40 protein-coding genes and 1 pseudogene are annotated in these 41,916 nt (G+C 65.0%); 16 read left to right on the forward strand and 25 right to left on the reverse strand.

Annotation, left to right across the window (positions count from 1 at the left end; translation table 11 throughout):
• Positions 1-27: 27 nt before the first annotated feature.
• A pseudogene (locus BN2476_RS27405) lies at positions 28-417 on the forward strand (nucleotide triphosphate diphosphatase NUDT15); the annotation flags it as partial.
• A 144-nt stretch (positions 418-561) separates the two neighbouring features.
• On the forward strand, positions 562-810 hold the full coding sequence (locus BN2476_RS27410) for a hypothetical protein (RefSeq protein ID WP_087737394.1): 249 nt from the start codon (positions 562-564) through the stop codon (positions 808-810).
• Positions 811-849: 39 nt separating this feature from the next.
• On the opposite strand, the gene BN2476_RS48525 is transcribed toward BN2476_RS27410, so the two are convergent.
• The 4 genes from BN2476_RS48525 to BN2476_RS27430 all read right to left on the reverse strand — a co-directional run bounded on the left by BN2476_RS48525 (position 850) and on the right by BN2476_RS27430 (position 8,268).
• Positions 850-2,883: a sigma-54-dependent Fis family transcriptional regulator gene (locus BN2476_RS48525; RefSeq protein WP_369122654.1), complete on the reverse strand. Its 2,034-nt coding sequence runs from the start codon at positions 2,881-2,883 to the stop codon at positions 850-852.
• A 348-nt stretch (positions 2,884-3,231) separates the two neighbouring features.
• Positions 3,232-3,738 carry an acetone carboxylase subunit gamma gene (locus tag BN2476_RS27420; RefSeq protein WP_087737362.1) on the reverse strand — a complete coding sequence of 169 codons (507 nt, stop codon included), beginning with the start codon at positions 3,736-3,738 and terminating at the stop codon, positions 3,232-3,234.
• Between the two features lie 38 nt (positions 3,739-3,776).
• The gene (locus tag BN2476_RS27425) at positions 3,777-6,101 is read right to left on the reverse strand and encodes a hydantoinase B/oxoprolinase family protein (protein WP_087737363.1); all 2,325 of its coding nucleotides are present in this window, start codon (positions 6,099-6,101) and stop codon (positions 3,777-3,779) included.
• A 22-nt stretch (positions 6,102-6,123) separates the two neighbouring features.
• On the reverse strand, positions 6,124-8,268 hold the full coding sequence (locus BN2476_RS27430) for a hydantoinase/oxoprolinase family protein (RefSeq protein ID WP_087737364.1): 2,145 nt from the start codon (positions 8,266-8,268) through the stop codon (positions 6,124-6,126).
• Between the two features lie 771 nt (positions 8,269-9,039).
• On the opposite strand from BN2476_RS27430, the gene BN2476_RS27440 reads away from it, so the two are divergent.
• Genes BN2476_RS27440 through BN2476_RS27450 form a run of 3 tightly spaced genes read left to right on the forward strand, consistent with a single transcriptional unit; the run spans position 9,040 to position 13,048 of the window.
• Entirely contained in the window at positions 9,040-9,822 is a 783-nt protein-coding gene (locus BN2476_RS27440) for a (2Fe-2S)-binding protein (RefSeq protein WP_087737396.1), read from the forward strand.
• 11 nt (positions 9,823-9,833) lie between these two features.
• A complete protein-coding gene (locus tag BN2476_RS27445) occupies positions 9,834-10,835 on the forward strand; it encodes an FAD binding domain-containing protein (protein ID WP_087737366.1) in 1,002 nt (333 codons plus the stop codon).
• On the forward strand, positions 10,832-13,048 hold the full coding sequence (locus tag BN2476_RS27450; RefSeq protein ID WP_087737367.1) for a xanthine dehydrogenase family protein molybdopterin-binding subunit: 2,217 nt from the start codon (positions 10,832-10,834) through the stop codon (positions 13,046-13,048). The genes BN2476_RS27445 and BN2476_RS27450 overlap by 4 nt, the downstream gene beginning before the upstream one ends.
• 70 nt (positions 13,049-13,118) lie before the next feature.
• Here BN2476_RS27450 and BN2476_RS27455 read toward each other — a convergent pair whose 3' ends face one another.
• The gene (locus BN2476_RS27455) at positions 13,119-13,448 is read right to left on the reverse strand and encodes a hypothetical protein (protein ID WP_087737368.1); all 330 of its coding nucleotides are present in this window, start codon (positions 13,446-13,448) and stop codon (positions 13,119-13,121) included.
• A 387-nt stretch (positions 13,449-13,835) separates the two neighbouring features.
• Here BN2476_RS27455 and BN2476_RS27460 point away from each other — a divergent pair, with 387 nt between their 5' ends.
• The 3 genes from BN2476_RS27460 (at position 13,836) to BN2476_RS47290 (ending at position 15,788) form a co-directional block, all read left to right on the forward strand.
• Entirely contained in the window at positions 13,836-14,423 is a 588-nt protein-coding gene (locus tag BN2476_RS27460; protein ID WP_087737369.1) for a nucleotidyltransferase family protein, read from the forward strand.
• Between the two features lie 362 nt (positions 14,424-14,785).
• Positions 14,786-15,496 (forward strand): PIG-L deacetylase family protein, encoded by a 711-nt coding sequence (locus BN2476_RS27465; protein WP_087737370.1) that lies wholly within the window; start codon positions 14,786-14,788, stop codon positions 15,494-15,496.
• Between the two features lie 145 nt (positions 15,497-15,641).
• Positions 15,642-15,788: a hypothetical protein gene (locus tag BN2476_RS47290; protein WP_162849268.1), complete on the forward strand. Its 147-nt coding sequence runs from the start codon at positions 15,642-15,644 to the stop codon at positions 15,786-15,788.
• 65 nt (positions 15,789-15,853) lie between these two features.
• Here the strand turns inward: BN2476_RS47290 and BN2476_RS27470 are convergent, their stop codons facing one another.
• The 3 genes from BN2476_RS27470 to nthA are packed head-to-tail and all read right to left on the reverse strand — an operon-like array spanning position 15,854 to position 17,552.
• Complete coding sequence (locus BN2476_RS27470) at positions 15,854-16,228, reverse strand: nitrile hydratase accessory protein (protein ID WP_087737371.1); 375 nt, start codon at positions 16,226-16,228, stop codon at positions 15,854-15,856.
• Positions 16,225-16,890 (reverse strand): nitrile hydratase subunit beta, encoded by a 666-nt coding sequence (gene nthB / locus BN2476_RS27475; protein ID WP_087737372.1) that lies wholly within the window; start codon positions 16,888-16,890, stop codon positions 16,225-16,227. The genes BN2476_RS27470 and nthB overlap by 4 nt, the downstream gene beginning before the upstream one ends.
• Complete coding sequence (nthA, locus tag BN2476_RS27480; RefSeq protein WP_087737397.1) at positions 16,887-17,552, reverse strand: nitrile hydratase subunit alpha; 666 nt, start codon at positions 17,550-17,552, stop codon at positions 16,887-16,889. Before nthA ends, nthB begins: the two co-directional genes overlap by 4 nt.
• 987 nt (positions 17,553-18,539) lie before the next feature.
• Between nthA and BN2476_RS27495 the strand changes: the two genes are divergently transcribed.
• A complete protein-coding gene (locus BN2476_RS27495; RefSeq protein WP_087737375.1) occupies positions 18,540-20,186 on the forward strand; it encodes an NRAMP family divalent metal transporter in 1,647 nt (548 codons plus the stop codon).
• A gap of 257 nt (positions 20,187-20,443) precedes the next feature.
• Here BN2476_RS27495 and BN2476_RS27500 read toward each other — a convergent pair whose 3' ends face one another.
• The 3 genes from BN2476_RS27500 to BN2476_RS27510 form a co-directional block, all read right to left on the reverse strand.
• Positions 20,444-20,665 (reverse strand): hypothetical protein, encoded by a 222-nt coding sequence (locus tag BN2476_RS27500; RefSeq protein WP_087737376.1) that lies wholly within the window; start codon positions 20,663-20,665, stop codon positions 20,444-20,446.
• A 305-nt stretch (positions 20,666-20,970) separates the two neighbouring features.
• Complete coding sequence (locus tag BN2476_RS27505; protein ID WP_087737377.1) at positions 20,971-21,723, reverse strand: peptidoglycan DD-metalloendopeptidase family protein; 753 nt, start codon at positions 21,721-21,723, stop codon at positions 20,971-20,973.
• Positions 21,724-21,954: 231 nt separating this feature from the next.
• Entirely contained in the window at positions 21,955-22,266 is a 312-nt protein-coding gene (locus tag BN2476_RS27510; protein WP_087737378.1) for a cupin domain-containing protein, read from the reverse strand.
• 240 nt (positions 22,267-22,506) lie between these two features.
• On the opposite strand from BN2476_RS27510, the gene BN2476_RS27515 reads away from it, so the two are divergent.
• The gene (locus BN2476_RS27515) at positions 22,507-22,827 is read left to right on the forward strand and encodes a hypothetical protein (RefSeq protein ID WP_087737379.1); all 321 of its coding nucleotides are present in this window, start codon (positions 22,507-22,509) and stop codon (positions 22,825-22,827) included.
• Positions 22,828-22,882: 55 nt separating this feature from the next.
• A complete protein-coding gene (locus BN2476_RS27520) occupies positions 22,883-23,632 on the forward strand; it encodes a DUF2968 domain-containing protein (protein WP_438942905.1) in 750 nt (249 codons plus the stop codon).
• A 109-nt stretch (positions 23,633-23,741) separates the two neighbouring features.
• Here BN2476_RS27520 and BN2476_RS27525 read toward each other — a convergent pair whose 3' ends face one another.
• From BN2476_RS27525 to BN2476_RS27565, 9 genes are all read right to left on the reverse strand, one after another.
• Complete coding sequence (locus BN2476_RS27525; RefSeq protein WP_087737381.1) at positions 23,742-24,068, reverse strand: DUF4148 domain-containing protein; 327 nt, start codon at positions 24,066-24,068, stop codon at positions 23,742-23,744.
• Positions 24,069-24,396: 328 nt separating this feature from the next.
• Entirely contained in the window at positions 24,397-25,806 is a 1,410-nt protein-coding gene (gnd, locus tag BN2476_RS27530; protein WP_087737382.1) for an NADP-dependent phosphogluconate dehydrogenase, read from the reverse strand.
• Positions 25,807-26,150: 344 nt separating this feature from the next.
• On the reverse strand, positions 26,151-26,783 hold the full coding sequence (locus BN2476_RS27535; protein ID WP_087737383.1) for a DUF938 domain-containing protein: 633 nt from the start codon (positions 26,781-26,783) through the stop codon (positions 26,151-26,153).
• A 108-nt stretch (positions 26,784-26,891) separates the two neighbouring features.
• Complete coding sequence (locus BN2476_RS27540) at positions 26,892-27,749, reverse strand: NAD-dependent protein deacetylase (protein WP_087737398.1); 858 nt, start codon at positions 27,747-27,749, stop codon at positions 26,892-26,894.
• A gap of 64 nt (positions 27,750-27,813) precedes the next feature.
• The gene (locus BN2476_RS27545; RefSeq protein WP_087737399.1) at positions 27,814-28,071 is read right to left on the reverse strand and encodes an oxidoreductase-like domain-containing protein; all 258 of its coding nucleotides are present in this window, start codon (positions 28,069-28,071) and stop codon (positions 27,814-27,816) included.
• A gap of 156 nt (positions 28,072-28,227) precedes the next feature.
• A complete protein-coding gene (locus tag BN2476_RS27550; protein ID WP_087737384.1) occupies positions 28,228-29,028 on the reverse strand; it encodes an SDR family oxidoreductase in 801 nt (266 codons plus the stop codon).
• A 49-nt stretch (positions 29,029-29,077) separates the two neighbouring features.
• Positions 29,078-29,986, reverse strand: a complete 909-nt coding sequence (locus BN2476_RS27555) for a glutamate/aspartate ABC transporter substrate-binding protein (RefSeq protein ID WP_438942906.1) — start codon at positions 29,984-29,986, stop codon at positions 29,078-29,080.
• 77 nt (positions 29,987-30,063) lie between these two features.
• Positions 30,064-31,323: a D-amino acid dehydrogenase gene (locus BN2476_RS27560; RefSeq protein WP_087737385.1), complete on the reverse strand. Its 1,260-nt coding sequence runs from the start codon at positions 31,321-31,323 to the stop codon at positions 30,064-30,066.
• A 155-nt stretch (positions 31,324-31,478) separates the two neighbouring features.
• Positions 31,479-32,354 carry a LysR family transcriptional regulator gene (locus tag BN2476_RS27565; protein WP_087737386.1) on the reverse strand — a complete coding sequence of 292 codons (876 nt, stop codon included), beginning with the start codon at positions 32,352-32,354 and terminating at the stop codon, positions 31,479-31,481.
• A gap of 169 nt (positions 32,355-32,523) precedes the next feature.
• Between BN2476_RS27565 and BN2476_RS27570 the strand changes: the two genes are divergently transcribed.
• Positions 32,524-33,384, forward strand: a complete 861-nt coding sequence (locus BN2476_RS27570) for a polysaccharide deacetylase family protein (RefSeq protein ID WP_087737387.1) — start codon at positions 32,524-32,526, stop codon at positions 33,382-33,384.
• An 87-nt stretch (positions 33,385-33,471) separates the two neighbouring features.
• Here the strand turns inward: BN2476_RS27570 and BN2476_RS27575 are convergent, their stop codons facing one another.
• Both BN2476_RS27575 and BN2476_RS27580 read right to left on the reverse strand, forming a co-directional pair.
• Positions 33,472-33,726 carry a GlsB/YeaQ/YmgE family stress response membrane protein gene (locus tag BN2476_RS27575; protein ID WP_087737388.1) on the reverse strand — a complete coding sequence of 85 codons (255 nt, stop codon included), beginning with the start codon at positions 33,724-33,726 and terminating at the stop codon, positions 33,472-33,474.
• A 162-nt stretch (positions 33,727-33,888) separates the two neighbouring features.
• Positions 33,889-35,310 carry a DUF2252 domain-containing protein gene (locus tag BN2476_RS27580; RefSeq protein WP_087737389.1) on the reverse strand — a complete coding sequence of 474 codons (1,422 nt, stop codon included), beginning with the start codon at positions 35,308-35,310 and terminating at the stop codon, positions 33,889-33,891.
• A 369-nt stretch (positions 35,311-35,679) separates the two neighbouring features.
• On the opposite strand from BN2476_RS27580, the gene BN2476_RS46595 reads away from it, so the two are divergent.
• The 4 genes from BN2476_RS46595 to BN2476_RS27595 all read left to right on the forward strand — a co-directional run bounded on the left by BN2476_RS46595 (position 35,680) and on the right by BN2476_RS27595 (position 38,549).
• Positions 35,680-35,850, forward strand: a complete 171-nt coding sequence (locus tag BN2476_RS46595) for a hypothetical protein (RefSeq protein ID WP_160111759.1) — start codon at positions 35,680-35,682, stop codon at positions 35,848-35,850.
• A 158-nt stretch (positions 35,851-36,008) separates the two neighbouring features.
• Positions 36,009-36,566 (forward strand): hypothetical protein, encoded by a 558-nt coding sequence (locus BN2476_RS27585; RefSeq protein WP_087737390.1) that lies wholly within the window; start codon positions 36,009-36,011, stop codon positions 36,564-36,566.
• A gap of 145 nt (positions 36,567-36,711) precedes the next feature.
• Entirely contained in the window at positions 36,712-37,335 is a 624-nt protein-coding gene (locus tag BN2476_RS27590; protein ID WP_087737401.1) for a LysE family translocator, read from the forward strand.
• 236 nt (positions 37,336-37,571) lie between these two features.
• Positions 37,572-38,549: a 2-dehydropantoate 2-reductase gene (locus BN2476_RS27595; protein ID WP_087737391.1), complete on the forward strand. Its 978-nt coding sequence runs from the start codon at positions 37,572-37,574 to the stop codon at positions 38,547-38,549.
• Positions 38,550-38,627: 78 nt separating this feature from the next.
• Here the strand turns inward: BN2476_RS27595 and BN2476_RS27600 are convergent, their stop codons facing one another.
• The 3 genes from BN2476_RS27600 to BN2476_RS27610 form a co-directional block, all read right to left on the reverse strand.
• Positions 38,628-40,079, reverse strand: a complete 1,452-nt coding sequence (locus BN2476_RS27600) for an aldehyde dehydrogenase family protein (protein ID WP_087737392.1) — start codon at positions 40,077-40,079, stop codon at positions 38,628-38,630.
• Between the two features lie 68 nt (positions 40,080-40,147).
• Complete coding sequence (locus tag BN2476_RS27605; RefSeq protein ID WP_087737393.1) at positions 40,148-41,197, reverse strand: LysR family transcriptional regulator; 1,050 nt, start codon at positions 41,195-41,197, stop codon at positions 40,148-40,150.
• A gap of 35 nt (positions 41,198-41,232) precedes the next feature.
• Positions 41,233-41,916 (reverse strand): MFS transporter (locus BN2476_RS27610; RefSeq protein WP_143811055.1); only part of this gene is annotated, 684 nt, incomplete at its 5' end.

Below are 41,916 nucleotides of genomic sequence, written 5' to 3' on the forward strand. Positions count from 1 at the left end.
TTCTAACTCGCGACACTAGGGAAGCGGGCCGGCTCGCATGGCGCAGGCACCTGGGCGCCGCCAGGCGGGCACCTCGATTTTGGCGAGAGCATCGCGTCTTGCGCGCGGCGTGAGGTGCTGGAGGAAACGGGTCTCACATTGAACGAGGTCTATCCGGCGCCCTACACCAACGATGTGATGCCCGATGTTCACAGGCACTATGTCACCTGCTTTGTCGAGGCTTCGGTCTCGAATGACGCGCAGCCGCAACTCATGGAACCGGACAAGTGTTCCGCATGGACGTGGTTTCGCTGGACGGAGCTGCCGAAACCGCTCTTTGAACCGATGAAGAGCCTCGTGCGGACGGGATTCGTACCGACTGTCGCGAACACGACCGAAAACCCTACGGATCGGTCGGGCCATCGCGGCCCGCATTGACCGTCTTTATCCCCTCTGATCACGACGTGTCGATGATGCGCGCCCGCGCATCGCATCGGCATGTCCGTTGCTTTATCAAAGACAGGCGCGCTCGATTTTCATTGCACGCCGTTGGATCAGAGACATAGCGGCAAGGAGACGGCCATGAAAGACGATACATATTCGCTGCGCGCACAGATCGAGAAATGGTTCGGCTCCGCGCAGCCGCTCTCGATTCGCGTCTCGCGCGCACTGGGCGACCTGCGCATGATGTCGGGCTGCAAATGCGTCAGCGTATCGCAGACGTCCGGTCCGTACGCGATCGTCTTCTTCCGGCATGGCGACAAATCGTGGCGCGTCTACCCGCCCACTGCAACGCGCCCAACATTGAATGCCGTTTCGCGCGTTGCGTGAGCGGCCACGACATCGTCAAAGGTCAGAACAAGATGAACCCTACGTCCCGCGCCGGCGCACATCGCTCACCGCGGCAAGCAGATCGTATCGGCGCAGCTTCTCGTACAGCGTGCTTTTCGCAATGCCCAGTTGCGCGGCCGCTTGCGTGAGATTGCCGCGATGCCGCGCCAACGCCTGGCGGATATATTCGGCCTCGGCCATCTTCAGCGATTCGCCCGTTACCGCAACCGCTTCGTGCAACTCCTGTGGCGCAAGCTGTTCCACAGACGGACGGGCAGCGCCCACTTCGGCGGGCAGCTTGTCCGCTGTGATCGCGGGACCATCGGCGAGCAGCAGCGCGCCCTCGATCGCATTGCGCAACTCGCGCACGTTGCCGGGCCACGCGTAGTTCAGCAGGCACGCGTACGCTTCGTCGTCGAATGACCTGGGCGGCAGGCCGTAGCACTCGCAAAGATGCCTCAGCCAGTATGCGATCAGCGCGGGCAGATCCTCTCTGCGCTCGCGCAGGCTCGGTATCGAGACCGTCGTCACCGCGATCCGGTAGAACAGGTCCATGCGGAACGTGCCCTTCGCGATCGCGTCCTTGAGATCGCGGTGCGTCGCGGCGACGAGCCGGAAGTTCACCTTGCGCGGCGAGTTCTCGCCGAGCCGGTAAATCTCGTTCTCTTCGAGCACGCGCAGCAGATGCGGCTGTATGTCGAGCGGCATCTCGCCGATCTCGTCGAGAAACAGTGTGCCGCCATCGGCGGCCTCGATCTTGCCCGCCGCGCCCGACTTGCGCGCGCCCGTGAAGGCGCCCTCCGCGTAACCGAACAGCTCGCTCGCCAGCAGGTCTCTCGACAGCCCGCCGCAGTTGAGCGCGACGAACGGCCCATCGGCGCGCTCGCTCGCCTGATGGATGCCTTGCGCGAACAGCTCCTTGCCGACGCCCGTATCGCCGAGCAACAGCACGGGCACCTTCGACGGCGCAAGCTGGCGCGCCTTGTCGACGGCCGCGCGCAACGTACTGCTGTCGCCGACGATGCGCCCGAACGCACTCGACGCATCGCGCGGCCTGTCCCGCCCGCGAACGGACGTCGCGGACGTAATTGCGCCGCGCACGTGTGCCGTCCCCGGTATCACGACCATGAACCCCAGCACGACAGCCCCTTCGCGCAGCGTCTCGACATGCGCGTAGCGCAACCACGCGGGCGCATTTGCCGTCACGGGATGACGGGCCTTCGAATCGATTCCCGGTAGCACGAAGCCCGCATCGAGTTGCACGTCAAAGCCGAGACGGCGCAGCGCGGGCACGACCTGAGCGTTCGCCTTGACGAGCCGCCCTTCGTCGTCGACGACAAGAATCGCATCCGACGCATGCGAAGCGAAGCCCGACGTGCAGCGATCCAGCAGACGCAGACGCCGCTCCATCGCGTCCTTCGCGAGACGGCTTTCGATTCGTCCCGCGAGCGATACGGCGAGCGCAAGGCTGTAGCGGCTATAGGTATCGGCGAGACCCGACACGTCGATCACGCCGAGCACGTGGCCATCGATGGGATCGCGTATCACCGTCGCCGAACAGGTCCAGCGCTTGATCCCCGCGCAAAAGTGCTCGGCGCCGTGAATCTGCACCGCCTGTTTCAGCGCCAGTGCAGTGCCGATCGCGTTGGTGCCGCAGTTGACTTCGGTCCAGTTGCAGCCGGGTATCAGCCCGACTTCGCGCGCGGGCTCGACGATGCGCATCTCGCCTTCCTGCTGAAGGATCGTTCCATCGGGATTGGCGAGCAGCATCACCGTGCCCGTCTGCGACAGCAGTTCCCGCGTTTGCTGCATCAGCGGCACGCTCGCGTTGAGAAGCCGCATGTTCGTCTCGCGCCACTGCATCAACTGGTCTTCGCCGACGGGCGGCGGCGCATGATTCGCGGCGGGATCGACGCGGCTCACGAGGCAGCGTTGCCACGAATGATCGACGACGCTGCGCACGTCGGTGGAATGCCATTCGTCTCCGCCGACCAGATGCTCCCACGCGGCCATGATGCTGGCGTCGTGCTGCGGACTGGAAAACCAGTCCATCGGCGTTCCTGTCTGTTGCATGCGTGTCTCCTGACGGCCCGCATGGATGCGAACCGCGAGGCCGTGTATTCGGCCTTTTCATTGAATTGTGAGGTTGCCCGCTTATCGTCGAGCGCGTCGAGCGGACCTTCGCTCTGCATATCCTACTCCGATAGTGACCGCCTCCGGGCGCGGCGGCGAAGTCTGAAAAGCAATGGCCGCGCCAGCCGGTCCACGCATGCAAGCGACCGGCATGCCGTTGCGGCGCGCGTCCGCAGCGTGCATTTGCGCCGCCCGAAAACAAACCGGCCGTCCGAAAATCGAACGGCCGGAAATCGAACGCTCTGCTTCAAAAACGGAAGCAGCCGCTTCGACGCGTCAAACAGCAGACTAATCGACCCGCTCGGGCACGGGCAGCTTGACCCATTCCGAGTAGAACGCGTCGATGTCGGGCTCGAAGTCGTGGATCACGGGATACCACGGCGTCGGGGCTTCGACATCGTGCATCGCGCCGCACGTGGGGCAGTAGTACTCGCGATACACCTGCCATTGCGTGTCGGGCGACATCAGGCGCGGATAAACCTCATCCATCGCCTCTTCCGACTCGCGCACGAAGATGTTCGCGTGCAGCTTCCAGTTCTCGCGGTAGTCGCAGAACACGTGGCCGCAATCGCACTGCGTGACCCACTTCTTCGTCGCCGACTGCTGCACGATGTACAGATGCGGTCCGAGCGGCAACACGATGCGGTCTTTCCAGCCGAGCTTCTGCTGCAACGAATCGACGTACATCTGGAAGCGCTCGCTGTCCTTGGGCATCGACAGCATGCGCAGCGTCGTGTCCCAGTCGAGCTTGCCGTCGACCATGTTCCTGATCTGTTCCTTGGTGTAAGTAGACATCTCCAGCCTCTCTGATGGTTACGGTTGGATCGCGTGGCTCATTCTTCGACGAGCACGACGGTGCTGACATCCGGCATCTTCGACAGGTCCATGCGGAATTTGGAGCCATAGGTCGGCACATCCAGTTCGTCCTCGGTCAGCGTCCACGAATCGGGCAGCTCCCAGAACGCGCGGAAGTGCTGCTCGAACTTCTTCGACAAACCGAAGCTCGTCGCGAACATGTGCCGTACCTGCGTCGACGCGTGCTTGAGCAGAATCCGCTCGCGTTCGCCCTTCATCCATTCCTGCGTGGGCTGCGAGCGCGCGAGGCGCTGGTTGCGGATCTCGATGCGCAGCAGCGCCGTCTGCTTCGCATCGACCTTCCACACGCCGTGCGCGTCCTTCGTCGCGACCGCGCCGTACACCTTCTGCGCGTATTCCGGCAGCAGCAGCACGTTGTTCAGGTCGCGCTCGATCGCTTCGATCTCGCGGTCGAGCGGATCGCCGAAGCCGGGGCCGCCGCGCAGATAGTTCAGGTACAGGTCGTAGTTGCTGTAGCAATCCTCCGTCGTCATGCATTGCTGGTCGCGCTTGATGACGGCGCCCGCGTTCAAGTGGTTCTCGTAGTCGGGGAACTCGGGGTTCGTATCGCCGCCGAGCGGCAGGCTCTCGTTCAACGCGATGCGTTCCTTGAGGCCCGTGCGGTGCGCCTCGAAGCGGTAGCCGGTGGCGGGCGGATAGCCGCCCATCAGCCCCCAGTCGCTGTTCATGTAGCCGTTGCCCATGAAGAACATGGTCCAGTCCTGCGCCTTCCAGACCATCCGCAGCGTTTCGAAGCCGCAGCCGCCGCGATACTTGCCGTAGCCGCCCGAGTTCGCTTTCACGTTGCGGCCCAGGTACAGCAGTGGCTCGGCCATTTCCCAGATCTCGATGTCGCCCATGTCGCCTTCGGGATTCCAGATCGCGGCGGCATGATTGAGGCCGTCCTTGATCGCGCATGCGCCCGTGCCGCACGACGACGCCTCGAAGCTGTTGACGGCATGGATGTCGCCATCCTGATTGATGCCGCCGCCCTGCAGCCAGTTCGACGTATTCGCGTTGCCCGCATTCACTTCCTCGAGATAGCCGCGGCTGAAGTACGCCTGAGACAGGCCGCGCCACATCGCGCTCCAGCCCGACACCAGGAAGTGCCATGCGTATGCGTGTCCCGTGCGGCGATCGTCGGGGTTCATCCACGCGCCCTTGGGCAGATGGAATTCCGTGCCGTAATACGCGCCGTCGTTGATGCGCTGCGTGGGCACCAGCGTCTGCGTCATCATCACCCAGATGCCGCTCGTGAACGCGACCTGATGCGCGTTGTACGAGTGCCAGCCCCAACGGCTCGCGCCATCGAAGTCGAGCCGCCAGGAGCCGTCCTTGCGAATCTCCATTTCCACGGGCGAATGCATGATCGAGTCGAGCTTCGCGAACGCCGACGACGTCTGCACATCGGGATGGTTGTACGGCACATCGACGAACGCGACCTTGCGATACTTGCCGGGCAGCGTCATCGCCTTGATGCGGGTCTGCAGGCCGCGGCGTCCTTCCTCGATCACCTCGTAGGCGAACTTCTCGTACGCGTCGAGCCCTTCGTCTTCGATCACTTCTTCGATCAGGCCGCGAATCATGTGGCAGCCGGCAATGCGCGTGCGCTCGTCGAGAATCCAGTACTTCGGCGTGCGCACCGAGCGCTGGCTTTCGTGCAGCCAGTCGCGCAGCGGCGTGTCGTTCACGCCCGTCTTGCGGCAGGTGATCATGTAGCCGTCGCCGAAACGCTGCACCTGTCCCGTCGACATCGAGCCCGGCGTCACGGCGCCCGTATCGATCACGTGCGTCACGCCGCCGACCCAGCCGACCAGCTTGCCGTGCGCGAAGATCGGCACGATCGTCGCGATATCGCACGGGTGCACGTTGCCGATCGAGCAGTCGTTGTTGGTGAACATATCGCCGGGGTTGATTCCGGGATTGGCTTCCCAGTTGTTCTCGATCATGTACTTGATCGCCGCGCCCATCGTGCCGACGTGGATGATGATCCCCGTCGACGTCAGCACGCAGTCGCCCGCCGCGTTGTAGAGCGTGAAGCACAGTTCGCCTTCCTGTTCGACGATCGGGCTCGCGGCGATCTTCTTCGCGGTTTCGCGCGCGTGAACGAGGCCACCGCGCAACTTCGAAAACATCTTCTCGTAGCGGATAGGATCGCTCTCGCGCAGTTCGAGCCGCTCCAGACCGTTGTAGTGGCCCGTCTGCTCTGTGCGCGAGAGGATCGCGTCGCGGAACTGCTTGAGCGTCTGGCCGTTCTTCAGCAGATCGGCAAAGCCGACTTCCTTGCTGGACATCATGTTCATCGCATGTCTCCTTGTGTCGTCGTTACTTGACTTCCCTGAGATGGAAGAGGCGGTGCTTGTCGAGCGTGGTCGCGAATCCCTTCGGCACCACGAACGTCGTCGCATCGGACTCGATGATCGCGGGCCCCGCGATCTCGTTGCCGGGCTTGAGCGCCTCCATCTTCCACAGCGCGGCGTCATGCCATTGCTTGTGCCGGTAGAGCCGCCGCGTGCCGATGCGCGCTTCCTTCGGCGGCGTGTGGCCGCCTTCGGGGTCTTCGGGCAGCACGGGCTTTTGCGTGACCACCATGCCGCGCACGATCGCGCCCGTGACCGAGAAGCCCAACTCGGGAGAACGCGCCGCGCTTGCATACACACGGCCATAGGTGTCTTCGAACGCTTCGACGATGCGGTCCCAGTCCTGCGCGGTCGATGCGCCCGCAATCGGCGATTCGATTTCGAGGTCGTTGAGCTGGCCCATGTACTGCATGCGGAAACCGGGGCGCAAGATCACGTCCTTCTCGTCGAAGCCGTTGATGCGGAATTCCTCGATCACCTTCGCGGCCAGTTCGCCCCACGCCTTCTGGATGGTCCGCGCCGCGTCGGCCTTGTCGGCGTCGGACGCGAGCTGGGGCAGCGCGAGATCGACGCTCTTGTCGTAGCGGTATTCGAAGTCCGCGCACGCGCAGCCGAACGCCGAGAAGCCGGCGGCCCACGCGGGCACCACGACGTCCTTGAAGCCGAGGCCTTCCGTGTAGCCATAGGTATGCACAGGACCCGCGCCGCCGTACGAGAAGCACACGAACTCGGTCGGGTTGTAGCCCTTCGCGCTGACATTCGAGCGCAGGTACTCGCGCAACTGAAGATCGAGCAGTTCGATGACGCCGGCCGCCGCATCTTCGACGGAGAGCCCGAGAGGGTCGGCGATCTGCGCCTTGATGTGCTCGCGCGCGCGGTTCACGTCGAGCTTGATCTGCCCGCCAAGGAAGTTGTCCGGGTTCAGATAGCCGAGCACCACGTGACAGTCGGACACCGATACCGTCGTGAGTCCGCTGTCGGGCCAGCAGGTGCCGACGCGATAGCCGGCGCTGTCCGGCCCGAGCTTGATCGCTCCGGAATAAGGGTCCAGCCGCACGAAACTGCCAGCGCCCGCGCCGACGGAATCCATCGTGACGAGCGGCAGCGACAGGACGAGGCGCGCCATGTCCGGGTCGGAGGCGATCGCGAAGTTGCCTTTCGTGATCAGCGCCATGTCGAACGACGTGCCGCCGATATCCGAGCACGCGATGTTGTCGTAGCCGAGCGCCTCGCCGAGCAGCTTCGAGCCGATCACGCCGCCGATGGGACCCGATACGATGGTCCGCGCAAGCTCTTTCGCTTTCCAGCTGATCGTGCCGCCGTGCGTGGCCATCACGCGCAGGTCGAACTTCGCGCCGTGCTTGCGGAAGCGGTCGCTGACCTTCTTGAGCGTCTGCCGCGACGGCTCGGCCGCGTACGCTTCGAGCACCGTCGTGTTCATCCGGTGGCTTTCCTTGCGCTGCGGATAGTAGTCGACGGATGCGAACACGGGGATGTCCGCGCGCAACGCCTTCAGCTCGTCGCGCACGATGTCGCGCGCCTGCTGCTCGCTCGTGCCGTTCTTGTGCGATTGCAACAGGCAGATCACGATGGCCTTCGCGCCGGATTCGACAAGCTCGCGCGTCGCCTGCCGCACTTCGCCCTCGCGCAGCGGAATGACGATTTCGCCCTGCACGTCGGTGCGCTCGGTGATGCCGCGCGTGCGAGACAACGGCACTAGCGGTTCATCGTAGCGGTGCGTGTTCAGGTGAATCCGCTCCTCGAGCGCGTAACCGAGGTAGCTCTGGATCGCGCGGCCCATCGAGTGAACGTGCTCGAAGCCCTTGTTCACCAGCAGCCCGACCTCGAGGCCCTTGCGCTGCACGACGCGGTTGAGCATCGCCGTGCCCGAATACACGCACGTGACGAGTTCGGGGTAGACCTGATCGACGTCGCGCTTCCAGTGAGCGAGCGCATCTTGCGACGAATTGAAAATCGCGAGCGACTCGTCCTCGGGATTGCTCTGTGCCTTGCCGACCACGAACCGTCCGTCGTCGCGCACGAAGAAGGTATCGGTCATCGTGCCGCCCGCATCGATGCCCAACACCTGGACTTGCGAATGCCCTTCCATGTCTTTGTCTCCTGTAGTCGAAGTAGTGCGGACCGGGATGCGGCCGCGAGGCCGGGTGCGCCGCATCGTGGACGACGGTCCGCGCCCAACATCGCAATGGCTATGCCATTCGTGCGAAGAACACGCATGCAAGTCCGCGCAGCAAGGCTGCGGGCGAAACAAGGAGATCGTTGAACTGCATCGAATGCCGGCTCGCAACGCGGCGAACGACCGGCTTTCGATCAGCGTCGGCGTTCGAATGCCGGACGGTGGAATTGGCTTTCTGGATTGAGGCGACCTCGATGGCTTCGAACGAGTCCGCTGATGAAAAGCGAATAGATGGGCGCGCAAGCAATTCAACTGGCAATCGACGAAGCACAAGTCATCGAGGCGCAATCGCCATGACCGTGCCATGTTCGCGCCATCTCCACGCCATGTCGGCGACACGCGTGATGCGCATCGGTGAAGATTCGCTTTCAACCCTGCAAGAAAGACGCCTCACCCATTTACTTTGTTCTCCGTTAAGTGCAACGTGAAGCCGTGACGCGCGATGCAAACCGCTTTTGCAGCACCTCTTTTGATCGCGGAATAGCGCGTCTCAGGTCATCGTTTGTGAGAGAAGCGGGCCGCCGTCGCGCGTCGCTTTGCGATCCGCGCGCTCGCGGCATCGAATTTGCTCATTGAAAAGGCTTGCCTGCATCGAATGCCGTCGAGGCTTCGATGCGGCGCACGCCTGCATCGACCTTTTGCGTCGGCTTTTGCGCCGACTTTATTTGGAGCAAGCAGAACATCATGTCCAGACACAATGACTGTCCGGGTTCGTGCTCGCATCAGGACGCGCACGCGCCCCATCGTGACGAGCACGACGCTGCGCCTTCCAGCTCGTCACGCCGCCGCTTCCTGCAATCGGCGGCGGCCGCCGCCGCAGTCGGCTCGGCGCCTTACGCTCAAGCGCAGACGCAAACGCCACCCACCGCCGAGCCCGTTGCGCGTGCAACGGTGCCGCCGCGCGCCGTGACGCTCAACATCAACGGACGCGACTACACGATGCAACTCGAGCCGCGCGTGACGCTGCTCGACGCGCTGCGCGAATACGCGGGGCTCATGGGCACGAAGAAAGGCTGCGACCGCGGACAATGCGGCGCATGCACGGTGCTCGCGAACGGACGCCGCATCAATTCCTGCCTCACGCTGGCCGTGATGCACGAAGGCGACGCGATCACGACGGTCGAAGGGCTCGCGAGCAACGGCACGCTGAGCCCCGTGCAACGCGCGTTCATCGAACAGGACGCGTTCCAGTGCGGCTACTGCACGCCGGGGCAGATCTGCTCGGCGACCGCGCTGCTGTCGGAGTTCGATGCCGGCGGCGCGAGCACGGTCACGGCCGACGTGCGGCGCCGCCCGCCCCAACTGACCGACGAAGAGATCCGCGAGCGCATGAGCGGCAACATCTGCCGCTGCGGCGCGTACGCGAACATCGTCGCGGCCGTGCAGTCCGCGCATCGCGGCACGGTCGGCAGCGGCACGGGCGATACGTACACCACGTTCGTCATCAAGACGAGCGAAGTCGCGTAAAGGAGACCACCATGGATGCGATCTCCTACGAACGCGCCGCCGATATCGCGGGCGCCGTGCGCGCCGCGCAGCAGCCGGGCACGATGTTCATCGGCGGCGGCACCAATCTGCTCGATCTGATGAAGGGCGGCGTGACGCGCCCCGTGAAGCTCGTCGACATCACGCGCATACAAGGGCTCGATACGGTATCGACACTGCCCGACGGCGGCCTGCGCATCGGCGCGCTGGTGCGCAACAGCGACGCCGCGAATCATGCGCTGGTTCGCGAGCGTTATCCGTTGCTGTCGCAAGCGCTGCTCGCGGGCGCATCGGCGCAACTGCGCAATATGGCGACCGTGGGCGGCAACCTGATGCAGCGCACGCGCTGCCCGTACTTCTACGACACCGCGTTCACCGCCTGCAACAAGCGCGAGCCGGGCAGCGGCTGCGCGGCGATCAACGGCCACAACCGCATGCACGCGATTCTCGGCGCAAGCGCGCAATGCATCGCCGTGAACCCGTCGGATATGAGCGTCGCGCTCGCGGCGCTCGATGCGAACGTGCGCGTGAGCGGCCCACAAGGCGAGCGCGTGATCCCGTTCAGCGAATTTCACCGGCTGCCGGGCGAGCGCCCCGATGTCGACACGACGCTGCGTCCCGGCGAACTGATCACGGCCGTCGATCTGCCGCGTTCCGTCTTTAGCGAGCACGCGCATTACCTGAAGGTACGCGACCGCGCGAGCTACGCGTTCGCGCTGGTGTCCGTCGCCGCTGCGTTGCAGATGGACGGCAACACGGTGCGCAGCGCGCGCATCGCATTGGGCGGCGTCGCGCACAAGCCATGGCGCGCAAGCGCTGCCGAGCAGATGATCACAGGCCACCCGCTCTCCGACGCGACGCTCAGGCACGCGGCAGCCGCCGCGATGAGCGAAGCGAGGCCGCAGCGCGACAACGCGTTCAAGGTGCGGCTCGCACAGAACGCGATCGTGCGCGCGGTGAATCAGGCAGCGGGACGCGTGGGAGGTTTCGCATGAGCACAATGATCGGTCATCCACTGGACCGCACCGACGGTCTGCTGAAAGTCACGGGCGAAGCGCGCTACGCGGCCGAGTTTCCCGAAGCGCGTCTCGCGCATGGCGTGCTCGTCACGAGCACGATCCCGCGCGGCACGATTCAGGCAATCGACTCGGGCCGCGCTGCATCGCTGCCCGGCGTGCTGCTCGTGATGACGTATCAGAACGCGCCGCGTCTGCCGAACGGCGGCCGCCCCGCGCTCGCGCCGCCTGCGGGACGTCATCTGTCGCTGCTGCAGGACAACCAGGTTCACTACAGCAACGAGCCGATCGCGGTCGTCGTCGCGGATACGCTCGAACATGCGACGGATGCCGCGCGCCAGTTGCGCGTCACGTATGCCGCGCAGCCGGCAACACTCGATTTCTCGCAGGCGAAGCCGAACGGGCACGCACCGGACAAGCCGCAGGGCCGTCAGACGGACACGTCGCGCGGCGATTACGATGCGGGACTCGCGGCGGGCGTGGTGCGCGTCGATGCCGTCTATACGACGCCGATGGAGCATCACAACCCGATGGAGCCGCACGCGACGATGGCCGTGTGGGACGGCCCGCAGCTGACGCTCTACGATTCGACGCAAGGCGTCACGGGCACGAAGACGGCCGTCGCGAAGACGCTCGGCATGTCGCCCGACGACGTGCGCGTGATCTCGCCGTTCGTCGGCGGCGGCTTCGGCTGCAAGGGCTCCGCGTGGTCGCACGTGGTGCTGTGCGCGATGGCCGCGAAGCAGACGGGACGACCCGTGCGGCTCGCGCTGGAGCGGCCGCAGATGTTCGGCCCCGTCGGCGGCCGGCCGTACACCGAGCAGCACATAGTGATCGCCGCGAAGCACGATGGCACGCTGACCGCGATGCGGCACGACAGCTTTTCGAACACGTCGATGATCGAAGACTGGACGGAGACCTGCTGCATGGTTTCGCGGATGATGTACGCGGTGCCGAACCAGGTGACGACGCACCGGATCGTGCCACTGAACGTCGGCACGCCGACCTTCATGCGCGCGCCGGGCGAGACAACGGGTTCGTGGGCGCTCGAAACGGCGATGGACGAACTGTCGTACGAACTGAAGATGGACCCGGTCGCGCTGCGTCTGAAGAACTATGCGGAGGTCGATCCGCAGGAAAACAAGCCGTGGTCGAGCAAGGTCTTGCGCCAGTGCTACAGCATCGGCGCGCAGCGATTCGGCTGGTCGCGGCGCAAGCCGCAGCCGCGCTCGATGCGCGTCGGCAATACGCTGATCGGCCTCGGCATGGGAACGGCGACCTATCCCGCGAACCGCAGCGAAGCATCGGCGCTCGCGCGCATTCTGCCCGACGGCACGGCGACGGTCGTCTCCGGCACGCAGGACATCGGCACGGGCACGTACACCGTGATGACGCAAGTGGCGTCCGACGCGCTCGGCATCGCGCCGGAGAATGTGCGCTTCGGCCTCGGCGATTCGTCGCTGCCGAAGGCGCCTGTGTCGGGTGGCTCGCAGTCGGTCGCGAGCGTGTCGCCCGCCGTGCGCGACGCGTGCGAGCAGGCGCGCGCGAAGCTCGTTTCGATGGCGCTCGCGGATCGCGGCTCGCCGCTGTACGGCCTGTCCGCGAGCGACGTGACGGTGCAAGGCGGCTGGGCGATGAGCAAGTCCGACCAGACGAAGCGCGATCCCATCGCGGCCATACTTGCGCGCGCGGGCGGCCAGCCGATCGAAGCGACCTCTGACACGAAACCCGGCGACGAGAAGCAGCGCTACTCGTTTCATTCGTGGGGTGCGATTTTCGCGGAAGTGCATGTCGACGCGGACCTCGGCGCGATCCGCGTGGCGAAGATCACGGCCGTCTACAACGTCGGTCGGATGCTGAACGTGAAGACGGCGCGCAGCCAGCTGATGGGCGGGCTGGTGTGGGGCATCGGCGCGGCGCTCGAAGAACAGACGATGCTCGATACGCAGTACGGCCGCTTCATCAACGCGAATCTCGCCGAATACCATGTGCCCGTGAATGCGGATGTCGGCGCGCTCGACGTCGTCGTGCTCGACGAGCCCGATCCGCATATCAACTCGCTCGGCTCGCGCGGGATCGGCGAGATCGGCATCACTGGCGTCGTGGCTGCCATCGGCAACGCCGTGTATCACGCGACGGGCGTGCGGGTGCGGGATTTGCCGATTACTTTGGATAAGGTGATTCGGGTTTAGTGCTGCGCAGGTTGAGGTTTGCACTGCACGCTGGCTCGCCTGACCAGTCCTAAGGTACAAAGGAAGGTATCTATTCCGAGTCGGAACCGACGAAAGGACTAAGCGGCGGAGGTTGCGTTGGAACGGCGCCGCACCTTGCAAGCAACGCGACAATGTGGTCCAGGGCGGACATGGGATCGTCCGCCGAAATCATCATTTGAGCCAGCTCGGTATGCGTATGGAAATACTTGTCGTGTGAGGCAACTGGCTCGATCAATTTGATGAGTTGCGTGATTTCAGAAAGCAGTGCACTTCGATCTCCCCCCCCCCCGCGCGTCGTGGACAGACTCTCTATGGTCCGTCTGCGAAGCACGCTCGCCAGGACAAGATAATCGCTTGCCTCGATTTTGATAACGCCCATCGCAGGCTCCCCGAGGTACGTTTTGTCTCTACCCCTGTCGAAACAGCATAGCTCAATGCCGGGTCGGAGAGCCCTGTCCGTAACCTGGCATTTTCGACATCGCCCGAAACGGGCAGCGCGGCGGCAAAGAAAGTGAGTGCCGCCCGCACAGGGGCAACGACCGCGCCGCGAGGCGCCTCGCGGATGCCAACGCGAAGGCGAAAACACCGCAATAAAAAAACCATCGCAGACACAAACCACATCGCGGATGCCCGCGAAAAAATCAAAAGCAACCAGCGTTGCAGACACAAAAAAGACCAACCACCGTCGCAGACAAAAAAATGAACCCTTGCCTGCCACCCCGTTGCGCCGCACAATCTCTGTTCACTCCCCGTTCTGGTGCCGCCCATGGCTTATGCTTCGCTCGCCACCGGCGTGCTGCTCGCCGCAGGATATGGATCGCGTTTCGACCCGGAAGGCGTCCACAACAAGCTGCTCGCCCGATTGCCCGACGGCACGCCCATCGCCTATGAATCCGCGCACCGGCTGCTGCTCGTCGTCCCCCATGTGATCGCGGTCGTGCGTCCCGGCTCCGAAATGCTCGCGCGCGTCCTCAACGACGCGGGCTGTCACGTGATCTTTTCCGTCGACGCCGAACGCGGCATGGGCGCGACCCTCGCGGCAGGCGTCGAAGCAAGCGAAGACTCCGACGGCTGGATCGTCGCGCTCGCCGATATGCCGCGCATCGCCGGATCGACGATCGAGGCCGTCGCGCGCGCGGCCGACAAAGGCGCGTCGATCGTCGCGCCCTACTATCGCGGACAGCGCGGACATCCCGTCGGCTTCGGCGTCGAACATCGCGACGCGCTGCTCGCGCTCGATGGCGACACGGGCGCGCGCACGCTCTTCGCGACGCACGCAGTGACGCGCATCGACGTCGACGATCCCGGCGTGCTAAGTGATATCGATACCCCCGAAGACTTGCGCGATCTGTAGCGCACACGACCTTCCCGCCAGCTTCAATCGAACGCGCGCCGCCGTTCACAGGTAAGAAGATTCGGGACCGCGATGCCTCTCACGGTGAGCGGATACGGGAAGCCCACCCATCACCCGCTTTCGACGCCGACGCATGAGCACAAACCGGAAAAAACGGAAAAACGGGCACAAGCAAGCGCGGCCGGGCACGCCACTTGCGGCCCGCTGCTGCGCCGCGAAACGGGCGAGCAGGCTTCGCATCGTTGGTCTAAGCTGTCCACGATGACGTCAGCTCTCGCCATGCCGCGCAGCGAACGCAGCACGCCGCCGACCGCGCCCGCCGCATCAGCCACGAACCCGCCGCACTCTTCTGCCAGGACCTCATGAGCGAAACCAGCCCGCGTCTGTTCATCGTGTCGCCGCATTTCGACGACGCCGTCTTCGGATGCGGCGCGCTGCTCGCGTCGCATCCCGACGCCGCCGTCTGCACCGTGTTCGCCGCGCCGCCCGAGCAGGACATGCACACCGAATGGGACGAGAAAGCCGGCTTCGCGAGCGCGCACGAGTCGATGCGCGCGCGCACGATCGAGGACAACCACGCGCTCGCCGTGCTCGAGACGATTCCCGTGCGGCTGCCGTTTCGCGCCTCGCAGTATCACGACTCGCCGTCGGTCTCGAAGCTCGCGGCGACACTCGAAGAAACGATCTACGGCTCGACGGCGAACACGCTGCTGATGCCGCTCGGCCTCTTCCACGACGACCATAGCCTTGTGTTCGAAGCGTGCTGCGAAATCCTGCCGCGCATGTCGCATCTCGAGTGGTTCGCTTACGAAGAGGCCATCTATCGGCAGATACCGGGGCTCGTGCAGCAAAGGCTTGTCGATCTCGCCGAACGCGGAATTGTCGCGACGCCGGCCAGCCCGTCGACCGATCACGCGCCTGACTACGAGCGTCAGACGCTGCTCAAGCGCGAAGCCGTCTGTGCGTACGAGAGCCAGTTGCGCGCCTTCGGGCCGCACGGCTACGACGACGTGTTCGCCGCCGAGCGCTACTGGCGTCTGACTGTCGACCGGCAGCGCAGGCACAGGCACTGATCCGCCGGACAACGCGCGGAGACGCGCCGCTTCCATCAAGCCAGCACGCTCGCCCGCCATCGCCTACGCTATGTAAGCAGGACGCTTCGCACCGTGCCGCCGAGCCGGCGAAAGGGTCCGCTATCCACTGCCACGAGGTCATGCCATGCACACGAGTCCGATTCCCGACCCGCACGCCGATCCCACGCGCGACCCCGAGGGCGATCCCCTCACGCCGCCGTCGCCGGGCCATCACAACGACGAGCCGCAGCGTCCCGAAGGTCCGCCGGACAAGGACCCCGTCACGACGTGACAGTGCAGTGACGGCGTGCGCCGCCAAAGCGCGCGCGTCGTCGGCCGTGCGTGGCTCGCGCGCGTTCAGTCCAGTTCGATCGGCTGGCCATGAGGCGTGCGGCGCGCCGACGCGTTCCAGGCGTTCTTCCGGTCGGTCAGCCCGTCGCGCGTCACGCAGCCCTTCGCCGTCGCGATGCGTTCGAGCGCCGTCAGCCAGTGCGCGTAGTAGGTGTCGCCGTGATCGGGGTCGCCTTGCGCCTGCGCGTCGCGGATCGCGTCCGCCAGTTGCGCGGCCCATTCGGACCAGGTGAATACGCCGCGCTCATGCAGCGCGAGCGTCATCGCGAACGCCGCCGCCTGCCAGGGCGCGGTGAAGACGGGGCCGGCGTCGTCGCGCGGCAAGCCGGGCAACGCGTCGAGCAGCGCGCGCGGCGCAATCGTGAAAGCCGGCGCGCTCATGCCGGGCTCTCCGCTTCCAGATACGGCTCCCAGCAATCGACGCACACGGAAGCCGCCGTCGTATCGCGGCCCCACAGTTCGGCGGCGTCGAACCGTACCGTGTACAGCCACTGCGGATCTTCGCCGCGACCGAGCGCATTCGAATCGGGAAACACATGCGCGCCATGCACGGCCACAATCTGGCCACGCTTGCCCCGGCAGTAGCGCGGCAGGCGCGTATGCGTCGACGGGTTGACGAGCCGCGTGCGCACGGTATCGCCGACGTCAAAGCGCGCCGCGCGGAGCGCGGGCCGCGACACGGAACTGCCGCGAAACAGCATCGGCTCGACCTGATCGGCGGCAAGCACGCGCTGCAACGGCGCGGCGGGATGCCGGGACTTGCCGCTGTCGATCTCATCGGCCGTCGCGAGGCCCGTGTTGATCAGCAGCTTGCGCAAGCCCGCGAACCAGATCTGGTAGTAGCTGCTCGACAGATACTGCGCGGGCGGCAGGCTTTCGCGCGCGGCACGCGACATGTCGATGTTCCATTTGCCCGTTGCGCCCATCGCGATCGTCAGCGCGAGGACGTGCCGTTCCCAGTCCGCGTGGAAATACGGCTCGTCGGCTTCGGACACGACGGGCCCGAATGACTGCATTCCGCCCAGGTCCTGTGCGCCGTTCATGATCTGCCTCCGCTTCGCGCCGCCGCTTCGTGCGGCGAGAGCGGCAAGCCCGTGCCGATCATCGAGTCGCGCGTGACGAGATCCGCGAGTTCGTCGTCGCTCAACGCTTGCGTGCCGGGCGGGCACATCGGCAGCACGAGATAGCGCACTTCGGCCGTCGAGTCCCACACGCGGATTTCAGTCTCGTCCGGCAGCGCGACGCCGAATTCCTCCAGCACGCCGCGCGGATCGATTACGGCGCGCGAGCGATAAGGCGCCGACTTGTACCAGACGGGCGGCAAGCCGAGCACAGGCCACGGATAGCACGAGCACAGCGTGCAGACGACCATGTTGTGCACGCGCGGCGTATTCTCGAGCGCGATCATGTGCTCGCCCTGCCGCCCGGTGTAGCCGAGCGACGCGATGGCCGCCGTCGCGTCGTCGAGCAGCCAGCGGCGGAAGTCCGCATCGCGCCACGCCTTCGCGACCACGCGCGCGCCGTTGCGCGGCCCGACTTTCGTCTCATACGTTTCGATCAGCACGTCAAGCGCTTTCGGATCGACGTAGCCCTTCTCGACCAGCAACGATTCGAGCGCGCGCACGCGCAGGTCCATCTCGGGCAACGCGCTGCCTTCGTGTGCGTGACGGTGATGGTCGTGATCATGCGTGGCGTCGTGGCTCATCTGCATCTGCCTGAAGAATGCGACACCAAACCAGTATGGTCGGGCGAGGCGTCGAATGCAAACGAGCGCCGCCGTCATGCCGCAAGGCGCGTTCGGAATGCGCGCTGCGCCACATATTTCCGTTCTGCTTAGGGAAGCGGATTGACTTGACTTCCCGAGCGGGCATAAAATTCTCTTATCTCAATTTGAGGGGCGTTGCCTTGGACAGTTGCAGTAGTACGTTTTCGAACAGATTCGCCGCCTGACCGGCAAGACGTCCGCGCTTCCCTCATCTAGCCGCCGTCTTGCCAGCAGGCAGACGGTGCGCGTCGCAGTTTCATCCCTCGTGCATCCTGTTTAGCGCCATTGGCGCGTAGCGCATTCGCGCACGTTCGCGGTCGCTCGTTGCGGCCTCGCGTTCGCGTGGCGGCGCTTGCGTCCACGTGTGCGCGTACGCCGGCGCATCGCGGCCATTCGCATCCGGTTTGGTCGCGCATGCCCGCCGCGCCGTATGCGTCGCGTGCCAATGCGCGGGAACAGGCATGTACGCGCATGTACCGACGCATTTCGCCGCGAGCCGTTCGAAATCGTGTGTCCTGTGCTGCGCGCATTACACGGCGTCCCGCGACGCCGTCAACACATCATCAACGATAGTGGAGCCGCCATGCCCGACAGTGACAGTCAGCCGATGAATTCAGATACGCCTTTACCGACCTGAGGCAGGCAAGCCGAGCGCATTCGATCACCTCGATTCTCCGGCCCTTGCCGCCTCGCATGCACGAGCCTTCGTGCTGGAGAACCGAAATGCACTTCCTGCTTCTTTCGACATTGCCGCAAACCCGCGAAGCACGCGCGCACTACGACGCGTTCCTTTCGCCGAAAGATGGACGGCGCCGCATGTTTGCGACGGCCGTTCGCGCGTTTGACAAGATCGTTGGCCGCCTGAGCAAGCGGTCAGCGGTTTAAACGGAAATCATTCGACCAATATCCGTTCTAGGGAGAATAAAAATGGCCACTCCACCACAAGCCCTGCCGACGCGCACCGCAGTTCTCGACGACGCGCACATCGGCGATATCCGCGGCGCGTTCGGCACGATCGCGCATCACGACACCGCCCCGCGCAACAGCTGGGGCGCGCGTCTGCGCACGCTGCTCGCGATCGTCGGGCCCGGCCTCATCGTGATGGTCGGCGATAACGACGCGGGCGCCTTCGGCACCTACACGCAAGCCGGACAGAACTACGGCACCACGCTGCTGTGGACGCTGCTGCTGCTCGTGCCCGTGCTGTACGTCAACCAGGAGATGGTGCTGCGTCTGGGCGCCGTCACGGGTGTCGGTCACGCGCGCCTGATCTTCGAGCGCTTCGGCAAGTTCTGGGGTGCGTTCAGCGTCATCGACCTGTTCATTCTCAATGCGCTCACGATCGTCACCGAGTTCATCGGCATTACGTTCGTGCTCGACTTCTTCGGCGTATCGAAGATAGCGGGCGTGTGCATCGCGGCCGCATTGACGATGGCGGCCGTGAGCACGGGCGACTTCAAGCGCTTCGAACGCTTCGCGATCGTGCTGTGCGTCATGAGCCTGCTGCTCGTGCCCGTGCTCGTGACGATCCACCCGCCCGTCTCGCAGATGGCGCATCACCTCTTCGTGCCCGCATGGCCCGCGCACGCGAAGCTCTCGGATGTGATGCTGCTCGTGATCGGCATCGTCGGCACCACTATCGCGCCGTGGCAACTGTTCTTCCAGCAGAGCTACGTGATCGACAAGCGCATCACGCCGCGCTTCATGAAGTACGAGAAGGCCGACCTGTGGATCGGTATCGTGTTCGTGCTGATCGGCGCGATTGCGATGATCTCGTTCAGCGCGGCGCTGTTCGGCGGCAAGCCCGAGCTGGGCCAGTTCACCGATGCGGGCGGCATCATCGCGGGCCTCGAAAAGTATGCGGGCCGCACGCCCGCCGTGCTGTTCGCGGTTGCGCTGCTCGACGCGTGCATCATCGGCGCGGCGGCCGTGTCGCTGTCGACGGCCTATGCAATCGGCGACGTGTTCAAGATCCGTCATTCGCTGCATCGCGGCGTCGGCGACGCGAAGGGCTTCTATCTGGTGTACTTCGGCATCGTGGCCGCGGCCGCGGGACTCGTGCTGATTCCGGGCAGCCCGCTCGGCCTGCTGACGGAAGCCGTGCAGACGCTCGCGGGCGTGCTGCTGCCGAGTGCGACCGTGTTCCTGCTCCTGCTGTGCAACGATCGCGACGTGCTCGGGCCGTGGATCAACTCGAAGCGGCTGAACCTGTTCACGGGTTCCGTAGTGTGGGCGCTGGTGCTGCTGTCGATCGTGCTGACGGCGTCAGTCGTGTATCCGGACATCAGCGGACACGCGATCATCGACATTCTCGTGGGCGGCGCGCTGCTCGCCGCGATCGTGCTTGCGGCGACGACGGTGCTGCGCCGCCTGCGCGGCGCGCAGCCGGCGGCTACTACGGTCCGCTTCGTCAGCAAGGCCGAGCGCGACGCGTGGCGCACGCCGCCGCTCGCCGATCTGCCGAAGCCCGTGCTGACGCTGTCGCGGCGCATCTGGATGGGGGCATTGCGCGGCTATCTGGTGGTAGCCGTCGCGCTCGTCATCGTGAAGGTCGTGCAGCTCGCGATCGCGTGAGCAGGAAACTTCCCGCGTTATTTTCGAAGAATCCTGATGTTCGCTCACGGGCGGTTGTGACACAGTATCGACCGCCGGTCCATGGTGCAGGTCACTGCCGGCGCGATGCGGAGCGACGGCGCAAAGCATGAACGTCGCATCGCGGTTGATGGGACGTGGACCGGCCCCGATCGCTTGAAAGAATACGACGACGCACACAACAACGAGGCGAGCCGCGCTGCGGACTCGCCTCGTTGCATTTGCGGGTCACGCAAATATCACTGCAGACGCGGGTCCTGCGGCGGCATCGGCCCGTCATACGGCATGACGACGGGATGCAAGGGCAGCGTCACCTTGGCGGGCGGCGTCAGGTCGGGAAGCTTGAGCCACGCCGGCGGTTCCGGCGCTTTTATCGTGAGCATGCCGCCACGCACGGTCTTGGCGGTTTCGCGATCGAGTTCATCGACCCTCGGCAGGTCCTTCACAAGCAATGTGTTCATGATGTGTCTCCGACAACTGTATGTGGAATGGTGAGCGCGAACGGCGCCGTGCTCGGTCCACTTGCTGCACGCTCCATGCCATAACGTCAGGAATCCTTGTGGGACGGGGCTTGCGTCGACTTCATCACGCTGGGGTGATTGCTGCGGACCAACTGTCGCTTGTCGAAGTGTTGCCTGGCGGATGAATGCGGGCGTGCTGCCCGCATTCATCCGATGTGATGCCGATAAAACGCCGAGCCCGTTGAACGGAATCGAACGGATACGACGCGGATTATTTGTGGATTTACCGCGTGCTTATCGCCTGTTTATCGCGGCAGCCATCCAAGCGGATCGACGGGCTTGCCGTCCTTGCGCACTTCGAACTGGATCGACGGCACGCCGTTGTTGTCCGTGCCCACTTCGCCGATCGGCTGGCCTTGCGCGACGGCGTCGCCTTCCTGCACGAGCAGCCGGCTGTTCTGACCATAGGCGGTGATCAGCGTGTCGTCGTGCTTGATGATGACGAGCGGCCCATACGCCTCGATGCCCGTGCCCGCGTAGACGACGCGCCCCGCGGCGGCCGCTCTCACCTGATCGCCCGGACGTCCGCCGATCACGATGCCCTTGGTCCTGCCTGGCACGAACGGCTTGAGAATCGGCCCGCGCAACGGCCACCCGAGCACGCCCTGCACGGGTCCGGCGGGAGCCACGGCGGGCGGCGGCACGGGTGTCGTGGAAGGCGTGGGCGTCGGCACGGGCGTGGTCTGCGCGAAGGACGGTGGGCCGACGCGCAGCACCTGGCCGGGCGCGACGGGCGATGACAGCGTCAGCCCGTTCCACGTGGCCACGTCCTGCGCATGCTGGCCGAACGCGCCCGCGACGCTTTGCAGCGTATCGCCGGGATTCACACGATAGAAGCCGGCGGGCACGCCATTGGCCGCGGCGCCGCCCTGCGTCCGGTACGTGGGCGCCGGCGCCTGCGTGGTTTCCCACGGATACGTCGTGCACGCACCGAGCATGCTCGCGGCAGCGAGCGAAACCAGAAGCTGCGTGACGACGTGTTGCCGTTTTGCTGTCATTTTTGTGGCCCTCGACGCGGTATGAGGCAGCGGCTCTCGAAAGCCTGCCGTCGTTTGAACGTGTAGTGGGATCGAAAATGCAATCTGCGGTGCAAGTATTATGCCTCGCTCGTCGGTCGGCAAAATGACGATCGGCAGACGTCAACGAGTCAGCATTGCCCAATTCCAGTCATCGACTCCTGCATTTAATCCCTTTGCAATCCAAATCAATTTTTGCCGTTCGGCGAGCGGTCATACGCTGCCTTCAGACTCGATCACCAGAATGCGCGCCTCGCCGATGGGATGCGCAACATGCTCGGTGCCGATCGACGCATGGAACACGTCGCCCGTCTCCAGCACCGTCGAGTGCTCGACGCCCGCTTCGCGATAGCGCATCTCCACGCGGCCATCGAGCACGGCGAACACTTCCTCGCCATCGTTGACGTGCCACTTGTACGGCTGATCGGTCCAATGCAGGCGCGTCGTGATGCCGTTCATGTTCGCGATATCGAGCGCGCCCCACGCACGCTCGGCGGTAAAGGTTCTGCTGCGGACGATTTTCATGACCTGCTCGCGCGTTGTCAGTGTCAGGAGGGGTCATTATAGTGGCCGTCCCCATCGTGCACGCTGCTTGCTCGCGTCCCGCAGACGACCGTTTCATGCGGTTCGCAAGCCATTGCATAGCTGAAGTGCTCGTCTATACTGAACCTGGTGTCCTGTCAGACGAATAGGCGTGCGCGCATGGCGATGCGCGGCGAGACGGTCGGTCCACCATCAGTGGTTCGATGCCAGCGAGGAGGTCCGATGAACAAAGCCCTGTTTCTTGCCGTGCAATTGAACGTCGACGAGATGAACGCGTCGCCCGCGCTGGTTGAATTGCTCAATGCGCATCTCGTGTTCGCCGTCGATGTCGCCGAAGCCGCCGATGCCCTCGTGCAACTGGCGAGCGTGCGCAAGCTGTCGAGCGGCGTCGAAGCGAGCGTCGAGATTCCCGCCGTCGCCGTCGAGCAACTGCGGCAAGCGCTCGAAACCCTCAGCGAATATGACCAGTCGTGGCTCTTCGCGCTGGAACCCGACCATGCGCTATTCGACGATCTTGCGCGTCCGCAACGCACGCTGCATTGATGCGCCCGCAACCCTGAAGAGGTCGGGCATTTCGCCCGCCTATCGAGGATTCATCGTGAAAAGTCTTCTGCACATGCGTCGCGCGCCGGCCAGCAATGGCGCCGCGCATCAGTTTCACTTCGAGGCGCCCGACGTCCCGCAAAGCCACCCCGCCCAGATCGACGAGGAACCGATGAGCGACAGCACTTCGTCCGACACGCTCGGCCCATCGCCCGTCAATCCGCCGTTGCGCCCTGTCACGCCGCTGCATGCGGTACAGCTTTCGCCCGCGCAGCCGAACGGACGCGCCGTGCAACTGGCGGACGCAGCCGAAGTCGAACGCATGCTCGACAATGAAGCGCTCACCGTGTTTCACGTATTTCGCACTTTTGATTATTCGGTGAACCTGCTGTTCTATCCGAGGGAATTGAAATACTTCGTCGCGCTGTTGCAGGAAGATCAGTTGTGGCGCGTGCTGACCACGAGCGATCTCAACATGGCGAAGCAGCTCTTTCACCACATGCAGGAACAGGCGACGCGTCTCGCCGACGGCCAGACCCGGCGCTTGCAGCTCGAAGCGCAGAACGAACAGCTGAAGCGCCTGATCGCCGAATCCGAAACGCAGGCCGAGCGTCTGCGCCAAAGCCTGCAACGCACGGCCGCGCAGGATCAGACCGTCACGAGCCGTCAGCATCAGTTGCGCAAGGAAGTGGCGCAGCTCGAAGCGCAGCGCACGGCCGCGCAGGCCCAACTGAACAAGATGCATCGCCAGGTGCATCAGCTGAACGTCGCGAGCAACGAGGCGATTCCGCATATGCCGCGTTGAGCGCCGGCTTTTGGTGTTCTTCGCGCCGCAGACGCAACAACGCCGGCCAGGACAATCCTGGCCGGCGTTTCATTTACCGACTTGCGACGGCTGAAGCGTTCAATCCGGCTTAGTTGCCGAAGAACACCGAGCGCGGACCCTTTTCATCGGCCAGCGAGCGGGTAGATGCTTGCGACGTGCCGTTCGTCTGCACGCCGTAGCCGGTCGTGTCGGCTTGCGCGACGGCGTCTTGTGCGTGGACGCGCGCTTCGGCAGCCTGGATGTGCTTCGGGTATTCCGTGCGATCGGCCAACGGATCGTAACCGGCCTTTTCCAGACGGACCAGATCGGCGCGAACTTCAGCGCGCGTCAGAGGCTGCTGGTTCGATTGGGCAAACGATGCGACGGGAGCAGCAACAGCGGCAGCGAGTACGACTGCGGAAATCAGGGCTTTCATGGACAACCTCCGGGAACTTGTTTTTTGATTCGCTTCGAACACCGTGTTCGTTCAGCGTTGAGACAAGTTTAAGGAGGCGAACGACCTAGGGAAATCCCTTATTTGACGAAACTCTATTGTTTTAATTGCAACAATTAGACGGAATGAACGTGAAATGCATTATTGAGATCATCAAATCGCAACACTGTGTTCCAAAATTCGTGCAACACGTGCTTGGGAAATCACCGCGCGGCGCACGAAAGAGAAACGCCCCGGTGCCGCAAGGGCGCTGGGGCGTTGCAGGAACAGCCGCTCGGCGAAGCGAACCGAAAGGCGGCTGACCGTTCCGTCAGGACCAGTTCGCGTGGAAGCTGCCCGGCTTGTCGACGCGTTCGAACGTATGCGCGCCGAAGAAATCGCGCTGTGCCTGAACCAGGTTCGCGGGCAGGCGCGCCGAGCGGTAGCCGTCGAAGTACGCGATCGCCGACGAGAACGCCGGCACGGGCACGCCCGCCGTCGTCGCGGCGATCACGACGTCGCGCAGCGCGCCCTGGTAGTTCGCGGCGATGTCGCGGAAATACGGATCGAGCAGCAGGTTCGCGAGCGCCTTGTCCTTCGCGTAGGCGTCCGTGATCTTCTGCAGGAAGCGCGCGCGGATGATGCAGCCCGCGCGGAAAATTTTCGCGATCGTGCCGTAGTCCAGATCCCACTTGTACTCTTCCGATGCCGCGCGCAACTGCGCGAAGCCCTGCGCGTACGAGATCACCTTGCTGAAGTAAAGCGCGCGGCGCACGGACTCGATGAACGCGGCACGGTCGCCCGCGAACGGCTTCGCCGCCGGCCCTTCGAGCACCTTGCTCGCCGCGACGCGCTGATCCTTCAGCGACGACAGCACGCGCGCGAACACGGCTTCCGTGATCAGCGGCAGCGGTGCGCCGAGGTCGAGCGCGTTCTGGCTCGTCCACTTGCCCGTGCCCTTCTGCGCCGCGCGGTCGAGAATCACGTCGACGAGATCCTTGCCCGTCTCGTCGTCCTTCTTGCTGAAGATTTTCGACGTGATTTCGATCAGATAGCTGTCCAGTTCGCCGTTGTTCCACTCGGTGTAGACGGCGCCCAATTCTTCATTCGACAGACCGGCCACCTGCTTGAGCACCGAGTAGCTTTCGGCGATCAGTTGCATGTCGCCGTATTCGATGCCGTTGTGCACCATCTTCACGAAGTGGCCCGCGCCGTCCGGCCCCATGTACGCGACGCACGGCTCGCCGTCGGGCGCCTTGGCCGCGATTTCGGTGAGGATCGGCGCGACGAGGTCATATGCGTCGCGCTGGCCGCCCGGCATGATCGACGGGCCTTTGAGCGCGCCTTCCTCGCCGCCCGACACGCCCGTGCCGATGAAGTGCAGGCCCGACTTCGCGAGGTCCTGGTTGCGGCGGATCGTATCGGTGAAATGCGTGTTGCCGCCGTCGATCAGGATGTCCCCCTTCTCCAGCAGCGGACGCAGCGCGGCAATCGTCGCGTCGGTGCCCTCGCCCGCCTTCACCATCATCAGGATGCGGCGCGGCTTTTCCAGTGAATCGACGAATTCTTCCAGCGTGTAGGTCGGAACCAGCTTACGGTCGGGAAACTCCGCGATCAGTTCGTCGGTTTTCTCGCGGGTGCGGTTGAACACCGAAACCGCGTGACCGCGGCTTTCGATGTTCAGAGCCAGATTCCGGCCCATCACCGCCAGCCCCACTACGCCGATTGCCTGTTTGCCCATGTGAATTCTCCAGATTCCAGTAAGTCGTGAAGCCGCGCCAGCCATCGCGGCGCGGCATCGAGGATGAAAGGATAAAAGAAATGCCCGGATGACGCTCGCGTGCCCCCGTCCGCCGCCGTCCATCTCTGTCCGGCGTGGACGATGCACGTGCCTTTCGACGCGCTTTCGCGTCGACGGCGCGCAATGCAATGCGCCCGATACCGTCTGCTAGCACGTTCCAGTGCGCTCGTTGTCGCGGCGCTGTCGTTGCCTTCGCGTCACCACTGCGCGCTGGTGCGCACGCGGCAAGCCTTTCAAGCTTAGTCCGCGAAACGCGTCGCGGCAGAGCGCATCGGCGGCACCCGTCAAACTTTCGCTGACGGCTGACGTTTCCGGAACACGAGGCTGAAGTTGTTCGCGGGCATCGCGATCGGTTCGTCGCACGCAAAGCCCGCTGCGTCCGCGAGCGCGACGACGCCCTCCATGTCGCGCACGCCCCATGCGGGATTGCGGCTTCTCAACTGCTCGTCGAATGCCGCGTTGCTGGGCGCCGTATGCGCGCCGCCGCGCCGGTACGGCCCGTACAGATAGAGCACGCCGCCCGGACCGATGAGCCGCCCCGCGCCGTCGATCAGCGCCTGCGCCGATGCCCACGGCGAAATATGGATCATGTTGATGCAGACGATCGCGTCGGCGGCATCGATGCCCCATTGGGCATCGCGCACATCGAGCGCGAGCGGCGCGCGCACGTTGGACAGACCGCTCGCCGCCGTCCATGCGGCGATCGACGAGCGCGCGCCTTCGTCGGGATCGCTCGGCTGCCAGACGAGTTGCGGCAGCGCCGCGGCGAAGTGGATCGCATGCTGGCCCGTGCCGCTCGCGATTTCGAGCACGGTGCCCGTGGCGGGCAGCACGCGTTCGAGCACGGCGAGGATCGGCTCGCGGTTGCGCTCGGTGGCAGGCGCGTGTTGACGCGCGTTGAGATCAGGCGTGTTCATCGTGATTAGTACCTCATGATCCGGTACGGACGGGTACGCAGTTACGCGAGGCCGCGATCATACGCGAGCGCATTGAAAGTCTCATGGGAAATCGCGCAAGCCGGTCCGTCAGCCCACGGTGAGACTCGCCGCCAGCGCCGCGAGCGCATCGCCGCACGGCGCCTGCACTTTTAGCGACAGCAACGGATCGGCGCGCGTGCGCCCGAGATTGATCGCGGCAATCGGCTTGCCCATCTTCTGCGCCCATACGCAGAAACGATAGCCCGAATACACCATCAGCGACGAGCCGACGACGAGCACCCCATCGGCGGCCTCGAGCGCGTGCGTCGCGGCTTCGACGCGCGGCTTCGGCACGTTCTCGCCGAAGAACACCACGGCCGGCTTCAACAGGCCGCCGCAATCGGGGCACGCGGGCACGCGAAACGCGCCGAGGTCATGCCATTCGAGATGCGCATCGCCATCGGCGGCGGGTTCGGCGATCGCATCGAGCAACGCGGGGTTATCGTCGATCAGCCTCTGCTGGATCGACGCGCGCGAATGCCGCGCGCCGCAATCGAGGCACGCCACCGCGCCGATGCTGCCGTGCAGCTCGATCACTTCGCTGCTGCCCGCGCGCTGATGCAGGCCGTCAACGTTCTGCGTGACGAGCGAGCGCACATGCCTCGCGGCTTCGAGCCGCGCGAGCGCGCGATGCGCGGCGTTCGGCAGGGCCTGCGCGACAACGGGCCAGCCGATCGTGCTGCGCGCCCAGTACCGCTGACGCGACGCGACCGAGCCGAGAAATTCCTGCAGCGTGATGGGCGGCGAGCGCTTCCATTCGCCGTTTTCGTCGCGATAGCCGGGGATGCCGGAATCGGTGCTGATGCCCGCGCCCGTCAGCACGAAAAGCCGTGGATGGAGTTCGACGAAATCTTGCAGCGCGGCAAGCGCCTGGGGTTCGATCAGCGGGAGCGGGAGGTCTTTCATCAGTCGGTCATGATCGGTCAGGCGCAAGCGTGGGGCAGTGTTCTGATGTGGACATGTGGCAGGCTCAACGCTTTGCACGCGACTTTTGCGGCTTGCGCAGCTTGTTTGTGGGCGTAGACACGGGCGCGTGCCCGGACGTCTTCGCATGCCGCGCCTCCCACGCGGCCAATGCTGTGCGATACCGTGTGAGCTCGTCTTCGTACAGATCGAAAATGCACGTATCGCAGCCGCTATGACAGCACTCGTCGGGGTCGGGCCGCGTCGGCGGCGTGGGGCACGGATCGTCGTCAGCCGTGTGGCGCGCGGCCTCGTCTGCAGTCACATCCACTTCCAGAGTTCGGGAGAGCGTCCAGTATAAGTCGGGCGACACGACGGCGCTGTGTCACGCGATACCGTCACGCAATGTCATTACGCAATGTCGTCACGCGCTGCGCACGCGCCGTGCTGCTCGCCGCATCGCTTGCCATAATCGCGCGCATCATCCGCGCCCGACGAACGGCATCTTGCTCGCCATGATCGTCATGAACTGCACGTTCGCCGACAGCGGCAGGTTCGCCATATGCAGCACGGCATCGGCGACATATTCGACGTCCATCAGCGGCTCGACGGCGATCGTGCCGTTCGCCTGCGGCACGCCGCGCGCCATCCGCTCGGCCATTTCCGTCGCGGCGTTGCCGATGTCGATCTGGCCGCAGACGATGTCGTAAGGCCGGCCATCGAGCGACACCGACTTGGTGAGACCCGTGATCGCGTGCTTGGTCGCCGTATAGGCGATGCTCAACGGCCGCGGCGCATGCGCGGAGATCGAGCCGTTGTTGATGATGCGGCCGCCCTGCGGCGTCTGCGCCTTCATCATCGCGAACGCGGCACGCGTGCAGAGAAACACGCCCGTCAGATTCGTATCGACGACGGAGCGCCAGTCGTCGAGTTCGATCTGGTCGATTTCGACGGGCGGCGCATTGCGGCCCGCATTGTTGAACAGCACGTCGAGCCGGCCATAACGCAGACGGATCTCATCGAAGAGCGACGCGACGCTCGCCGCGTCCGTCACGTCGCACGCGACGGCGAACGCGTCCTCGCCGCGCTCGCGCGCTTCGGCGGCAAGCGCATCGAGCGGGGCCTGCCTGCGTCCCGCGAGCACGACGCTGTAGCCGTTCGCGAGCAGCTTGCGCGCCGTCGCCTTGCCGATGCCGCTGCCCGCGCCCGTCACGAGCGCGACTTTCTTCGCCGCCTGCCCTTGTACTTGTGCCTGCGATTGTGCTTCCGGGTGTTGCGTCACGACATGTCTCCAGGTTGATCTGCCCGCGACATGCCGCGACGCATGCGCATCAATCGAGCGCGCGGTCGTTCGGCTTCGCGAACAGCTGCTTCATGTCCGCCGACAACGGGTAGTTCAGGTTGATGCCCTTCGGCGGAATCGGTTGCGTGAACCACTTCTGATAGAGATTCGCCGCTTCGCCGGAAGTTTGCAAGCGCGCGATCACGCCATCGGCGAGTTTCTTGAAGCCTGGGTCGTCCTTGCGGAACATGCAGCCATACACTTCCGACATCGGCGACGTGCCCGTGATCAGATACTCGTCCGCGTTCGCCTCTTTCGCCTTCGCGCCGTACAGCAGCGGATCGTCCATCACGAACGCGACGGCGCGCCCCGTCTTCACGTTGAGGAACGACTCGGCATGATCCTTTGCGCTGATGAGGCGCATGTTCATCGACTTCTCAGCGTTCATCTGGCGCAGCAAGCGCTCTTCGGAGGTGCCCGCCGTCGTCACGACCGTTTTGTTCGCGAGATCGCCGAAGTCCTTCACGCCCGATTCCTTCTTCACGATCATGCGCACGCCGTACTGGAAGAAGCTGTTCGAAAACGCGACCTGGTTGTCACGCTCCTTCGTGTGCGTGGTCGAGCCGCATTCGATGTCGATCGTGCCGTTCTGCACGAGCGGGATGCGGTTCTGCGACGTGATGGGAATCTCGCGAACCTTGAGATCGGGCAGGTTGAGTTCCTTCTTCACCTCGTCGACGATCTTCAGCGCGATCGCCTGCGAATAGCCGATCACGTGCTGCTGTTCGTCGTAGTACGAGAACGGCACCGACGACTCGCGCACGCCCAGCGAAATCGCCCCCGTTTCGCGGATCTTCTTCAGCGTCGCGCTCTGCTCGTCCGCTTGCGCGTGGCTGCATGCGAAGGCCGTCGTCATCAGCGCGGCAAGCGCGGCTCTCGTCATCGTCGTCGTTTTCATGTCTTCTCCTGAGTGTTGGTGTAGCGGTTGTTGTTTATATGGCTGCTTTTGATGCAGGCTTTATGGATGCAACGGGTTCAGCGGTCGTATGCATAGGCCGCGATGTCGATGGATGGCTCGCGCCCCGCGATCGCATCGGCGATCACGCGCGCGCTGCCGCACGCGAGCGTGAAGCCCAGCGCGCCGTGGCCCGTATTGAGCCACAGGTTCCGGTACGGCGTCCTGCCGATCAACGGTTTCGAATCCGGCGTCGCGGGACGGTGGCCGCACCAGGTCTGCGCGTTCGCGTAATCGCCGGCGGCGGGAAAGATCTCCTGCGCTTGGCGCTTCAGCAGCGCGATGCGCCCCGCTCGCTGCGCGTCCTTCAGGCCCGCGATCTCGACCATGCCCGCGATCCGCAGACGCCCGCCCAGCGGCGCATACACGACCTTGCGATGCAGGTCCGTCACGCTGACGCCCGGCGTGTTGCGCGGATCGGCGTCGCGAATCGTGAGGCTGTAGCCCGTCAGCGGATAGACGGGCAGACGCACGCCGAGCGCGCCGAGCAACGGCACGCTGCCGAGCCCGAGCGCGACGACGAACGCATCCGCTTCGATATCGCCGCCCGCCGTCCGCGCCGCGACGATGCGCGAGCCGTCGCTCACGAGTTCTCGCACGCGCGTCTCGTAGCGGATCGTCACGCCGTTGCGCCGTTGCAGCACGTCCGCGAGCGCCGAGGTGAAGCGCTGACAGTCGCCCGCCTCCTCCGACGGCGTATGGATGCCGCCCGCGAGCAACGGCTGCGCGCGCGCGAGCGCCGGTTCGAGCGCGGCGCACTGGCTCGCGTCGAGCGCGCGCTGATCGGAGCCCGCCTCGACGAGCAGTTCCATCTTGTGCCGCGCGCGTTCGAACTCGCGCGCATCGCGATAGACGACGAGCTTGCCGTTGCGCACGTAGTCGAACGAGTCGGACACAAGCGGCTCGCTCCCGACGATCTCATGCAACGCCGCCTTGCTGAGCGCGCCGAGGCTCAGCAGTTCGAGCGCCGTCTGCCGCGCGCGGTGGCTGCGGCACGCGAGCAGGAACGCGGCGCACCAGCGCCATTGCCCGACGTCGAAACGCGGAATGAAGCGCAGCGCCGAGTCGCGCTTCAGGAGCCACGCGGGCAGCTTCGGCAGCACGGCCGGGTCGGCGAGCGGCGCGACATAGCTGTAGCTCAGTTGCCCGCCGTTGGCGAAGCTCGCTTCGAGCGCCGCGCCGTCGCGCGCTTCGACGATCGTCACGTCGTGGCCGTCGCGGGCCAGACTCCAGGCCGTCGTCAGACCGACGACGCCCGCTCCGAGGACACACACATGCATGAATGCTCACTACCCTTGCGTTTTCATTGCAGGCGAGTGTCGCGCGCCGAAATCGCCGCATCAAATGACGGAAAGCGCGGTTGCATAACCTTAGGTTAAGTCGTTGCAGGAGCGCTTCACGTCGGATATCGGCGTTTCGCGCCAGCCGTGCGCGATTACGCGAAGCGCGCGCGCAGCACGTCGATGAACGCGTTGCCCGCCTGCGAGGTCATGCCGCCATCGCGCCACAACGCATACACGCCGACCGACAGCGGCGGCGCGATCGGCCGCACGGTCACGGCTTCCGCGCCGCTCTTCGCGGTCAGCTCGTCGAGCAGCGCGTAGCCGATGCCGCGCGCGGCCAGTGCGCGGGCGACATGCCACGTCTGCGCCTCGACGGCGGGCACATGTCCGTCAAGACCGAGCGCATGCAGCGCATTGCCGATCAGCTCGCCGAGCGGATCGACATTGCCGATGCTGATCCAGTCGCCTTCGACGAACGCCTGCAGCGTCAGCGGCTCGTCCGCCGGATTGTCGTCGCGCGGGCCGACGCATACGACGGGCGTGCGCCCCAGCTCGACGGACGCGATGCCCGGGCGCGCCGGCGGATTCAGCGCGACGGCGAGATCGAGATCGCGCGTGAGCAGCGCGTTCAGCAGCTCTTCCGTGTGCCGCGTCTGGATCTTCAGCGACACGCGCGGGTACGCGGCCCGGAACGCTTCGACGGTCGATGGAATCAGGCTCAAGCCAAGGCTCGGCAGACAGCCGATGCGCAAATGCCCCTCGGGTTGCAGCGCGAGATTGCGCGCGAGATCGCGGATGCTGTCGAGGCTCGTCTGCAGCTTCTGCGTTTCGGAGAACAGCAGTTCGGCTTCGCGCGTCGGCTGCAGGCGGCCGTGCACGCGATTGAAGAGCGTCAGGCCGACGCTGCGCTCCGCATGCGCGAGCACCTTGCTCACGGCGGGCTGCGAAACGCACAGCAATTCGGCCGCCTTCGACAGCGAGCCGGTGCGCATGATGGCGTGGAAGACTTCGATGTGGCGCAGGCGCATGGCGCGGGATAGACGTAAGCCGGTGAGTGAAAAGGGGTCAAGCATACTGTCTTTCGGAGCCCGCCAAATTCACGACAGGACACGCGCGAATGGTATCGTTCGCGTTTGACGTGCATCACAAGACGCCTGCCTGCCTCGCCAAACGGAGGGACGGCGGGCGCAACGCCTCATGAATCAACCGAATCCGCCACTGCCGCGCGACGCCGGGTCGGCAGAGCCCGTCCGCCGCTGGCCGCGCGCCGGCAATCCGCCGATGTTCAACGCCACGGTCGCGTGGCATGTGCTGATGTTCGCCGGCTGGATATTCGCGCCGTCGGCGTGGCCCTGGTGGGTCGCCGGCATCCTCGCGAGCCATCTGGTCGTCGTGACGATCGGGCTATGGCCGCGCTCGTCGCTGCTCGGCCCCAACTGGACGCGCCTGCCCGACACGCCGCGCAACGCGGACGCCGTCGCGCTCACGATCGACGACGGCCCTGACCCTGTCGTCACGCCCAAGGTGCTCGACCTGCTCGACGCGCACGGCGTGCGCGCGACGTTCTTCTGCATCGGCGCGCGTGCGCAGCGTCATCCGGCGCTGATGCGCGAAATCGTTGCGCGCGGGCATGCCGTCGAAAACCACTCGCAGGTTCACGTGCATACGTTCTCGGTCACGTTGCCGCGCGGGCTGACGCGGGAAATCGACGCCGCGCAGCGCACGCTGGAAACGCTGACGGGCGAGCGCCCGATGTTCTTCCGCGCGCCCGCCGGCCTGCGCAACGTGTTTCTCGAGCCGGTGCTGCAAAAGCTCGACTTGCGGCTCGCCGCGTGGACGCGCCGCGGCTTCGACACCCGCGAGCGCAATCCGCAGCGCGTGCTGGAGCGGCTCGTCGACGGGCTCGCGGCGCGCGACATCCTGCTCGTGCACGATGCGACGGCGGCGCTGGGCGCATCGGGCGAACCTGTCGTGCTGGACGTGCTGCCGCGTCTGATCGAAACGGTCAGCGCGCGCGGATTGCGTTTCGTGACGCTGCGCGAAGCGCGCGCCGAGTAACGGCCCGACGCGCGCGCGTGAAGCGTGCCCTCGCGTCCTTGCGTGCCGGACCCGGCGCGCGCCGCATCGCACCGGACTGCGCGGCGCCTACGCGGCGCGTCGCCGGACGAGATGGTAGATCACGAGCAGCACGATCGCGCCGATGATCGACGCGATCCAGCCCGCCGCCTGCCCCGGCTGATACCACCCGAGCGCGCGCCCGACATAGCCCGCCAGCAGCGAGCCGGCAATGCCGATGACGATCGTCATGATGAGACCCATGCTGTCGTCGCCCGGCTTGAGCGCGCGCGCAATCAGGCCGACGATCAATCCGACGACTATCGTACCGATGAGGGAAAGCATGCGAACCTCCGATGAGAGTGGACACCACGGTGCACTGCTACTGCTCGATACTGCCAGACTGCGCTGCATTTCTGTATGACTGTGTGACGTGCGTTGTGCGCGATGCGCCGCCGTCACGGCGCGACAGCAAAGTGACTTGCTTCATCGCGCCTGACGCGGCGATCAGATGCGGAAGTCGGCGGACATGTCGTCGTCAGTGCGCGCCTCGATCTCGCCGCTTCGGCACGCTTTCATAAAAGCGTCATAGTCGCGCTCGACCTGGTCCGCATACGCTGACGCGTACTCGGCGAGCGCTTCCGAGAACTGGTCGCTGCGGCCGATGTACGCGCCGATCTCGATCGCCTTGCCGCTCGCCTTCGCGTGCGCGCGCGCCAGCGCCCAGCCGCACAGACGCGCATAGCCGTTCATCTGGTCGACATCGAGCAGATCGACGTTCGGCGTCAGCTTCATGTCGCGCAGTTGACGCACATAGAAGTGCCCGCCCGTCGGCCCCGTCGACCAGCCCAGAAAAATATCGCTTGCCGCCTGCAGCATGCGCTGCCCCTGTACGATGCGCTCGCCTTCGTGCCGGGGCTCGGACTTGCGCGAGCCCGCCTTGAAATGCTGCGCGATCACCGAGCGCCGCGCTTCCTTGACTTGCAGGAACAGCGGCTTGCCATGCGGATCTGCCGTGAGCAGCACGAGGCAGCGCGTGCCCACGCTGCCGACGCCCACCACCTTGAACACGAGATCATGCAGCGCGAAGTTGCCGAGCAGTTCGCGCCGGTCGTCGGAGAGCGTCTTCAGATAGCCTTCGTACATGCCGTGAATCAGCTTGCGCCAGTCGCCGAGCCTGAACCAGTCGTCCGCGGAATCGAATAGCGTGCTCGAACCGTGCACATGAAAGAGGCTGGGCGGCGCGTCGCGGATCACATAGCGCTCGCCGTCGCGCTCCGCCATCTTTTCGAGCATGCTTTCGTGCGTGCGGCCGCTCGCCCTTTCCATCGCACGCCGGATGAGCCGGCGATTCTCCGCGTTCACGGCCATGTCGACCATCCGGTCGAACGTAATGCGCTCGTACCACAGTTCCAGCGCGCCGCTTTGCGCGTACTGCGCGATGCGGTCGCGGTACTGGTTGGCGGCCGTCATCACGAGATCATAGGCCGCGCCACGGCTGAATCGCATATGCCGCGCCGCGACGACGAAGCTCGCCGCGAGCCGCTTCAGGTCCCATTCGAAAGGCGCGGCGGACACCTCGTCGAAGTCGTTCAGATCGAAGATCAGCTGGCGCTCGGGCGTCGCGAAGCCGCCGAAGTTCAGCAGATGCGCATCGCCGCAGATCGGCAGCGTGAGCGTCGTATGCGGCGTCATGCTGAGGTCGTGCGCCTGCACGATCGCGCAGCCGCGAAAGAACGCGAACGGCGACACCGTCATGCGGCCATAGCGCAGCGGCACGAGCCGCTCGACGCGACCTTCGCTGCTTTGGCGCAGCAGATCGAGCGGGTTGCGATGCATATGGCCGATCGCGCGGTGACTGGAGCGCTTTGCGTGCTCGCGGGCCGCGCGCCCGCTGGCTTCCCGTTCCGCGATGGTGCTCGCCTTCATGCTTTTCTCCGTTCTTTTGAATCAGCTTGCATCGGGCCGCACTGCAACGGCTTGCGGCGACGACGCATCGTGACTTTTGATCGCTTCGGGCTGGCGTGAATGGTTCGCTCCGTGGTTCGCTCGTTCCGTGTTGCGCCGCACAGCGGCGGCAAGTCGCGCTGTGCTCTGGTTCGGTTGCGTTCACTTACGTTCGGTTATGTCCGGTTTTGTTCAGTTTTGTTCGACATGCCGGCGCATGGTTGGCGTGTGCCGCCGGTTGCCGCTTCCCGTCGATTCTGGCTGCCCCGCCAGATCGTAAACGTCCATCGCTGGACTGTATTAAATCTCGCGGCGCACGGGCGCGCAAGTCTACGCGCCGCCGACAGCCGTATGCGGACTGGCCGCGAGCGCGGCGCTGAAATCGGCGTGATATCGACGGAAAAGCCGATGTCCGCATCGTGGGCCGCAACGTTGCCGCGACGGCATGGCGTCGCGGATAGCGGCTTCTTCGACGAGCAAGTGCTGAAAGCGGCTTGCGGAATGGCGAAGCGCAATCGATGAGCATCGCTGAATATCTGAAAGAGGACTGTGAAAACAGTGTCAATGAACAAACCCGCGACTGAATTTAGGACGGGTCTCATTTCCCTCGACGCACCCCAACGACAAACTCTTCGCCTTTCAACTTCTTCCCGCAGCGTCATGCCTGCTGCGCCATCGACGTGAATTCGCTACTGCTCAAACGATCCGGCATTGCCTGCTTCGCGCTCCTCACGGCCGCCTGCTCGTTCTTCGTCCCGCGCTCCCCGTCGTCGCAAGTCACGCCCGCCGACAACGCGCTCGTCATCGCCGCCGCGCGCGAGTTCCCGTATATGCCCGCGCGCGATGGCCACATCACGCCCGACCGCATCGCCAACACAGCGACGACAGCCGTCCTGCTGAAGAAAGGCGTCGAAACGACTGTGCGCGAGGCCGTCGCCGCCGCGTGGCGCAAGTCGGGCATCACCGTGACCACGCACGACTGGCTGGTGCTGAGCGGCGGGATCGAAGCACTGTCCGTTGACGATGCGCGCTCGCCCGCGACATGGACGATGACTGTGTGCTACGTGGTCACCAACGCATCGGCGAAAAAAACCGTGTATGTGAAGACGACGACGGTCCATATGTACCGGCAGAAGTTCACCAACCCCGCCTTCGCGCTCGACGACATCGTGAAGCTCAGCGTCGATGCGCTCGTCAGAGACCCGTCGTTCCGCGACGCGTTGCAGCCCGTGCAGTAGGCGCCGTCCTCCGTATATGCGCGTTGCGCGACGCGCAGTGCCGCGCCGGCATTTCGCTACAATCGAACATTCCTTTCCTGATTTCGCTGCCGCGCCGCACCATGCCGATGGGCGCAGCGCGGCGGCCCGTCCCGAGCGAGCCGTCATGTCTCTTACCGCCTGGCTGTTTTTTCTCCCCGCGTGCTTCGCGATCAACATGGCGCCGGGCCCCAACAACCTGCTGTCGATCAACGTCGCGGCGCGGCACGGCTTCATGACCGCGTTCGTCGCCGGCTGCGGGCGCCTCGTCGCGTTCGCGGGCATGATCGTGCTGGCCGCGACGGGCCTCGCCGTCGTGCTGCACGCGTCCGAGCTGTTCTTCCTCGCCATCAAGCTGACGGGCGCCGCCTACCTGATCTGGCTCGCGATCCAGCTGTGGCGCAGCGACGCCGGCCCGATGGACGCGCTCAAGCAGGACGACGCGTCGCTGTGGCGCATCGCGCGCCAGGAATGCTTCGTGGCCGCGGGCAATCCGAAGGCGATTCTCGTGTTCACCGCGTTCCTGCCGCAATTCGTCGATATTGCAAAGCCGATGCTGCCGCAGTTCGCCGTGCTCGGCGGGAGCTTCCTCGTGCTCGAATGGTTCGCGATCGCGCTTTACTCGTGGGCGGGCATGCATCTCGGCAAGTGGCTGACGCGCGCCAAGGTGCGCCGCTGGTTCAACCGCTGCTGCGGGATGTTTCTCGGCGCGATCGGCGTGAGCTTTTTGCTGGTGCGGCGCTCGGCGTGACGAATGGCCCCGGTTTATGGCCCGGCTTTTGCATCATGCAACAGGCAGCCGAAGCGCGGCCATAAGCGATCGCGAATGCTGTCGGAGAGAAACTTTAACTGTCGCTGATCGTTGTGCGCCCGTATGCTGAGGCCATCACCGCGCAGCCTATGGACGCTCGCCGTGCACTTCCGGCAGGAAACGGCGCCCGCATGCACGCGCGCGCAAAACGATTCCAATGTCAGGAGGCGACAACCATGAAGATCTGTATCTTCGGTGCGGGTGCGATCGGCGGCTTGATGGGCGTGCAGCTTGCGCGCGCGGGGGCGGACGTCGGCTTTATCGCGCGCGGCCCGCATCTGGCGGCGATGCGCGAACACGGCGCGCGCCTCATCGTCGACGGCGAAGAGGTGTCGGCGCGCGTGCGCTGCACGTCCGACCCTGGCGAACTCGGCGTGCAGGACGTCGTCATCGTCACGCTGAAGGCGCATTCGCTGCCGGGTGTCGTCGATTCGATGCAGCCGCTGCTCGGCAAGCACACGGCCATCGTCACGGGCACCAACGGCATCCCCTACTGGTATTTCTACAAGCACGGCGGCAGGTTCGAGGGCACACGCCTCGCGAGCATCGACCCCGACGGCTCGCAATGGGCGAAGCTCGGCCCGGAGCGCGCGATCGGCTGCGTGCTGTACCCGGCTGCCGAGATCGTCGAGCCGGGCGTCATCAAGCACGTGTACGGCAAGAAATTTCCGATCGGCGAGCCGGATGGCGAACGCACGCCGCGCATCCAGCAGTTTCACGACGTGATGCAGGCGGCCGGTTTCGAAGCGCCGATCCGCGACAATATCCGCGACGAGATCTGGCTGAAGCTGTGGGGCAATCTGTGCTTCAACCCGATCAGCGCGCTCACGCACGCGACGCTCGACGTGCTGACGAGCGACTCCGGCACGCGCGCCGTCTCGCGCACGATGATGCTCGAAGCGAAGCGGATCGCCGATCATTTCGGCGTGCATTTTCGCGTCGACGTGGAGAAGCGCATCGATGGCGCGGGCGCTGTGGGCGCGCACAAGACCTCGATGCTCGCCGATCTCGAACATCGCCGGCCTATGGAAATCGATCCGCTCTTGACTGTCGTGCAGGAGATGGGCCGGCTCGTCGGCGAAGAGACGCCCGCCATCGACATCGTGCTCGCGCTCGTCAAGCTGCGCGAGAAGATGGCGCTTCAGGGAGACTGAATCAGACTTGCGTCACGTGATGCACGCGGAGGACCGGGCGCGACGCGCCCGGTCCTCTTTTCATTCGGCGCGTCAGCGTCAATGCTCGATCGCGAGCCAGATCGCCTTCGGTTCGGTGAAGTTCTCGATCGCGACGTCGCCGTGCTCGCGGCCAAAGCCCGAATCGCCGGCGCCGCCCCACGGCAGGCGCACGTCGGTATAGCCGTAGGTGTTGATCCACACGGTGCCCGCCTTCAGCGCATGCGCGACCCGATGCACGCGGCCGATATCGGCGCTCCACACGCCCGCCGCGAGGCTGTACGCGGTGCCGTTCGCGATCCGCACCGCGTCCTCTTCGTCATCGAAGGGAACGACGCTTGCCACGGGCCCGAAGATTTCCTCCTGCGAAATGCGCATTTCGTGCTCGACGTTCGCGAACACGGTCGGCTCGACGAAGAAGCCCTTTTGCCCGATCCGCGCGCCGCCCGTCACGATCGACGCGCCTTCGTTCCTGCCGATGTCGACGTAATCGAGCACCGTCTTCAGCTGAGCGGCGGACACGAGCGGCCCCATCGTCGTCTCGCGCGCGGCGGGATCGCCGACCTTGATCGCCTTCGCGCGCGCCGTGAGCCGCTCGACCACGTCGTCGTAGATGTCGCGATGCGCGAGAATGCGCGAGCCCGCCGAACACACCTGGCCCGTATTGAAGAAGATGCCGGATGCCGCCGCGCGCACGGCGTTGTCGATGTTCGCGTCGGCGAAGATCACGTTCGCCGACTTGCCGCCCAGCTCCAGCGTCACGCGCTTGAAGTTGCCCGCCGCGCCTTGCAGGATGCCGCGTCCGACGGAAGGCGAACCTGTGAACGTCACCTTGTCGATGCCGGGATGCGCGACGATCGCATCGCCGACCACACGCCCCTTGCCCGTCACGATGTTCAGCACGCCGGGCGGCACGCCTGCCTCCAGCGCCAGCTCGCCGACGCGCAGCGCGGACAGCGGCGTGATTTCGGCGGGCTTCACGATCATCGTGCAGCCGCACGCGAGCGCGGGCGCGATCTTCCACATGCCGATCATCAGCGGGAAATTCCACGGCACGATCGCGCCGACCACGCCGACAGGCTCGCGTACCGTGTACGTGAGCGCGTCGGGACGTACGGGCACGACCTGTCCGTTGATCTTGTCGCACCAGCCTGCGTAGTACGCGAGCGTGTCGATTGCGGCGGGCACGTCCTGGCGTTTGACGGCCGCGAGCGGCTTGCCCGCATCGAGGCTTTCCAGCGCGACGAGTTCGTCCTGGTGCTCGCGCAGGAGTTCGGAGAAGCGCATCAAGATGCGGCCGCGCTCAGCGGCTCGCATGCCGTTCCATACCTTGAGGGCCGCGCGCGCGGCCTTCACAGCCGTGTCGACATCCTGCGCGCTGCCCTGCGCGACGAGCGCTATCGGCTCTTCCGTCGCGGGGTTGATATTGGTCGAGTATTCGCCGGTGCCGGGCGGCAGCCGTTTTCCGTCGATGAGAAGGTCATGGCGTCTGAGGTCGGTTTCAGTGTCCATCTCGTACTCCTTGCGATTAGCGATATGGCATATTCGCGAACCGTCGGCTGAACCACCCCTCCCGTCGGCTACGACGCTCTCATCAGCGCCTCGCCTTCAGGGACGAGCGGCATCGGTTCGTCCGTTGCTCCTTGTATTGTGGTGTGAGTTGCAGGTACTGCGCCCAGGTTCACATGCGGGCTCACTCGCAGGTTCGCGCGCGCCGTGCCGCCCGTTGGGGAATCCGCATCGGCAAAGAGCGACCACACCGCGTCGGCATTCGGACGCAGCGAGCGATTGCGGCGGCGCACGAGCATCGTCGTGACCGACACTTCCGGCACGAGCGGACGCGCGACGAGCGAGACGGGCAGCGTCGATGCGTGCGCGCCGATGGGCAGCACGCCGACGCCCAGTCCCAGCTCGACCATGCGCAGCGCAGCCGCCACATGCCCGCACTGGTTCGCGCGCTGCGTGTCGATGCGATGCGTGTTGAGCGCGCGTTCCGTGGCGTTGCGCGTGCCCGCCTCGGCGTTGAGCGTGACGAGCTGCATGACGTGCTCTGTATTGCGCAATGCCTCCCAGCGCAGCGCGGCACCGCAAGCGAGGGGATGCACGCGCGGCAGCACGGCGCACAGCGGCGTCGAGACGAGCGGTTGTGCGTGAAAGACGTCGGTGCCCGCGATGTTCGCATCGCACAGCACGCCGAAATCGACCTCGCCCTGCTCGATGGCGGCGAGCACGGCATGTTGAGGCTGTTCCTTCGCAGTGACGATCAGATCGGGAAAGGCCGTTGCGCAGCGCGCGAGCCGCTCGGGCAACCAGCCCGACGACAGCACGGGATCGCACGCGACGACCACGAGCCCCGTGTGCTCCTCGTGCGCGGCGCGCTCTTCGCGTAGCGTCAGCTCAATCTCTTCGATCAGACGCGCGATGCGCCGTTCGAGGCGGGAGCCTGCTGTCGTCAGTTCGACCTGACGCGTCGTGCGATCGAAGAGACGCAGAGCGATCGCCTCTTCGAGTTCGCGCACGCACCGGCTCACGGCCGATTGCGTCAGGTCGAACTCGCGCGCCGCGCGGGTGAAGCTCCGCTGACGCGCGACGGCGACGAACACCTTCAATTGCTGCAGCGATACGTTCATGTGTTCAGGTCGCCAGAGAGGGAGTGATCCGGACGTTATTCGCCCGTCTGTTCCGGCCAGTGACGCAGGCCCGGTCCGTTTGCCGCGAGTTCAGGCTCGAGTTCGCGCGACGTTTCGTTCGATGAAGCGATCCAGCGCGCGCGCATCGGCGCGAGGATGAATTTCGCCGACACGCCTGCCGCAATCGTGACCACGGCCGACACGATGAACACGAGATTCCAGCCGCCCGTCGCCGCGAGCACCGATGCGATCGGCACGATCAGCGACGCCGTGCCTTTCGCCGTATAGAGCGTACCCGCATTGGCCGCAGCGTATTTGCTGCCGAACGTATCCGCGCAGATCGCCGGGAAGATCGAGAAAATCTCGCCCCAGAACAGGAAGATCAGCGCCGCGAACGTCATGAACGCATACGGGTTCTGGCCGTACTCCATCAGACCGAGCAGCGCGAGCCCCTCGCCGATGAAGATCGCGAACATCGTGTTCTCGCGGCCGATCTTGTCGGAGATGAAACCGCACAGCGGACGCGTGAAGCCGTTGCAGATGTTGTCGATCGACAGCGTCATCGTGAGCAGCGGCAGCGTCGCGCCGAAGAGCGTCATCGGCAGCTTCGCGAGGCCCCAGTCCTTCGCGATCGGCCCGATTTGCGCGGTCGCCATCAGGCCGCCCGCCGCAACCGCGACGAAACACAGATAGATCACCCAGAACACGGGCGCCTTGAT

This window comes from Paraburkholderia piptadeniae, from assembly GCF_900007165.1.
Lineage (GTDB): Bacteria > Pseudomonadota > Gammaproteobacteria > Burkholderiales > Burkholderiaceae > Paraburkholderia > Paraburkholderia piptadeniae.

Bases quoted from the DNA above. Each gene is read 5' to 3' on its own strand.
- BN2476_RS27410 (WP_087737394.1), top strand. From the start codon at position 562: ATGAAAGACGATACATATTCGCTGCGCGCACAGATCGAGAAATGGTTC.
- BN2476_RS48525 (WP_369122654.1), bottom strand. From the start codon at position 2,883: ATGCAACAGACAGGAACGCCGATGGACTGGTTTTCCAGTCCGCAGCAC.
- BN2476_RS27420 (WP_087737362.1), bottom strand. From the start codon at position 3,738: ATGTCTACTTACACCAAGGAACAGATCAGGAACATGGTCGACGGCAAG.
- BN2476_RS27425 (WP_087737363.1), bottom strand. From the start codon at position 6,101: ATGAACATGATGTCCAGCAAGGAAGTCGGCTTTGCCGATCTGCTGAAG.
- BN2476_RS27430 (WP_087737364.1), bottom strand. From the start codon at position 8,268: ATGGAAGGGCATTCGCAAGTCCAGGTGTTGGGCATCGATGCGGGCGGC.
- BN2476_RS27440 (WP_087737396.1), top strand. From the start codon at position 9,040: ATGTCCAGACACAATGACTGTCCGGGTTCGTGCTCGCATCAGGACGCG.
- BN2476_RS27445 (WP_087737366.1), top strand. From the start codon at position 9,834: ATGGATGCGATCTCCTACGAACGCGCCGCCGATATCGCGGGCGCCGTG.
- BN2476_RS27450 (WP_087737367.1), top strand. From the start codon at position 10,832: ATGAGCACAATGATCGGTCATCCACTGGACCGCACCGACGGTCTGCTG.
- BN2476_RS27455 (WP_087737368.1), bottom strand. From the start codon at position 13,448: ATGGGCGTTATCAAAATCGAGGCAAGCGATTATCTTGTCCTGGCGAGC.
- BN2476_RS27460 (WP_087737369.1), top strand. From the start codon at position 13,836: ATGGCTTATGCTTCGCTCGCCACCGGCGTGCTGCTCGCCGCAGGATAT.
- BN2476_RS27465 (WP_087737370.1), top strand. From the start codon at position 14,786: ATGAGCGAAACCAGCCCGCGTCTGTTCATCGTGTCGCCGCATTTCGAC.
- BN2476_RS47290 (WP_162849268.1), top strand. From the start codon at position 15,642: ATGCACACGAGTCCGATTCCCGACCCGCACGCCGATCCCACGCGCGAC.
- BN2476_RS27470 (WP_087737371.1), bottom strand. From the start codon at position 16,228: ATGAGCGCGCCGGCTTTCACGATTGCGCCGCGCGCGCTGCTCGACGCG.
- nthB (WP_087737372.1), bottom strand. From the start codon at position 16,890: ATGAACGGCGCACAGGACCTGGGCGGAATGCAGTCATTCGGGCCCGTC.
- nthA (WP_087737397.1), bottom strand. From the start codon at position 17,552: ATGAGCCACGACGCCACGCATGATCACGACCATCACCGTCACGCACAC.
- BN2476_RS27495 (WP_087737375.1), top strand. From the start codon at position 18,540: ATGGCCACTCCACCACAAGCCCTGCCGACGCGCACCGCAGTTCTCGAC.
- BN2476_RS27500 (WP_087737376.1), bottom strand. From the start codon at position 20,665: ATGAACACATTGCTTGTGAAGGACCTGCCGAGGGTCGATGAACTCGAT.
- BN2476_RS27505 (WP_087737377.1), bottom strand. From the start codon at position 21,723: ATGACAGCAAAACGGCAACACGTCGTCACGCAGCTTCTGGTTTCGCTC.
- BN2476_RS27510 (WP_087737378.1), bottom strand. From the start codon at position 22,266: ATGAAAATCGTCCGCAGCAGAACCTTTACCGCCGAGCGTGCGTGGGGC.
- BN2476_RS27515 (WP_087737379.1), top strand. From the start codon at position 22,507: ATGAACAAAGCCCTGTTTCTTGCCGTGCAATTGAACGTCGACGAGATG.
- BN2476_RS27525 (WP_087737381.1), bottom strand. From the start codon at position 24,068: ATGAAAGCCCTGATTTCCGCAGTCGTACTCGCTGCCGCTGTTGCTGCT.
- gnd (WP_087737382.1), bottom strand. From the start codon at position 25,806: ATGGGCAAACAGGCAATCGGCGTAGTGGGGCTGGCGGTGATGGGCCGG.
- BN2476_RS27535 (WP_087737383.1), bottom strand. From the start codon at position 26,783: ATGAACACGCCTGATCTCAACGCGCGTCAACACGCGCCTGCCACCGAG.
- BN2476_RS27540 (WP_087737398.1), bottom strand. From the start codon at position 27,749: ATGAAAGACCTCCCGCTCCCGCTGATCGAACCCCAGGCGCTTGCCGCG.
- BN2476_RS27555 (WP_438942906.1), bottom strand. From the start codon at position 29,986: ATGAAAACGACGACGATGACGAGAGCCGCGCTTGCCGCGCTGATGACG.
- BN2476_RS27560 (WP_087737385.1), bottom strand. From the start codon at position 31,323: ATGCATGTGTGTGTCCTCGGAGCGGGCGTCGTCGGTCTGACGACGGCC.
- BN2476_RS27565 (WP_087737386.1), bottom strand. From the start codon at position 32,354: ATGCGCCTGCGCCACATCGAAGTCTTCCACGCCATCATGCGCACCGGC.
- BN2476_RS27570 (WP_087737387.1), top strand. From the start codon at position 32,524: ATGAATCAACCGAATCCGCCACTGCCGCGCGACGCCGGGTCGGCAGAG.
- BN2476_RS27575 (WP_087737388.1), bottom strand. From the start codon at position 33,726: ATGCTTTCCCTCATCGGTACGATAGTCGTCGGATTGATCGTCGGCCTG.
- BN2476_RS27580 (WP_087737389.1), bottom strand. From the start codon at position 35,310: ATGAAGGCGAGCACCATCGCGGAACGGGAAGCCAGCGGGCGCGCGGCC.
- BN2476_RS46595 (WP_160111759.1), top strand. From the start codon at position 35,680: ATGCGGACTGGCCGCGAGCGCGGCGCTGAAATCGGCGTGATATCGACG.
- BN2476_RS27590 (WP_087737401.1), top strand. From the start codon at position 36,712: ATGTCTCTTACCGCCTGGCTGTTTTTTCTCCCCGCGTGCTTCGCGATC.
- BN2476_RS27595 (WP_087737391.1), top strand. From the start codon at position 37,572: ATGAAGATCTGTATCTTCGGTGCGGGTGCGATCGGCGGCTTGATGGGC.
- BN2476_RS27600 (WP_087737392.1), bottom strand. From the start codon at position 40,079: ATGGACACTGAAACCGACCTCAGACGCCATGACCTTCTCATCGACGGA.
- BN2476_RS27605 (WP_087737393.1), bottom strand. From the start codon at position 41,197: ATGAACGTATCGCTGCAGCAATTGAAGGTGTTCGTCGCCGTCGCGCGT.